Origin of the sequence: Geothermobacter hydrogeniphilus (genome assembly GCF_002898515.1) — a bacterium.
GTDB lineage: Bacteria > Desulfobacterota > Desulfuromonadia > Desulfuromonadales > Geothermobacteraceae > Geothermobacter_A.
In genome coordinates this window covers 57,672-107,514 of the sequence record NZ_PPFX01000008.1, presented here as the reverse complement: position 1 = coordinate 107,514, position 49,843 = coordinate 57,672, and the positions used below count along the sequence as shown (strand labels likewise).

Here is a 49,843-nt window from a genome sequence, read left to right as displayed (position 1 = left end):
AAGCCAAAGGACTCTGACCCCGTCCAGAGGACGGGGGTTTCTACTTCACACTAAAGAATCGGCCGAAGCCTTGTCAAAGTTTTTTTCCTCACCGGGGCGGTCTCCGGATGACGATTGCCGGTCCCGGCCATATAACGGAAAAACCAGTTTGAAACAGGCTCCCGCATCCGCCGCCGCCAGTTCAAGTCGTCCCCCCTGATCCTCGATCAGCTTGCGACAGAGAGAGAGCCCGAGTCCGGTCCCCTCTTCGCACCCCTTGGTAGTGACAAACGGCTGAAAAATGCTCTCTTCCATCCCAGACGGCACCCCGGGACCGCTGTCGTGAACACAAGCGACAAGGTTTTCCTCTTCAACTCCCAGCGAAACCACGACCCTGCCACTGCCCCCCATCGCCTGAGCGGCATTGAGCAACAGGTTGACAAAGACCTGCCGCAACCGGTCCGGATCTCCCGAGATAGCAGGCAGTTGCGGAGCCGCCTGGAGTTCCAGGTCAACCCGGCGGAAGAGTTTCTGTGGCCGCAGCGACTCCAGCACTGAGGATATCAGGGACGCCAGATCAACGGGCAAAACCTCATCCGGCGCCGTCCGGGCCAGCCCGAGCAGACCGCCGGTAATACGACGGCAGCGTCGGCACTCCTCGATGATCGCCAGAACATCTTCGCGGCGAGGATCGTCCGCCGGGAGGTCCTCGCACAGCAGTTCCGCATAACCGAGAATGATGCCGACCGGGTTGTCGATCTCGTGCGAAACACCTGCCGCGAGCTGACCGATGGCCGCCAGACGTTCAGAACGCAGCAACTGTTCCTGCATGTCGCGCAATTCATCGTTGGCCCGACGCAACTGACGATTGGTCTCGGTGAGGGCGCTGCGACTGGCGGCGAGGCTGGCCACCATCTGGTTGAACGCTGCAGCCAGGGCCCCGATCTCATCGTTTCGCTCCATCGGGATCCGGGTCCGCAGGTCTCCTTCGCCGATCGCCTTGACCCCTTCGGTCAGAATCTTGAGCGGCCGGGTGAAACGCCTCGCCGCGGCCGCCGCCAACAGCAGTGAGACTCCCAGCGCGCTGATGGCGATCAGCGCAAACCGCTGACGGGCTTCGATCAGGCGGCGGTCGACCCGATCATAACTGACCAGGTAACGCGCGGTCAGCACCCGCGCCCCGGTCGGACCATGGGCCGGGACCAGCAAATCCAGAACACGCCGGCCGTCGGGCAATCGCCGGGTCCTGCTGCTGAGTTCTCCCTGTTGCAGGCGTTCAGGAGAGAGAGCCTGCCAGTCATCCGGAATATCAAGATCGATAAACGCCGGAAACCGCGGCGACTGAAAAAGAATACGCCCACCGGGCGCATAGAGGCTGAACCGGATCAGATCCTGGTTGAAAGAAAGGAATTCGCCGACATGCTCAATTGTCTGCCGGTCACCATCCTGGAACCGACCACGAAACAGTTTGAGAGCCTCGGGAGTGGCGAACCGGGCAAATGAAAAGCTCTGTTCCTGCAGGTATTCTTCCCATTGACGCGACTGGTTGCGCTCCAGTAGCAGGAAGGTGGCCAGCAGCACCACGACCAGCAACGAGCTGGTGTAGAGAAACAGCTTTCGGCCGATTGTCATTTTCATCTAAATTCCTGATATCAAAAAAGAATACTCCAGAAATTGCAGAATAGGACAGGGACCACCGGCTGTCAAGCGGAGGCGACATTCCTTCCTGAAGCCGGCGAATAAACAGCTTGACAAACTCCTTTTCCCCCGCCTATATTGTGACCGTTTTGGTCATAAATTAGCGTTGCTTGACATTAAATCCCCCTTTATTAGAATTGCAACGTTTAATGCTGATCCATTTTTGACGCGCCGAGGGAGCTGCCATGGAAAAACCGAACTACAATACCGACATTGTCAGGAGCTTTATCAACTGGGGCATTATCTGGGGTCTGGTGTCCATCATGGTCGGTGTCATCGTCTCGCTGCAGATGGTCGAACCGGCTCTGAACTTCCCCCCCTACCTGACTTTCGGTCGCCTGCGGCCGCTGCATACCAATGCCGGAATTTACGGCTGGGCGGTCGGAACCACATTCGCCCTGTTCCTCTACATGGTCCAGCGACTCTGCAAAACACGTCTCTGGAGTGACAAGCTGGCACGTTTTCAGCTGTGGTTTTTCAATGCCACCATCATCACCGCCGCCATCACCCTGCTGCTCGGGTACACAACTTCGAAGGAGTACCACGAACTCGAATGGCCGGTCGATATCATGGTCGTTATCCTCTGGGTGGCGTTCGCCATCAACATCATCATGACCATCATCAAGCGTCGTGAAGAACAGATGTACATTTCGCTCTGGTACATGATGGCCTCGATCGTCGGGGTGGCCATCCTTTATATCGTTGATGGCGCGGAGGTCCCGGTTTCGTTGTTCAAATCCTATTCGGCCTATGCCGGCACCAACGACGCCAACGTCCACTGGTGGTTCGGTCACAACGCGGTCGCCATGGTGCTGACGGCTCCGCCGCTGGCCATGTTCTACTATGTCCTGCCGAAAAGTACCGGAGTTCCCATCTACAGCCATCGGATGTCGATCATCGCCTTCTGGAGCCTGATCTTCATGTACCTCTGGACCGGCGCCCATCACCTGCTCTGGACACCCGTCCCCGACTGGATTCAAACCCTGGCGATGGCCTTTTCGGTGATGCTGATAGCTCCTTCCTGGGGCAGCGTCTTCAACGGTTACCTGTCAATGCGGGGCCAATGGCACCAGATGCGGGAGAACTACCTGGTCAAGTTCCTGATTATCGGCATCACCTTCTACGGGCTGCAGACCCTGCAGGGTCCGATGCAGGCGATCCGCTCCTTCTCCGCGTTTATCCACTACACCGACTGGGTGCCGGCCCACATCCACATGGGAACCATGGGCTGGGTATCGATGATCGCCTTTGCCAGCATCTACTACCTGGTTCCACGCGTTTACGGCCGTGAACTCTACAGCGTCCCGCTGGCCAACCTGCATTTCTGGCTGATCCTGATCGGCCAGTTGATCTGGACCATCAGCCTGTGGATTGCCGGGGTGCTGCAGGCCGGCATGTGGACGGCAACCAACAGCGACGGCAGCCTTGCCTACTCCTTCATGGAAACCATGGTCGAGATGTACCCCTACTGGTGGGCACGGGTATTCGGCGGGATCATTTTCCTGTTCGGCGTGATCGTCTTCATCTACAACCTGGTGATGACAACCCGCAGGGGGGAAGTTTCTCCCGCTTCGGAAAGAACCGCCGTGGAAGGGAGGGCCTGATCATGTGGGAGAGGAAACCTGTTCTGCTGCTGGTCCTGGCAACCGCGGCCATCATGGTCGGCACCATCGTCACCATGATTCTGCCCTTCGCCTGGGTCAACACCGATGCCGACCGGATCGCCACCGTCACCCCCTACAATCCGCTCGAACAGGAAGGGCGGGACATCTACATCCGCGAAGGTTGCAACAACTGCCATACCCAGACCATCCGTCCCCTGGTGACCGAGGTGCTGCGCTACGGTGATTATTCCAAGTCGGGAGAATTCGTCTACGACCGTCCCTTCCTCTGGGGGTCCAAGCGGACCGGTCCCGATCTGGCTAGAATCGGCGGGAAATACCCGGATGCCTGGCATTACAAGCACATGGAATCGCCGCGGGCGATGGTGCCGCGCAGCAACATGCCCGACTACGGATGGCTGAAAAACAATCTTCTTGATCCACAGAACATCCGCCACAAGATGGATGTTCTCGGCTTCCCGTATGAACAGGCGGAAATCGACGCCCTCAAGGGCAAAAACGAGATGGATGCCATCGTCGCCTATCTGCAGAAACTCGGTACCGGCATTCCCTGGCGCAAGACCGCGGAAACTCTGGTGGTTGGAGAACTGCACAACCCCTATCAGGATGACCTGACCGTGCTTGACGCGGGCAAGGCGCTCTACATGCAGCACTGCGCCGCCTGCCACGGCGAAAAACTGCAGGGAGAAATCGGCCCTGAACTGACCGATCTGGACATGCCCGATGCCGACCTTTACCAGATCCTCTTCAACGGTTTCCCCGAGGACGGCATGCCGCCTTTCTCGGCAATCGGGTCTGACCGGTTGTGGAAAATGGTCAATTTCCTGAAAAATGAGGCGAAACACTGATGGATTGGGCCTCGATACTCTACCTCGGCGTCACGTTCGGACTGTTCATCATCTTTGTTCTGATTGTCCGCTACACCTACAGCCGCAAGAACCGGGAACAGAACGAAGAAGCGAAATACCGGATGCTTGACGACGACTGACACCGATTCCTGAATCTGTGACCTGGAACCTTGACAAGGAAGATACCCATGAGTACTTCAGACCATCATCAGGATGAGCAGCACGCTGACGGCATCGTTGAAAACCACGACCAGAGACCGCCGCTCTATTTCTATATTCTTTTTTACGGACTGATTATCTGGGGCGTGATTTTCTCCGCCTACTTCCTGCTCAGCGGCTGGAGCAGCGATGCCGAGTTCCAGGCCAAAATGGCCGCGCACCAGCAACTGGTGACAAGGTCCGCGCCCGACACCTCAGCTTCGACCACCCGGCCGGGACAATTCAGCATTGAAGCCGGACAGAAAATCTTTGCCGGCAACTGCGCCATGTGCCACGGCCCGGAGGGAGAAGGCGGCATCGGACCTGACCTGACCGCCGCGACCTATCGCTACGGGCGCGATGCGACGACTGTTCGCGAAACGATTTCCAAAGGACGGCCCAACGGCATGCCGGCTTTCGGCACGCAACTCTCGGCGGAAGACCTGACCAACGTCGTCGGCTTTGTCCTCTCATTGAAGTGACCAGGAACAACAGGATCGCGGGGGTGACCCCGGTCACCCCCGCGTTCATTCCATGAGTTCTTCCCGCCCCCACAGACTTGGCCGCTGGAGAAACAGCTTTCAGTGGCTGACCACGCTCTCCATTCTGCTGATCCCCTTCGGAAGCTGGAATGGCGACAGCTTGCTGCGCATTGATATCGGCCGGCGCAGCCTCCACCTCTACGGGCAGATCCTGCGCATTCAGGAACTCTACCTGATGCTCTTTTTCACCCTTGCCTTCGGACTCGGGTTTCTCCTGATGACGCTGGTTTTCGGCCGCGTCTGGTGCGGCTGGGCCTGCCCGCAGACAACCCTGAGCGACATCGCCGAATGGATCGCCCACCGCTTCGGGCTGAAAATCAACAAGAACCGCCTGCAGGGCGACGGGTGGCGAAAAATTCTCACCCATTGCTGTTATCTGCTGCTGGCGCTGCTGGTCGCGGCCAATCTGATCTGGTACTTCATCGCCCCGGGAACCTTTTTCAGCCAGGTTCTCAACGGGGAACTCCCAACCGCGGCATGGGGTACGCTGGTCGTGATTTCATCGCTTGTCTACATCGACCTGGCCCTTGTCAGGCGCCTGATGTGCCGCGAATTCTGTCCTTATGGTCGATTCCAGACGGCCCTGGTCGATCCCGGTACGCTGACCCTGCAGCTGCCCGACTCGGAACGAAGCCGCTGCATCAAGTGCGGCTCCTGCGTGCGTGCCTGCCCGATGGAGATCGATATCCGTCGCGGCGACCAGATCGAGTGCATCAACTGCGGGCGCTGCCTTGATACCTGCCGGGTGGTGATGGACAAACGGCAGCAGCCCGGGCTGATCCGGTACAGTTTCGGCCGACAGGGTCAGGGCATACGAGCGCTGCTCAATCCCCGCACCCTGCTGCTCGGTCTGGTTTTCTGCCTGTTGCTGGCGGTCTTGACCACGGCCGTCATCCTGCGTGCCGAAGCAACGCTCAAGGTTGCCGTTTCCCATACCGCCCGCAGCAGGCTGCTTGCAGACGGGTCGCTGGCAACCTTCTTCACCGCCTGGATCAGCAATCGCGGGGCAACCCGTAACAGCTATGACCTGGCGGCCCGAATCACGACCGACGGGACGAAACTGGCATTACGCGGCCAGACACGGGACATCGAACTGGCCCCGGGAGCCAACCGGAAAGTGAGCTTTGTCGTCGTCAGCCGAGTCCCAACGGGCAGACAGGCCATCGAATTTCTTCTGCTTGACGATACCGGCCGCCGCCTGTCACGAGCGGCGGCGGAAATTTCGCCCCCGTAACGGGGCTTCTGTTAGAATAACGGATCCTATGATGAACACTCTCCGAAACCGCATTGCGCCTTTGCTGATCTGCCTGCTGATTGCCGTTTTCGTCCTGTTTCTCATCTGGTCGTGGCAGCGTGCCGCTACCCTGGGGACCAGGGTCAGTGACCGTGACTACTACAGCAAGGGGCTCAAGTACAACCATACGCTGATCGAAAAACGGGCCGCGAAAACTCTCGGCTGGACCGTCTCGGCCGATCTGCAGTCGCGCCTTTTGCGGCTGGAACTGCGGGACGGGAACAACCGATCGGTTGCCGGCGCCAAAGGGTTGCTGCGACTCTCCCGGCATACCGAACAGGCGGAGAACTTCAACCTCGATGAAATCTCCCCCGGCAACTATCAACTTCAACTTCCTGCCGGCCTGGCGGGAGAACTGCGCGCCCAAATCGAGTTCGAACATGACGGCGCGTTGCTGACCAGGCAACTGCTGCTGAACCTCTGATATGGACCGGCCTCTCCCGCAATGCGACCACTGTCGACTGCCGATCCCCCCCGCGGACCTTGTTACGAGCGAACATGACGGCAAAACGTTGAACTTCTGCTGTCACGGCTGTCATGGCGTCTACCAGTTGATTCATGGTGCCGGTCTGGAGGATTTTTACCGCAGGCGTGACTGGCGGGAAGCGGGCATCAATCCCGGAGTTTTCGAACGCGACTTCGACCCCGCCGAGGTGGAACCACATATCCGTCACCTCAACGAACAACAGGCCGAAATCCACCTGCTGCTTGACGGCATCCGTTGCGCCAGCTGTGTCTGGCTGATTGAAAAGGTACTGCTGCGAACGCCGGGCGTTGTTGATGCAAGAATCAATTACGGCACCCATCGCCTGCGCCTGCGCTTCAACCCCCAACAAACCGATGCCGCCGGGCTCTGTCGCCGCATCGCCCGCATCGGCTACCTGCCCCGTCCACACACGGCCGACGCGGTCCGGGATCGTGCTCGACGGCAACAGCGCAGCACCCTGATCCGCTTCGGCACCGCCGCTTTTCTTTCCATGCAGCTGATGGGCTATTCCATTGCCCTTTATGCCGGCTTTTTCCAGGGAATGGGCAGCGGCAGCAAGCAGATCATCCAGCTTCTCGCCGCCCTGGTGACCACCCCGGTGGTCTTCTACTGCGGCTGGCCGTTTCTGAACGGGGCCTGGCGCAGTCTGCGCAACCGAATGCCGAATATGGACCTGCTGATCGCCCTCGGCGTCCTGACGGCCTACGGCTACAGCCTTTTTGCCATGACTCGTGGTGCCGAGGTCTATTTCGACACCGCGGCAATGATCGTCACCCTGATCCTGCTGGGCAGGATGCTGGAAGAATCCGCCCGTCACCGCGCCGCCTCCGGCATTGATCGGCTCCTGAACCTGGCACCGCAGACCGCGACCCGAATCGACGGCAACAGCGAACAAATGGTCCCGAGCAGCAGTCTCCACCCGGGTGACCTGGTCCTGGTGGCTCCCGGCGAACGTTTTCCGGTCGATGGAGCACTGGCCGGCGGCAGTACCGAAATCGATGAATCGGCCCTGACCGGAGAGCCGCTGCCGGTCTGCAAGCGTCCCGGCGACAGAATTTCCGCAGGGACCCTGAACCTGACCACGGCCGTCACCCTGCGCGTGACCTGTATCAGCGAGGACTCTTTCATTGCCCGGATCGCGCGCCTGGTAGAAGAGGCCCAGGCCCGCCGCGCGCCGATCCAGGTCCTGGCCGACCGGGTCGCGGCCCTGTTCGTCCCCCTGGTCGTGTCACTGTCGCTGGCGACCTTCATCGGCTGGTGGCTGATCGGCGGCAATCCGGTCGCCGGCATGCTCAACGCGGTGGCGGTGCTGGTTATCGCCTGCCCCTGCGCCCTCGGCCTGGCGACACCGACAGCGGTCCTGGTCGCCACCGGACAGGCGGCACGCCGGGGAATCCTCTTCCGGGGCGGAGATATCCTCGAACGCACCGGCCGCCTGGATACGGTGGCCTTCGACAAAACCGGCACCCTCACCCTCGGCGTACCGCAGGTTGTGGAACTGCTCCCCTGGCGATGCAGCAGCGAGGAGCTGCTGCTGACCGCAGCCACTGTCGAAGCAGGATCCAGTCACCCCATCGCCCGCGGCATCCTGGCCGCTGCCCGGAACAGAAACCTGCCCATTCCCCTGCGGGGTGGTGCCAGGACAATCCCCGGGCAGGGGGTGGCGGCAGACGGTCCCGACGGAGAGATCCGGGTTGGCAACCGGGCGTTCCAGCCTCATCAAATTCCTGCTGAAATCGTCAACCATGGACAGGCAGCCAGCGAAGTCCATGTTTCCAAAGGCGCCCGCTACCTGGGCTGCATTCTGCTCACCGACTGCCTGCGTCCCGAAGCCGCCGAAGTCGTTGACCAGTTGCATGCCATGGGCCTGCGAACCGTGATGTTAACCGGTGACCGCGAAACAAGTGCCCGGGCGATCGCCAAACAGGTGGGCATCGATGAAATCCATGCCGGCCTGACTCCCCAGTTGAAAGCGGCCTGGCTCCACCAGCTGAAAGCGACCGGACAGCAGTTGATGATGGTCGGCGACGGCATCAATGATGCCCCGGCCCTGGCGGAGGCGGAGATCGGCTGCGCCATGGATGGAAGTACCGATATCGCCCTGGAGAACTCCGACCTGGTGTTGACCCGTCCCGACCTGCGGCGCCTGGTGGAAGCGATCATGCTCTCCCGCCGGGGGCTCGCCATCATCCGCCAGAATCTCGGCTGGGCATTTGCCTACAACCTGGTTGCCCTGCCGCTGGCGGCAGCGGGACAACTGCTGCCGATCGTCGCTGCGGCGGCCATGGCTTTCAGTTCGGTCTGTGTGGTCGGCAATTCCCTGCGTCTTGCCCGGCGGGGCCCCCTGCCGCCGCGAACTCAACATTCCCCCGGCAAGGTCCCATGCTCAGTTCAACCCTGATCCTGATTTTTCTCTCCCTCTGTATCGGTACCGGTGCCTGGCTGATCTTTCTCTGGGCCGTTAAAAAGGGGGAATTCGACGATATGGAAGGACCGAAATACCGGATGCTGGATGACGATCCGGTGTCCCCGGCAGAGGAGGATGATCATGCCGACGATGACTGACCCCGTGGTTTCCATGGCCCTGGTGACCGGTCTGCTCGGTTCCGGACACTGCATCGGCATGTGCGGCGGGCTGGTTGCCGGCCTCGGCATCTCCCGACAGGGAGAGCGGGGGGGACTGCCCTTCCACCTGCTCTATCACACCGGCCGGGTGGCAACCTATATACTGATCGGCATCATCGTCGGCTGGATCGGTTCAACCATGGAGTTGACCCGAACGCTGCACGGCGCGAGCCGTGTCCTGCTGGTCCTCTCCGATCTGTTTGTCATCCTGCTCGGACTCGGCACTGCCGGTCTGTTCAGTTACTGGAACCTCAACCGGCTGGAATTTCCCGGCCCGATGAAAATAATGACCGGTCTGCTGACGCGCTTCCGCAGTCTGCCGCCGACCCTGTCGGCCCTGCCGCTCGGGCTGCTGATGGGCTGGCTCCCCTGCGGCTTCCTCTATGCCATGGTGATGACCGCGGCACAAAGCGGTCATCCCTTGAGTGGAGGGGCCATTATGGCGGCCTTCGGTCTTGGCACCACGCCGGCCCTGCTCGGATTCGGCACCGCGGCCCACTGGCTGAGCAGCAAGGCACGACTCTGGATGGTGCGTGGAGCCGGTCTCATGGTCGCCGCCATCGGTCTGCTGCACCTGATCAAGCACCTGCGGATGTTTTATGGAGCCTGAACCGGGGTGAGAACGGCAGGACTGCCTGTCCCCTCATCCGGCAAAAATTCACGGGTTCACTTGCCCGAGCCCCCAGGGCTCAATACATCGGTTCCGGTTTTTGATTAAGGATTTTCCCGCATCCGCCGATATGCTGTGAAAGAAAGCGGATCATGAACCAGCCCGATGCCGATGAGCCTGAATTTTCGCAACGTCATAGAATCGCTCGGCGATCTCCCACCGACGCCGGTCATCGCCGTCAAGGCCCTGCAGATCATGCAGGACCCGAACGGTTCCGCCAACAAGCTCGCGGAGATTATCGCGCGCGATCCGGCGGTTTCCGCACGGGTGCTGAAGACCGCCAATTCCCCCCTGTTCTATACCGGCAACCATGTCGCAACCCTGAACCACGCCATCGTCATTCTCGGTGAAAGCCACCTGCGACACCTGGTACTTGAAGCCAGTCTGCGTGGCATCAACAAACATTTCGGCGTTTACGAACGCATGCTCTGGGAAAATTCCATCGGCTGCGCCATTGCCGCGAGAATCATCGCCAACGGCATTGCGGTCATCGATCCTGAAGAAGCATTTCTGGCGGGGCTGTTCAGCAATATCGGACGAATCATCATGAACAATCACAGCCGGGAACAGTATCGCCGGATAGCGGACGCCGAAGTTCTCGGCGAATCCGCCAGTCATCAGCTGGAAAAAGAGCTCTACCAGTTCACCCATGCGGAAATCGGTGCCGCGGTGCTGGATCGCTGGAATTTTCCGGCGACTCTCGTACAGTGCATTCTTCATCACCACGATTTTGCCCTGCCCGACGACTGTCCGGAAGAAGTCTGCACGCTGACGGCAACCGTCAACCTCGCGAGCGGCATCTGTCGGCACCTGAACGTGGGCTATCGTCTTCCCCACTCGGAGGGTGAATTGTGGACATTGCCCGGAGCCAGGGCACTACGACTTGAAGAAGCGAGATTGAACACCTTCTGCAAGGAGTTCAGTGAATCGTTCAAAGACGAACGGGCGGTTTACCTGGCCTGAAGGGATTCAGTCAGCCTGGTTGGCAGTAGCGGTTCCGTCGGCGGCAACGGACCCTGAGGGATGTGGTCCGGGCGCTTTGCTCTTGACCGGCACGAAGCGATTCCTTTTCCGGTTCCAGCTGTAACGACCGGCATCCCAGACTTTTTCCAGGAAATTCCAGTCGAGATGCACACCGCTCATCTCATCATAGACGTCTGAAGCGGCAAGCATTTCACCATCATCAATGACATGATCCCCGTTGGCATCAGGCCATAAATAACCGGCGATCGTCATCTCCAGGTGACCACCGACCTGGGCCGGGGCTTCCTGGGTTCCCCCCTTGATAACAACCTCCCCCTGAAACGGCTGGCTTTCACCGAGGGTACTGGAACGATCAACTTTAAGGAGATAGACGATTTTTTCCTTATCCTCACCCGGTTTGACGATCCAGCGGGCGATTCCTTCGACATTCTCCAGACTTGAGGCCGGCGGGTTCGCCTCGATCAATTTCCATCCGCGCGGGAAGTGTTCACGCAGAATGTAACCCTTGCGCCGCAGGGCCGGTTCGATCTTGATCCAGACCGGGATGACATTGCCCGGCGCCGCATAGCGGGGCAACACGCGTTCTGCCAACACCACGACGGATTCGGGTTTGCGCTGGAAATAAAAAACCAGGACTCCAAGCAGCAGTACGCAGAGCAGCAACAACGGCAACAACCTGAAACGTGAGATGAATGCTTCCTCGGCAACCTGGTCGGCCGGATCCTCTTCCGTCCGCAACAGGTCCGCGACCTCAACCTCCAGGGCGTCGGCCAGGCGCAGGACGTTATCCCGCTTGATCGACGGATAACGGTTGTTTTCCCAGCGGCTTATGGTGTCAGTGGTCACCCCGACAACCTTGGCCACATAAAGCTGGGTCAGTTTTTTACTTTCCCGGATACGACGGATCGCTGCGCCGTCGATCAGGACAGTGGGGGGCAGATGCTGTTCCAAAGCAAGGACCTCCTGTAGTGCGCCGAGTCTAACAGACCCTCTCCCGGGAAGTAAATCGAAAATGTCACCCGACACAAGATCCTTGGCAAACCCGACATGAACAATCATATCCTACTGTTATTAATGGAATTTTTATCGACATGAAACAAAAAATGCGGTTTCCGAAACTTAAATTCCGGGCATCTTCCCGCAGAGTTGCCGAAGATCGAAAAGGATCAGCGAAATCCTTCCCCGCCCTCTCGTTCAAACCGGACGCCACTGTATCCGCAGGGAACACGGTCCGACAATTCTGTCGGTTCATGGTTTTCCACGAGACACACTCCCTTGGTCAGTCTACATGAAATTTTCCTTAATTTTCAGCCGTTTACAGAACCACATTTTTTCCACGATAAGCAAATTTTTTGCTTGAATCTTTTTCGGAGAGTCCTTACTATAGTCCTGCCTGTGAGCATTTCGGTGTTCATCGGCATGACCCCGTGTACACCCCCCCTCCGTGCACGGGGTCTTTTTTTGTCCACCCCATCCCATCCCGATGCTCAGCCAACCTCTCTTTTGCGCTCTCGCGAAAGCATCATATTTGATTCAGCGAACCGCATTCAGACAACAAAACAGGTTGCATCCACCCCAAGTTTCAGTTAATGTAGGCGTCAATCGGACCTTCGGCCCCAAGCCGAAGGACATTTGCCCCGTGATACCCCTCCTTCACGGGGCTTTTTTTATCCCCGCCTCCGGACACACCCCCCTGACTGCTGCTACAATGGCAGTCATGACTCCAACTGACCTCAAGCAGTTGTTCGCCCTGGACCGCACAACCCTGCCGGAGAACGGCGGCCCGAATTTCAACCGCCTGATTTTCGAACAAAGTCCTTACCTGCTGCAGCACGCTGACAACCCTGTCGACTGGTACCCCTGGGGTGACGCGGCCTTTGAACAAGCCCGACAACTCGACCGGCCGGTGCTGTTGTCAATCGGTTATTCCACCTGTCACTGGTGCCACGTCATGGCCCACGAATCCTTCGCCTCGGACCGGATAGCCGCGGTTATCAATGCCCATTTCATCGCCGTCAAGGTTGACCGGGAAGAACGTCCCGACATTGACGCCGCCTACATGGCGGTCTGCCAACTGATGACCGGCGGTGGCGGCTGGCCGCTGACTCTGCTGCTGACTCCGGACCGGCAACCTTTTTACGCCGCGACCTACCTGCCACCGACAACCAGGGGCAACCAGCCGGGACTGCTCGATCTGCTCGACAAAGTCAGTGACATGTGGGGCACGGATCGCGACAAACTGTTGCAGAGCGCGACCCAGATGGTCGCGGCCCTGCGGCATGTCGAAACCAGCCAGGTCAGCCCGGGCTCCCCGAAAGAACACCTGCTGCAGAAAGCCCTGGAGCAGTACCGCCGGGATTACGATCAGCGTTTCGCCGGATTCGGCTCCGCCCCCAAGTTCCCCGCCCCTCACAATCTTGAGCTGCTGCTGCGACTGGCCCGGCGCGACCCTTCCGGAGAGGCGCGGCAGATGGCCCTCAACACCCTGACCGCGATCCGCCGCGGCGGTATTTACGATCAGCTCGGTTTCGGTCTGCATCGCTACTCGGTCGACAGCCGGTGGCTCGTCCCGCATTTCGAAAAGATGCTCTACGACCAGGCGCTGCTGATGCTGGCAACGACCCGGGCCGCGCAGGACACCGGCGAACCTCTTTATTCCGCCATGGCCTGTGAAACAGGCTCCTACCTGTTGCGCAACCTGCAGCATCCCGAAGGCGGCTTCTACGCCGGAGAGGATGCCGACTCGGAAGGCGCCGAGGGGACGTTCTACCTGTGGGATGATGAAGAGATTCAGCGGCTGTTCCCCGAAGTGGATGCGGAACTGGCCCGACGCGCCTTCGGCGTGACGCCGGCCGGCAACTTCGAGGGACGGACAATTCTCACCTTCCGTGCCGAGCTGCAGCAGTCGAACACCGACAGGCGAGACGCCGAAACGGTTCTCGACGCGAATCTGGACCGCATTCGGGAAACACTGTTGGCGGCAAGAAACCGGCGGCCCCGCCCCCATCGCGACGAGAAACTGCTGACCGGCTGGAACGGGCTGGCTCTGGGCGCCCTGGCCCGGACCGGGAGCCTTTTCGACCGGCAGGAACTGCTGCAGGCTGCCGTTCGGGCGGCCGATTTCATCCTTGCCCGGCTACGGCGACAGGATGGCCGTCTGCTGCGTCGTTATTGTCATAATGAGGCGGCCATTCCCGGTTTTCTCGAAGACTACGCCGGGCTCGGGTTCGGCCTGCTGGAACTTTTCCTGGCCGATTTTAACCCACGCTGGCTGGAAGAATCCCGCAGGCTGACGGAGCAGATGCTGGATTTGTTCGGTGATGGCCGGGGAGGCCTGTATGATACCGGACGGGATGCCGAGACGGTTCTGATCCGGGGGCGCAACCTGCAGGACGGCGCCCTGCCCTCGGGCATTTCAGTGGCGACGGACCTGCTGCTGCAACTGGGGCGTCTGACCGGTTTGAAACATTTCATCCGGGCCGGAGAAACCCTGCTGACAAACCATCTCGGCCAGGTGGAACGCTACCCGCGCGCCTACGCCTGGCTGCTTGCCGCGCTCGACAGCCACCTCGATCCCGGACCGACCCTGGTCATCGTCCCCGGCAAGGGAAAGAAAACTGCAGACTGGATCCCTGTCGCTCGTCGGCATGGCCCCGCCGACCTGCTTCTGCTCGTGGAAAATCCCCGTCTGCGGCATCTCGACCTGCCGCTGCTGAGGGACCGTCCAGCCCGCAACGGGCAGACCACGGCCTACCTCTGTACCCGAACGGCCTGCCTGCCGCCGATCACCGACAGCCTGGTCTTGCAGGAAAGGCTGCGGGGGATCGGAGACCTGGCTGAATAAACAGGTCACCGCAGTCCCCCAAGACCGACAAAACTGCCGTTATTCTCTTCCGCCAGACGCCGCATCAGGGCGGCAAAACGGGCGGCCCCGCGACCGGCACGGGGCTCAATCAGCTGCACCGGGAAGCCGACAGTATGAATTCTGACCCGGCTGCCGCGACCGGCCACGGCGTTCCGACGTCGCACCTCCTCGATCACCGCCTGCATGTCCCCAGCGGCAAAATCATCGCCGAATACATAGAGACTGATACGCTTGTCCGGCGCGTAAAAACGCTGAATCGCCCGCACCACCCCCTCCACCGGACTGGAGTTGGAGAACGGCGTCCAGCTCGCCAGACGATTGAGTATCGCCCGGCGACGCGCCTTCGAATCAGGTATCCAGCGCCCGGCATACTGGGAAAACATGTAATCTCCCATATCGTTGAGGACCTGGATACCCTTGACATGGGGATAGATGTCGAGAACCTCCTTCATCTTCCTGCGCACCAGCGGCCAGGCGAACTGCTGCATACTGCCCGAGGTATCGATAATGAAAATAATGTACTCACTGTCGACCGGAATCCCGCCGATCACAGCATTCTCGGCAGGCCGTCGGTAGCCGGCGGTGAGCCGCTGCATGTCCTCGTCAAGCTTCTGCCGGGCGCTCTCCAGTTTGCCCGCAACCAGGCTCTGCGCCTCGCTGTCGGTATCGGCACGTCGATAGCGACCTTCGATATCGTTCAATTCACCCTGCAGGCGCGCCAGCTTATTCTTCATGTCCGACAATTGTTCCTGACGAGCAGTCAGTTCACGGTTGAGAATCCGGGTTTCGCCGCGGATTTCTTCCAGGCGGTTTTTCAATGCGATCACCTGGCCGGACAGCTCGGTACTGGTCTGCTCGATCACCTGGGGTTCGAAGATGCGGGCGATGACCAGCAGCAGGATGATTGCCCCGAAGCCGCAGGAGATCACATCCAGGAAAGAGAGATTGAAAATTTCCAGCTGGCGTCGATGTTTTCTCATGGCCAGTCCCTGGTCGGAGTCAGAAAGGAGCCGCCGGTCGTCAATCCCAGCTGCCAGAAGGAGATCGCGGCCAGCGGATCTCCTTCCATGGGAAAAAGAATGGTGTTGACCGGCACCTCCGCGGGCAGTTTTCGAACCGCCTGTTTGAACAGCCGCAGCCGCTCCTCACCGGAGACCCTGCTCCTCCGGGGCCTGCTGTTGCCCTGGGTCGGCAGACCGTCGGTCAACAGCAGGATATTGTCGGGCCGCGGCTGCAATCGGGCCGCCGCGGCAAAGGCCCGGTAGAGACTGGTCCCGTCGGCGGGAACGACCTGCCGCAGAGAGGCCAGCAGCCGATCGACGTTCGACCGGTCGGAGACCGCCACCCAGGTTCCTTTCAGTTCCTCGACAACGGGCTTGACCTCGGTATTGAAGAGCAGGATCTGCAGGCTGCTGTCCACCGGCAGGTTGGCCGTCAACCATTCAACGGTCTTCACCGTTCGTCGCCACTTGGGGGCTCTGCGCCGACCGTCGGCATCGAGATTGCGGCGGACGATAACATTGAGAATGGTCTCGTCGAGCATGCTGGCGGAGACGTCAACCAGCAGCAGCACCCGCTTGCCACCCAGTCGCAGACCGGTAAGATATTGCCGGTCACCCTGGCCGATGAAGCTGCGCGCCTGCCGACCGCGATCCGCTTCCCGCTGCTGCTGCGCGGCAAGCCGACGCTGCTGCTGATCCAGTTTCAACAGGTCCGCCTGCAGGGCCTTGACATGTCGACGCTCGGCACGGCTTTTCCGTTTCAGTTCGGCCAGTTCACTGCGGGTCCGTTCGATCTGTTCGAGCACCCGCCGCGACGCACCTTCCGTGCGGACAATCTCCTGGTCTGACTGCTCCAGGCTGTTGCGCAACTCGACCAGGTACCGCTGCCCGGCCTTGACCTCGCGGTCAAGACGAGTCGCCTCGCTCCGCAGGTCGGCGACAATCTCCTTGCGATGGGTCAGCATCTTGCCGTTGAGCAGCATCACCAGCAGCACCACCGCCCCGAAACCACAGCACATGACATCGAGGAAAGCGAGATTGAACTGGGAGGAATTGCGTTCTTTACGGGCCACGAAAAATCTCCGACCGGCGCCGATTCAGGGTGTCGGCCGGGTGCGCAACCGGTTGACCAGATTCTGCTGACACCAGGATTCGGTATCGAGGGTCAATCGTTCCTGCCGCAGCTGCAGCTGGTGGATGAAGAACATCAGGATAATGCTCAGCACCAGGGCGACGAAGGTTGAATTAAAAGCCACGCCAAGGTTCCGGGTTACCCCGCTGATATCTCCTTCAACCGCGCGATGCGCCTGGCCGAGGGCGGCGCCGATACCGCGGACCGTACCGATGAAACCGACCGAGGGGATGGCCCAGGCGACATAGCGGATGATCGACAGTTCCGAATCGAGTCGGTCGTCATGGGCTTCGCAGCTGTCCCGTACCGCGGTCGCGGTGTCCTGGATATTGCCGGTGGCGGCGAACCGCCGAATCGCCGTCAGCAGGGTCGCCGGCAGCAGCAGGCGGCGGTTCTCTTCCGACAGGGACTGCAGCCGCAGGATCAGTCCCCGGGTATCTTCCGGACCGATCGGCATATCCACCGGCAGCTGCAGCAGATCCTCCTCCAGCTGGATCCGCTGGCGTCTGATCGCCACCCCCTTGTAGGCCAGGATCGCCGCCGCCCAGAAGAACAGCACCAGGCAGGCTTCCTGCTCATAGTCGCGCAGCACCACGTAGAAACTTTGCTCCTGTACCGCATCCGGCTGACGCGCCAGCCGCTGCTGCTGCGCGGTCAGAAAGGCCTCGGCCTGCGGCCGGATAAGGGCGACGTAAAAGCCATGCACCAGGATGAAGACGATCAGCAGGCTGAAAACCTGGTAGACCATCTCGGCGGGGAAATTTTTGCCAGCGCTCATGTTGTCATCCTTGTCAATAAAAGCTGTCTTCAGCAGGGCGTAGAAACGTCAGATTCCCGGGCTGAGAAAAAATGTCCAGATGCAAGGCGTCCGCATCCCCGCGGAATAAGGCGTACCGGAAGGTACGTCGTTGACGCGGGGGAAGGAGAACGCGGCAGATGGGCGTTTTTGCTCGGCCTAGATATCCACAGGGAAAGGCACCACGCTGTCCACTCGTATCTCCTCGCTCGGTTTATAGGGCCGCGGCCAGGAGGGAACCTCCTTCTGTCGCTGCTTCGTTTCCAGTTGCTGCCCGTTTCCCGGCCGCGGCAATGGTTTTTCGCTCCCGGTTCCGGTCCGGGTCCCGGGTTTCGACCCGCTCTCTCCGGCCAGCACGAAGGAAGCGGTCATCAGGCACAGCAGCAACAATAGAGTGATAACGAATTTCATCGGGCATACCTCACGAAACGGAAACCGATATCATCTTCCGGCTTACGACTGTAGCGACGATAACTGAAACGCAGCTCGGTAATGCCGGCATCACGCCAACTCGACCCCCGGACCACGTGGTGGGCTCCCGCCTCAGGACCCAGCGGGTCGACATCCCCCCCGGAGGGCGCGGTCGGTTGGACAGCATAATAGTCGTGGCACCACTCAGCGACATTACCGCCAAGGTCCCGGAGTCCTGCCGGATTGGCCGGAAAACTGCCGACCGGCGCGGTCAGGGGGAAATTGTCACGATAGTGTTCCAAGACCACCGGCAGCAGCGACCGGGCTGACGCATCGGCAAAATTCCCGGCAGGCGTGGTCGGCGGGTAACGTCCGCTCCAGGGGTAGCGGGCCGGTTGCCGCCGACCGGCCATCCTCGCCGCGTAGGCCCATTCCGCCTCACTGGGCAGCCGGTAGCCGCCCCCCCGGGGCTGCGCTGCACCCAGCCTGCCGTTTTCTTCCCGGTAATACGGCGGCAGCCCGTCCTTTTTGCTGAGCCAGTTGAGAAAACGGGCGGCATCCTCCCAGCTGAGATTGACCACCGGATGGTCATCACCATCCAGGGAGCGGCCGCGGAACATCCCCGAGTTATGAGCAGCCATGAACCGGCGGAACTCCTGGTTGGTGACTTCCCGTACGGCGATATAGAAGGGACGTTTGAGCGTCACCTGGTGTTGTCGTTCGTTGGCGCGACGGCCGGCTTCGCGACGGGACGCACCCATCTGAAAGGGAGCGGGGCGAACCAGAATCAGCTCCTGTCCAAGGGCGGTTTTGATCCGGGACGACAGGGACGCGCCCGCGGTTCCGGCGGATGGCCCTTTTCTGCTGAGCGTGAGATCGACCCGCTGGCTGTAGGCGGAGTTTGGGGTCACCTCGCGGGTGAGATTCCGGTAACCGGCGGCCCGCAGTTCCAGTTTGTGCGACCGGGTGGTCAGGCGGAAACGACCGACCGAGCGCTGCTGTTTTCGTCCGTCGATGAAGAGTTCGGCATCCGGCGGATCGGCGTTGATGAAGACGACGCCGTATTCCGGTTCAAGCCGAATATCCAGAACCCGTTTCTCCGCCGCTTCGAACTGCATTCTGACGACGCGGGTCCGATAGCCGGCGGCTGTCAACCGCAGTGCGTGTTTCCGCCCGCTTTCCAGGGACAGGGTCAGCGGTGTCCGACCGGCAAACCGACCGTCAACCGCGACCGTCACGCCGTTCGGCACCGAGTTCAGGGACACACTTGCGGGGGCGGGCTGCAGTCGATAAACGGGGGGAGCGAGATCCCGCCCGGCTTCAACAACGAGCGTGGCTTCAAGGGGGATGAACTGCTCCTCGGCGAACTCCAATTTCCGCTGTCCCTCGATCAATTCCAGTTCCAGCGGCGTCCGACCCCGTGGCCGACCGTCAACACGCACCATCGCCCCGGAGGGCTCGGTCCTGAGGTGGACCCTGGCCCAGGCCGGTTGCAGATCAACGCGCAGGCCCTGCCGCTCGCCGCCACCGGCGACCAGCAGCTTCTCCTCACGCGATCGGTAACGGGGATGCTCGAAACGCAGCAGGTGCTCACCCGGCGGAATCTCTATCCCCGCCAGAGGCGTCGTCCCGACCAGGGTTCCATCAACCCGCACCGTCACTCCGGGGGGATGGCTGACAATCCTCACCACCCCCGGCAGACGTTCCAGGGCGAACCGGTAACGACGGTCACGGCGGATCTCTATCGATTCATCCAGCGGCCGATAACCCTGCTTTTCAGCATGCAACCGATAGCTGCCGGGGATCCCGAGATAGCCGACGCCAAACCGGACCACCGGCGGGAACCCGGAGATATCCAGGGACTCCGGCGCCGGGGTCACCTCGACCTGAAACGGCACCGCGGCCAGAACGAACAGGGCGACGGCCAGCAACACCCCGAACAGGCCGGCCAGAACCGCCCGCAGTCGTCGCGGTGAGCGCCGGACCGGTGACGGCGGCGGGAGTGGAATTTCGACGTTCGTTCCCGCCCCGACTGACAGCGGCGGTGAAACCACGGGAGGATCCGTTGCGGACGCGTCGATTCTCGAAATCACAACCTGCAGTCGTTGCCCTGAGATCCGCCAATGAATCAACGACTCTCCGCAACGGCTGATATCTCCTGATTTCAGCCATACCGAAGCACGCAGCGGCTCATCATTATGAAAGAGCCCCCCCGCGGTTTCGACCGGCTGCAGGTAAAGATGGCCGTCGGACTCTCCCACCTGAGCGAGGACACCGGTGTCGCCCGGCAAGCGGATATCGGCATCCGGGCCGGTACCGACAACCAGCGGCAGTTCGGTCTCCGCCAGTTTCGGTTCCTGGTTCGGGGCATGAATTTCGATCAGACGGCTCAAATCGGTTCCTCGCAGCGCAAGGTAAAATGTATCGGGCCGGAACCGGGTCGCACCTTCAGCACCCGGCGGACATCGCGATAACCGTCACGACTGCCGACCACCGTGTAATCGCCGGTCCGCAGCACCAACCGCTGCCGTTGGAACCGCCCGAGACGACCGACATGATAGATGACGACCTCGGTCTTCCCGTCGGAGGTGAAGAGCACCTCGACCTCGGCTTCGGCCTCGTGGATCAGTTTTTTCAGCCCGGCCAGCTGTGTTTCCAGGCGAGGCCCGGCAGGCGTGATTCGGGATGCCCTGTCCAGCAGTCGCCGGGCCGCCGCCAGGGAGCCTTCTTCAAACAGACGATCCGGGACAGCCAATGTCTGTACCAGCTGCCGGTCCAGTTCGGCCCGCCTTCCGGTCCTCTCTCGGCACGCGGTGGCAAAGGCGGCGGCCGGGTCGAGTTGCAGAGCCTGGTCGCAGGTTTTCAGGGCTGCTTCCCATTCTTCCTTCTTTTCATGGGCGGCCGCCTCCCGCCGCAACTGCTGCAACCGCGCCCCCAACCGCGCCTGCGTCAGCTGCCGACGAAGGTCAGTGACGGTCGCGTCATGCGGTTTCAGCCTCTCAGCCCGCGCCAAGGCCTTGCCGGCGGCGGCAAAACGGTCTTCGGCCAGGGCCTTGAGAGCCCGGCTCATAAGCTGCCGGAACTGCTCTTCAACCAGGGCTGCCTCGACCCGCGACAATCCTTCCCGGGCCGGAACAAAGCGGGCATCAAGGGTCAATGCCGCAGTGTACGCATCCCTGGCCTCCCGCAGGCTGCCGGCGGCCTCCTGTCTCCGGGCGGCAGCGGTCAGCTCCAACACTTCGGGCAACTGTCGTGCCCGCTGCAGCCCGTCCCGGGCCGCGGCATTCTCCGGATCGAGGGTCAGCGCCCGGCGGAAGGCGATGTCGGCTGTTTCAGCATCCCCTCCCTCCAGGGCCCGCGTTCCGCGTTCGAGAGCTGCCGCCAGAAGCTGTGGTTTATCATTCAGCAGGGCATCCAGCCGGGATATCGCCGCGCGGCATTGATTCCGGGCGCCCGCCCACTGCCGGCTGCCGGCCAGACGCTCACATTCGACGGCCGCTGCGACCGCCGCGCGATAGGTTTCCCCGCCCCAGGAGGAGACATTTTCCGCTTCGGCGGCCGCCTGTTTTGTCAGCCACGACTGCAGCAGCCGCTCCGTCTCAGGATCCTTTTCTACGGCATCTTCCTGAACCGCCGATGTTGCGGGCATTACAACCGGCGGCCCGGAAACAGGACCAGACACTGGCGGTTCTGGTGGTTCTGGCGGTTCTTGCAGCCGCGGCCAGAACAGAACCAGCAGAACGCCGAGCAGCAGCACCACACCCAGCCCCAGGACCAGTCGCCCCCCCGGCCCGGCGGAACGCCCCCCACCCTGCTCCGCGCCCGCGGGCGGAGCAGGTTCGACGGGCGGTGTCGGGCGCGTCCGCTCTCTGTCAGGGTTCGAATTCTCCATCACCATTCCGGACAGCTTTCTCCGTTGCTTGACAAGCGCCTGAATCAGTGAGTCCCTTGCCGGCGGATAGCACAAGTCATTGACCTGCCTGAGCTTCCCCAAAATCACCAGCGAACCTATGGGTGCGCTTCAGATTTTTGGAAATCTCATTCAGGCCAAGCGCTTGCACTCTCCAACCAACAGGAACTCACTGATTCAGGGAGCGTTTTTTTTCCTGTCAGCTTCATTGGTCACCGGCAGGCCGGTTTCCGATCCATAGATCGTCCGCAACAGCGAGCGCCATTGGGCGTACTGCTCTTCCGCGGAACCGGTCAACCGAACGGTTTCACCTTCCACCTCCACCACCAGCGGTTCCGCCTCGGCGGAAAAAGAAGTACTTAATTCCGCGATGGCGTCGCGGTGAATAATCGTATCCTTACTCCGTTGAAAACCGCTGTAAACAGCGGCCGCGCCCCCCATGATCATGACATCCGGCAGCGATGAATTCCCCAGGCTGTTGTCCCTGGTGCTGAGCAGCACCCCACCGGCGATGGCGGCAATGCCGAGCAGTTTTCGGGTCAGGGCCTCCTTTTCCACCTCGCGCATGGCCGCAACCTCCTTGCCGTGTTCCACGCGCCAATCGGCATAGGGCTGCCAGAGGTCCCGGTAATAGGCATCATAATAGTCGTTGATGGTATCGACCAGCATGGCATCACGCCCCCGAACAGCCCGAATCCGACGCAACATGGGGTCGTCCGCGGCCGGCAGGCGACGTACACGGTAACGCCCGGCCGCGTCCTGCGCGAGATCGCCGGAAAAAGCATCGGGCGCCATTTCGGCGGCAAAACGAAGTTCGGCAATCCGGCGGATATTCTGCAATTCTTCAGCTGTCAGATGATTGCGGTAAACCACCAGATCATTGGCGATGGTCGTGTAGGTATCCTGGAAAGCATCCTTCTTTTCCGGAACAATACCGGCATAATCCGCCGGTCTGACATTTTCCGAATAGGTCTTTTCAAACCACGGCACACCGCGGGCATCCGTGGCCCGAATCCTGAGAGCCAGATGCTCACCGTCGGAGTAACGGATCGTTCCCTCCACTCGGACATCGGCGTTTCCCTCACCGGGGACAACCCTGACCGCACCCCAATAACCGCTGCGCTGCATGGTGTACTTGAGATGGACCGGCATGAACCGCTCTTCCGCCCGACGGATCTCCTCGGACAGGCCGAGCCTGGTTTTCTCCTTTTCACTCAGCTCGGCGGAATCGAACACCGAGATCGTCACGTCAAGCAGTTCGCTGTCGGCCAGTTCGGCGGCCGCCATCATCGGCCGGGCCCGATCCGGCACATTCCCCATTCCGGACGCACACCCCCCCAGCAACAAGGCAATCCCCAGGATCAGCCCGATGGAAAGCCGGGGGCTAGTCACTTTTCACCCCGCCTTTGTATTTCCAGTACTCTTCCCAGAGTTTCCGCTGCAATTCCGGGTCAGGCTCCTTCTGCGCCGCTTCGCGCAGCTGGCGGGCGACGATGTCGTCATCCTCCGGTGGGGGCAGTTTTCTCCCCCCCCCGAAACCGGGTTTACCGGGACTCACAACGGGGCCCTGAGACTCGGCGGATGCGTCTTCGGTGGCCGTTGCCGTCCGCCCCCCGCCGGCGGAAGTGGAATCGGTCCCACCGGCACCCTCCTGCCGTTCACTCACGGAAGCTGTCGCCTGTCTCTCTCCGGCGGCTTGCTGACCGGTCGAATCGGCAGCGGGCCGACGGCCTCCGGCCCCACCGCTCTCCCTCCGTTTCGGCGTTCGGGAGGCGATTTTCGCCTCTTCCTTCGTCAGCATTTCATCGAACTCTCCCAACGCATCAAGCAGTTTTTCATCCAGTCGCGCGGTGCGCTCGGCACGGGTCAACGCCGGAGCTGAAGCGGAGGGCGGGTCCGCTCCGGCAGGTCGTCCTCCGTAACGAGCCGCGGCCGGGCACGGCAGACGTTCAAGTTCCACCAGAGCTCCAGCCTGGTAAAGCTGTTTACAGTAGCTGCCGATTCGGGTGTTCAGGTAGGCGATAAAATCAAGAGAATCGATCCGTTCAGGACTGGCGGCGGGCAATGAGGCAAGCTCCTCAACAACCGTTTTCCGGGCACTGTCAAGGGCCAGGATACTGCTCATGATCGACGCGACCCGGTCCTCCGCGGCAGCCTGGCCGACAGCCAGGAACCAGGGGACAGGCAACAGCAACAGGGCGAAACCGCAGAATAGCAACCGGGCCCTGCTCAGGATGACAGCATTCCGTTTCATCTCCGCTCCACTCTCCCATTCAGGTCACAGTATACCCGAAGCGACGATGAAATGAGGAAAAAATGAGTGCAAGTTACCGGACTGAAAAGGTTTCGGTGGAAATCGCTGATCCGCGAAAAAACTGGCAGGGCATTAAAAAAGTCACGTTCCCCAGGCTGAGCAAAAATGTCCAGATGCAAGGCGTCCGCACACCCGCGGAATAAGGCGTACCGGAAGGTACGTCGTTGACGCGGAGGAAGGACAACGCCGCAGATGGGCGTTTTTCATCAGCCTGTCAGATGCTCAATGATGACATTCAGGCACTGATTCACCTTTTCGCCCTCGGCGCTGAGGCAATAATATTTCTGTCCGTCCTGATCGATCAGGCCATTTTCCTTGAGAACCTTCAGGTGGAAATTGACCTTGGTATGATCGTCGATGCCCAACTCCCTGGTCAGATCCATGAACCGGCGGTGGCCGCCTTTTTCTCCCAGCAGCATCAGGATCTTCCGGCGCAGGGGATTGGCCAGGGCGTTGAAGGTGCTGTCGGTGTCGAGAATCGTCTTGCAGGCCTTGAACCTGGCTTCTTCCAGAACTCTCTTGATCGTCGACACCAGCACCGTGGTCCGAAACGGTTTGGTCAGGTAGTCGGCGGCGCCGCGACGCATCGCGTGAACGGCGTTTTCCACCGTGGAAAACGCCGTAATCATCACCACCTGGATATGCGGCTTCTGTTGTTGGATCAAAAGCAGCGTTTCCAGACCGCTGAGGCCGGGCATGACCATATCCAGCAGGACCAGGTCAAAATCCCTGGTCTTTACAAGCTCAACTGCCGCGCCGCCGTCCGTCGCGGCGGTTACGGCGAATCCCTCATCGTTAAGAACCTCGCTGAGATTTTCGCGCAATTCCCGGTCATCATCGACGATAAGGATACTGTGCATGGCGTCAATTATCCTGCTTTCGCAAGAAAGCAAAAGAGTGGTTGGTTAAGCAAAAAGTATCAGCAGCAACGTAGCTGCAGGTGAGTTTGGACGACGCCATCATTCTTCTTCGCAGGGGAACTGCAGACGAACCGTCGTCCCCTCGCCTTCCCTGCTGCTGATGAGAACTTCACCGCCATGCAGTTCCATGATGCCGAAACAGATGGCGAGACCGAGTCCGGTTCCCTTGCCGATCTCCTTGGTGGTGAAAAAGGGATCCATAACGAAATTGAGATCTTTTTCACTGATACCTGAACCCTGATCTTCAACCGTGCAGACGACCATGCCCTGCTCAACCCAGGTTCTTACCTTTATCCCGCCACCGGGTTCAGAAGCCTCCATGGCATTCATCAGCAGGTTCAGCAGAACCTCTTCTATTTTCCAGGGGACTCCCTGAATTTTCGGGATCTCACCCGGTTCAAATTCAAAATCGTACAGATCCTGACGGCTGCCGATCAGTTGAAAGGTCTTATGGACCACTTCATTCAAGGAAAAGGCGACAAATTCCGTTTCCCGGTTGTGGGAAAAGAACAGCAGTTCACCGGCAATTTTCGCCGCCCTTTCAAGGTTACGCTTGATCGCGTCGATCCTGGTTTGACGGGTCGTATCGAACCGGCCCTCCCGGTTCAGGTCTTTCTCCAGCATCTCGACATTCAACAGAACCTTGGCCAGCGGATTGTTGATCTCGTGGGCGATGCCGGCGGAGAGCTTCCCCAATGCCACCAGTTTTTCGCTCTGGGTGAAGCGCTTCAACTGGGCCTGAATCTTGGCTCTTCGTTCAACATCGAAAATCTGCAGAGCACGGGTGATACCGAAGAAAATCAGCAATGCCGAGCAGGCACGAAAAAATTCTATCGGAACCCCGCCAAGATTCCACCCGGTGGGGAAGATTCCGGTAAAGAAGCCATAGAGCAGAATCGCGTAACCGGCGTAGGTCAGGTTCTTTGCCCCCCGACGGCTCAGGGATTCAACCGAAGAACTGTATTTAATCAGACCGACCCCGGAAAGAACGGCACCGGGAAAACCGATGAAGTTGCGCAGGTAGAGGTCAAAATGAGCGTAGCCGCGCTGGAAATACCCGATCACGATGGGTCCGATACCGACCAGGGCCACCAGAAAAACGATGAGCATCCAAAGCTTCCTGCTGCGGGAGTTCCACAGCAGCAGTTCCAGACCGAACCAGAACAGCAGTCCGAAAGAGCCGCCCAGCAGCAGAATGCGTCCGGACAGCAGGTAGGCGGACATGGGGCCCTGAATGAAATCAGGATTTTCCCTTATGAACAGCACGAACCATTCATTCAGGCCGTGCAGGTAGGCAAACAGGGCGAAGACCCAGAAGAATTCGGCCACCTTGAGGTCACTGGCGCGCAGATTTCTCGACGTGATGCTGGCACCGATCATGAAAAAGACCAGTCCATAAAACAGGTAGAGAATAAAATAACCAGCCTCGGCATTCATGAGCCGGACGCTCCTGTCTGGACAGCATTAAAACGTATTCTTAACTTGTAACTGTTCTGTTGCAAATTCTTATAACAACGACTGCTGCTGATGTCACGCCTGTTCAGGCATGTCCGCAATTCTTTCACGGGAGACACGGACGTTTCATCCTGTAAAATTGAAAAATAGCGTCCCCGGAATCCCGGGGACGCTACACGGATTTTCATCGACGGTTTCGAACTCCGTCATGAATGCGCATTACAGCGGGGCACTCAAGCTGTGGCAACTGCCACAGGTGTTGGTATAGGGAACCGGCATCGGATTGCTCGGGGAGGTATCCGCCTTGGTCGGCACATCCAGCAGATGCGAACTGATATCGTTGTGGCGATAGGTGGTTCCGGAAGCCCCGACCTTACCGACGGGATCACCGGCGCCGGACTTGGCGTTCTTGGTGAAATGGCACTGGGTACACATGGTATTCGATGGCATCACCGAAGTCCCTGTCTTGGCCGTCATGTGGGCAACGATGTCCGCGCCCTGGGTCGGATGGCAGCTGGCACACAGGGTGTTGTCGGAGGTGCCGCTCAACTGATGCCGGTCAGTCCCCGGAGCATGGATGTCATGGCAGTCGACGCAGGTTTTGAGGGCGCTGCCATTGCGGTATTTCACCGTCTTGATGAAGTCGGTGTACTGCTGGTGATGCGACTTGGAATGCAGACCGTCGCCCCACATCGAGCCGGAGTTGGCATCATCCCGGAAGGTGTTGTTGGCCAGGTAGTCGGCCCTGCTGCCACCGGGATGCAGCATCTCGTCATTGGTGTCGAGGGGCTGGTCGGTATTGACACCAGCGAAACTGCTATTGCCTTCCGGACGACTGTGGCAACGACCGCAGATCATCGTCACCCGCGAAACGGAGAGATCGTTCGGGTTGACAATGGCGACCCCGTTGCCGCCGGCGGCCTGATGCTCGGAACCCGGGCCATGACAGGTTTCGCAACCGACGTTCATCTCCTGCTGGGTCCCGGTCAGCGGATTGACGGTACCGTTCGGGTCCGCAACCGCCGTCGCGGTGAATTCACCGCCGGCATTCTGGGTCACCTGGTAATCATTGTAATGGCAGGCGGCACAGTTGATGTCGAAGCTCTTGGCGGCCGCCGGGGTGGTGAGGGTGTCGGTATTAACGTCATACCAACGGTCCATGTGGTAGTCGCGATACTGCTTGCGGGTCCGGTCGCCCGAGGTGTCATCACCGGTAGCCTGGTACTGCAGAGGCATCATGTGCAGGCTGGCGCCACTGGCGCTCTTGGTCAGGTAGCGCTGTTTGTAGACACCGCCGCCATAGGTCAGAACAGCCTCGATATCCATCGGGCTGTTCGGATCGGTGGCATTCTTGATATTGGTGATCTGCATCATGTACTTGCCGCTGGTGGTATCCTTGTACAGGCGCACGGTCGCGTAGACAGTGTGACCAGTTCCCGGATCAGTCATCTGGGTCTGGAACTTGTCGAACCCGCGAGTGGCATCATAATCATAGAACCAGACAGTCGTGCCGCCGCTGGTGGCATCACCGGCGGTGAACATGCCAACGCCGGCCATGTAATTGTAGATGCCGTTATCGGCGTCGAATTCGGTAAGATCCTGCAGACCACTCGGGGAGCCGATATTCATGATGCCGTGCTTGTGCGCGGTCTGCTTGACGCCACTCTTGGTGCCATGACACACCAGACAGGCACTGGAACCGATATTGGTGGCCGTGGCCGAGGGTGTCGTCGAAAGCTCAACGGCGGTCACCTTGTTGTTCAGAGACGCACCGGTGACAGCGTTGCGGCAGAGGCTGCCGCCGGGCAGATGGCCGCTGTCGGTCGCAGCGGGAGCCACGTAGATGAAAAACTCATCCGATGCTGCAACCGGCAGGCCGGTCAAAACCGCCTTGCCGTTGGCATCGGTCACGGCGGTCACATAGTTGGCAACACCACCGCCGGTGGGGGTGAAGTTGCCGTTGACCAGGTCCTCAAGCGGTTCATCGACATTCATCGAAGCGGCATCGTAGTTGCCGTCCGCTTGAAGCGTAATCGGCTGGGCTGCAATTTCAGTCACGTCAGCCGCGGGGATCGCAAACACCGTCGCCCCCTCCACAGGATTACCGGCCGTGTCGGTCACCTTCACTGTTGGCTGAATGGCCGGTGCATTGTCACTGCTACTGCACCCGAAAAGCAGAAATACACTCGTCGCCGCCAGAGCGACATAAGCCCAGGACCTCCACATCCTTCTTTGTCTTGTCATAACGCCTCCTGTCATACGGTTAGGTGTTTGCGTAATCTTGCCGACGGACCTGCGGTCTTCAGGCAGGATGACACAATTGTGAGCCTAATCTTAACAGGGGCAAACTATTGATCTAGATAAATTAAAAATATTTTTGTTCTGTTTTTGTGGACTTTTTTTCACATCAGGACGAATCCGGTAAGAATTAGGAGGCGCGGCCCGGCTGGTCCTGGAGAACCTTCAACAGATGCGGGACCAGCTGTTTCTTGCGGGAGAGGACGTTTTTCAGTTCGTAGAGATTCTCTTCAAGGCGGGGATAGCCGATGACGTAGGGTAATTGCGGATCCCCGAGAGCCAGCAACAGGCTGGTGCCGCGGACAATATCACTGACCAGCAGGCCGATGGTTCCGAGGTTGCGTTGCCGGCGAATTTCAGCAAGGGCTTGCTCGATCTCATCCTTGAGGTCGTAAAACTCGGCGAAATTGACCACTTCGACCTGGCCGATACCGAAGCGCCGCTCGCCCGCAGAAAATTCCTTGAAATCGGACAACACCAGTTCCCGGCGGCTGGAGAAACCGGCCAGGGAACTGCCGGCCTGAAAAATCCGTTGCCCGAACTCGGCCGGATCGAACCCCGCCAGCGAACCGAGCCAGTCGGCCAGTTCCCGGTCGAGGTCGGTGGTGGTCGGCGACTTGAAGATCACCGTATCGGTCAGCAACCCGGCCAGCATCAACCCGGCAAAAGCCGGTTCCGGATCGATCCCGGCCTGGCGGTAGAGAGTGGCGACAACGGTACAGGTACTGCCGAGAGGCTGGTTGACAAAACGGATCGGCTGATCGGTATGGAAGTTGCCCAGCCGATGATGATCGATCACCTCAAGAATCTCAACCTTATCGGCCCCGGGAACCGCCTGGGACAGCTCGTTGTGGTCGACCAGGATCAGTTTCAGCGGAGAAGGGGCCAGCAGGTTGCTCTTGGTGGCGATACCACGGACCCGGCCGTCACCATCGAGAACCAGGGCGCCGGGCTGATCACTGTGCACCAGTTTGAGACGCAGATCCTCGACCTTGTCCCCCAGTTCGACACTGAGAAATTGGCCGTCAACAAGTTCTCCGACCGGCGTCGCCAGTCGGCTCAGCCAGGTGCCGGTCGCGGTGTCGAATCCGGTCGACAGCACCGTCACCTGCCGCTGCCGGGCCCGCTCGACAATCTCCTCGGGAACCGGACAGCCGCCGGTGACCACCAGGACCCGCACCCCGACCTCGACCGCCTCCCGCTGCACACTCTCCCGGTCACCGGTGACCAGAATCATCTTGCGCGGATCGCGGCCATGGATTTTCTGATGCAGGGTGTCGGTCGCCATGGCACCGACGTAGAGATTCAGTTCTTCCACCCGGGATGGGTCAAAAGAGGTCAGATCCCGGGCCTGCAGGCAGGCTTTCAGTACCGCGGGAGAGGTCAACACCCTTCGGATATCAGCCTCGCGGCGCGGCACCAGGAAACAGTCGGTGACCCGTTTCAGCACCAGCATCCCGAGCGGCGCCCCGCCCCCGTCGACGACCGGCAATTGACGGATGCCATGCAGGTGGAACAGCTCCATCGCCCGTGACAGAGGAGCGTCGGCGCCGATGGTGACAACATGATCGCCGATCACGTCCGCCACCCGCGGATAGACATCGTTCAACAGTCGCGGCAACGGCAGTGACAGCTGTTCGAGGATAAACTCGGTCTGCCGGTTCAGATGACCGGCCCGGGCCGGTTCAACACCGGCCATCCCCTGACGCTGCCGCAGCCGCGCATAAGCCATGGCACTGCAGATCGAATCGGTATCCGGATTACGATGACCGATAACGTAAATACGTTCATTGGGCATTGTTTGATCCTTTGACCCGGGTTCCCCTGACATCTCCCATGCCGAGTACCTTTTCCACCACGCCGCCATCGGGGATCCGGTCAGCATTGAACCAGACGTAGACCTTGCCGCCGCCGGTCTTGAAAACCTCGGGATCAAGAGTCACCCGGCAGAGAACATCCCCCTCGGGAATCTTCAACTTTTTCGGCCATTCACTTCGGGTCAACACATCGATGAGAATTTCGGAGGGGCCCTTGCGGGTGAACGTCGGGATTCTCACATTGCGCCCCGGCCGTAGAGGTCCGTAATAACCGGCGCGGAAGTTGTAAAACGCGGCCAGGATATCCTGAGGCTGCTCACCTTCAGCCATCGGCAGCGACTCCCCGCTGCTGATCTCGCCATTGCGCTCAACGCTGACCTCCACCAGGCGATCAACGTAGTTGAAAGTATAGGTTTTGGTACGGCCGCGACGCTTCTTGCCCTTCCCTTTGAAGATCGTCGACGAATGACTGATGGTCAACAGCCGACCGTCCTCACCACGACGCAGCTGGGACTCATAACGCTGCAGTCGATCCCTGGTCAGCCAGGCCGCCAGACCGAGTGTCTTCGCTTCGAGTACGGCGCGGTAACGTCCCGGTTCTTCGGTGGTGACGAGACTGAGTTCTCCACTGGCCAGGCGATCGAACCAGAGAAAGGCGATATCGAATGACTGGCGTTCTCCCAGCATCCGGTCGAGAGGATCCGGGTCAGCGGCAACGACCGGCGACGGTGATGCGGCCCCGGTTTGCGTCGTCATGACATCGGCCGACCGAACCGGCACGGCCATGACCAGGAAGACACCCAGCAACAACAGGATTCGCGACATGCCCTACCTCCAGAAAACCATCCCGATGAAGAGAGCATAACAGACCAGCAGCAGCAGACCGTGCAGTCGGTTGAGCCGGCGCCTCAGGCAGATCAGCAGCAATCCACAGCTGAAAGCGATCATCACCGGCAATTCAACCCACAGCAGCGCGGGCTGAACCGCCAGCGGACTGAACAGCGGACAGAGGCCGAGAACAAAGAGGATATTGAAAATATTGCTGCCGATGACATTGCCGATCGACAGTTCCATCTCGCCCTTCCAGGCACTCATCAGCGAGGCGGCCAGCTCCGGCAGGCTGGTTCCCAGGGCGACCACACTGATACCGATGACCAGTTCCGAAATACCTAAATGGCGGGCAATGGTCATTGCCGAACGAACCATCATCTCGGCACCGATACCGAGCCCGATGATACCGGCGACAATCAGCAGCAAGTCGCGTCCCCGATGCGCCCGTTCCTCGCGCACCCGATCCGTATCCACCCGGTCCACCTGGCCGCTGCGGGCACTACGCAGGCAATAGCCGAGAAAACAGAACAGCAGAACCAACAGCACCAGACCGTTGCCGGCGGAGATCAGGCCGTCAAAACAGAAGGCATACAACAGCAGCGAAGAGCCGATCATAAACGGCAGTTCCCGCTTGAGGACGCTGGGAGCGACGGTCATCGGACAGAGCAGTGCGGCCGCACCGAGAATCAGGCCGATATTGGCGACATTGGAGCCGACGATGTTGCCGACCGCCAGATCGGCCGAACCTCGCATGGCGGCGACCAGCGAGACCAGCATCTCCGGCATGCTGGTGGCAAAGGCAACCACCGTCATGCCGATGATGAGCGGACGTATCCCGTAGGAGAGAGCCAGCCTGGAACTGCCGTTAACCAGAAAATCGGCACCGAAGTAAAGCAGCAGCAGTCCGGCCAGAAACAGCAGTGAAGCGAGCAGCATGAAAAACCTGTCCTTGGTCAATAGCGACGGTCATGAGACCGTGTACTCCGGGCAGCCAATCCCGGAAATGGCGCAAGTTTACTGTCTGCAGGCACCCAAGTCGAGAGCTTATTTTCCATCCGCAACATCGGTTCTTTCCTCCGGCCGGAATCATCGCGACTCCACTGAGAATTCGGGTTGACGCGGCACCGCCCCAAGTAATAATATTCATATATGTCGTTTTTCATTCGACCTGAATCTGGCCGGATCGCGCCCGGCACCCCCCCCCTGATCCCACGGGTCGGGGAAAGAGATGAAGGTCCATTTATCAAGGTGGGTGCGCAGATGATGAACAAGATGCCGTTTGACAAGGGACTCAGTTACGATCGCCAGGCAGAGATACTCAAGGTTCTCGGCCATCCGGTCAGGTTGAAAATCGTTGCCGGACTGGCAACCGAAACCTGCAACGTGAAGAAGATATGGGAATGTCTTGAACTGCCGCAGGCCACAGTCTCACAGCATCTTGCGCTGCTCAAGAACAAGGGAATCATCCAGGGGCGCCGCGAGGGGGTCGAAGTTTACTATCATGTCGTTTCCGACGAAGCCCGACAGATTGTCGATGCACTGTTCGAGCCGATGGCCTGTGCATGAAAACCCTGATCCTGCACCGGGGTCATGATCGTCGCGCCCGCAGCGGCCACCCCTGGATTTTCAGCAACGAAATTGCCCGGTTTGAGGGGGCTCCGGAACCCGGAGAGGCCGTCGAGGTCCTGTCAGCGCGTGGTGAATTCATCGGTGTCGCCTACTACAACCCGCGACCGCTGATCGCCGCCCGCCTGGTCACCCGCCAACGCGAATCGATCGATGAAACCGATTTTTTCCGTCGCAAGCTTCTGGCCGCAACCGATTACCGGCAGAAGATCTACGGCGATCTTCCGGCCCTGCGCCTGGTGCATGGAGAGGGAGACGGTCTGCCCGGCCTGGTTGTTGACCGTTACGGGGATGTGCTGGCAATCCAGCTGCTGACCCTGGGCATGGAGCGGCGCAAAAGCCTGATCCTGGAGGCCCTGCTTGATATTTTCTCTCCCCGAGCCATCGTCGCCCGCAACGATGTCACGGTACGAGAGCTGGAGGGACTGGATCGCATGGTCGAACTGCTGCACGGGGAGTTGCCGCAGGAGTTGATCATCAATGAGCACGGCCTGCGCTTCAAGATCGACCTGATGGAAGGTCAGAAAACCGGTCATTTCTTCGACCAGAAAGAAAATCATCAGGCTCTGAGAAGCCGGGTTGAAGGCCGCCGGGTACTCGACCTGTTCTGTTACTCGGGCGGCTGGTCGGTTCATGCCGCCCGCTTCGGTGCCCGTGAAGTCCTCGGCATCGACATTTCAGCGGGGGCCATCGCTCTGTCGGAAGCCAACGCGCGGCTCAACTATCAGGATAATGTCTGCCGTTTTGAACGGGCCGATGTCTTTGAGCTGCTGCGTGAGATGGGACGCGAAGGCCGCCGCTTCGGCACCATCGTCCTCGACCCGCCGGCCTTCGTCAAAAGCAAAAAACGCCTGCCGGAAGCGATTCGCGGCTATCTGACCATCAACCGCCGTTCGCTGGAACTGATCGAGCCGGGCGGCTACCTCTTCACCTGCAGCTGTTCGTACCACCTGAAACGGGATATCTTTCTCGACACCCTGCGCAAAGCGGCCACCCAGGCGGGACGGACGGTACGCCTGCTGGAAATGCGCGGCCAGGCCTACGACCACCCGGTACTGCTCTCCTGCCCGGAAACCGAGTACCTCAAGTGCGCGGTCCTGCAGGTCCTTTAGAATGGGCGTTTTTCATCAGCCCCGGGGAGGGGTTTTTATTATGGACTTTCCTGGCCCGGCTTGCGGGCGAGGCCGTAGATGACTTCATAGCTTGCCGGAATACCCTCGGCAGCTCCGTAATCACGACGATAAACTTCCATCATCCGCTCCATCACCCGCCGCGAAGCCAGGCCCGGTGGACGTTGCCGGGAGGCATTGCCGGCGCCGATCTTTTTCAATGCCCGCAGCAATTGCGGGACATCCCCATAGCAGTCGACTTCCTCTTCAACGAACAATTCATGGACTTCGAAGGCGGCCGCCTCAAGGGCGGCAAGGGTCTGCTCACGACCCGGGAACTCCTGAAGGTGCGAACGGCGCTCCAACCCGCAGTCGCGCAAGGCCCGGCGATGGGAATCCTTCAGCTCATGCAGGGAGTTCTCACCGAACAGGGCGAAGGCGAACCAGCCGCCGGGGAGCAGCACCCTGGCCACCTCGGTGAATGCCCGATCCAGATCTTCGACCCATTGGTAGACAGAACTGGAAGCGACCAACCCGAAACTGGCGGCGGCAAAGGGCAGCGCGACCGCGTCGGCATCGACCGCTGCGGAGGCACTGAGACCGATGTGGGCGTAACGGGTCATGCTGTGCGCCAGATCCGAAACCACCAGTGGTCGCCGGGGCGCCAGACGATGCAGCCGTCGGGCCAGCAGACCGGTCCCGGTTCCGACATCGAGGATGGCGCCGCCCTCCCGCAACGGAACAGCGCAGGTCGCCGCCAGCCGTTCCACCACCCGGCGCTGAACCAGGGCGTAACGGTCGTAATCTTCGGCGTGAGCATCGAAATGACGGCGAACCAGCCGGGTATCAATGGCCACCGGAGTCATCGGCAGAAATCTCCGACCAGGCGCAGGAAAATTTCAGGGGAACTGAAAAACGGAGCGTGCCCGACCCGCGGAAACCGTTCGAGACGGGCAGCGGGCAGATTGGCGGCCAGCCACTCGCCCGCCGCAACCGGGATAACCTCATCGCAGTCACCGTGCATCACCAGGGTCGGCACCGGGATGGCTTCAACCAGGGGGCGCAAGTCTTCCCGCTGCAGGATGCGCAGGCCATCGGCGGCACTCCGCTCATCGGGCAGCAAGTCCGGACCAACGGCAAAACGGGCAATCTGCCGGTAACGTTCGCGACCGATCTCATCGGCGGCGAACAACAGTTGGAAAAACCCCTCCAGGGTCGGACGAAAGGCCCTCTTCAGATCACGCTGCATGGCCCGCAGCTGCGGCAGCGGCAGGCCGGCGGGCCAGTCCTCGTCGGCAGTGAAACGCGGCGTGGTCGCAACCAGCAGCAGCCGTTCCGGGCAGACATTGCCCCGCCCGACCAGTTGCAGCGCCAGCATCCCGCCGAGCGACCAGCCGAGCAGCGACCAGGACGGCAGTTCGAGTTCCCGGATCGTTGTTTCAAGGCGTTCGGCCCACACGGGAAGACTGTTCTCTTCCGGCACCGCGCTGCCGCCATGCCCCGGTAAATCTATGGCGATCAGTTCCAGCCCCGCCGGCGGGTTCGACAGCAGTTCACCGAAAACGGCACCGCTCATGGCCCAGCCATGCAGCAACAGCAGCGGATGCCCCTGGCCGCCGCGCCGGACCCGCAGCCCGGCAACCGTCGATGTCAGGACCCCGGCCATCATGCTGAAGGGCGGACAATCCGCACGATCTCGGCGGCCGCCGCTTCCAGGTCGGCGTCATCATGGTCGGCCATGACCGTGGCCCGCAAGCGGCACCGGCCATCGGGAACCGTCGGCGGACGAATCCCCTGGATGAAGAAACCGGCCGCCAGCAATTGCCGGCTGGCCGTCATGGTCGGCTCCGGTTCTCCGGTCAGGATCGGAACGATCTGCGTCCGGCTGCCAAGCAGATCACAACCGGCGGCGCGCAGACGGTCGGCGAAGAGAGCGGTTTTGCGCCGCAGTTCATTTCTCAGCCGCAACCCCTCGGGACTGTCCACCAGGTCGATGGCGGCGCGCGCCGCGGCGGCGACTCCCGGAGGCAGACTGGTGGAAAAGATGAATGGCCGACAACGGTTGATCAGGGTGTCGATCACCACTCTGTCCGCCGCCAGGTAGGCACCGCAGCAGCCGAGAGCCTTGCCGAGGGTTCCCATCTGCAGGTCGACCTGTCCATGACAACCACACATCTCGGCCGTCCCCCGCCCGCCGTCACCAAGGACCCCGGTACCGTGAGCGTCATCTATCATCAACAGGGCGGCATATTTTTGCTTGAGGCGAACCAGTTCCGGCAGTGGCGCGATATCACCGTCCATACTGAAAACGCCGTCGCTGACGATCAGCCAGCGTCCGCGACGATTCTTCCGCTCCCGCTCCAGCAGGGCTTCGAGGGCGTTACTGTCGGCATGCGGATAGACCACCACCCGCGCCCCGGAAAGACGACAGCCGTCGATGATCGAAGCGTGGTTCAGAGCGTCGGAAAAGATGGTGTCCGCGGGACCGAGCAGGGACGAAATGATCCCGGTATTGGCGGCGAAACCGCTGTTGAACAGCAACGCCGCTTCGGTCTGTTTGAATGCAGCCAGCCGCTCCTCCAGCAGCTGATGTTCGCGCATACTGCCGGAAACCAGTCGTGAGGCTCCCGATCCGGCCCCGAAGTCACGGGTGGCGCGCACCATCGCCTCGACAACCCGGGGGTGGTCGGCCAGGCCGAGATAATTGTTGGAACAGAGCAGCAGCACCTGGCGGCCATCCAGTTCAACCTTGGGACGCTGAGGACCGTCGACGGTGCGCAGGCCGCGCAACATCCCCTCCTCGGCCAGCGCCCCCAGTTCCTTTTTCCACTCTTCAGGCATTTTTCCTCCAGGGTACGGGCGCGGCGCATTCGGCAATCCGGGTCACCAGCACCGGCTGCCTTTCAAGATAGGAAACCAGCTCAGCGTGAGGGGTGTCGCCGCGAACGAAAAAGACCCGTCCGCCCCGCTCATCACCGACGTTCTTCAGATGCGGAAAACGCCGGTAACCGAAGGGCGGCGCCGCCACATAGCCGGCGGTGTAATCCGGGTCGTCCGACCAGCAGAGTTCGGCGACCAGGCCCGGCGCCGACAGGACTTTCGCCGCCAGCACCAGCGCCTCGCGGACGTGGTCATTGTCGAGTCCGAGCGGGCCCAGCCGGCGACGCAACCGGGCCAGGGCTCCGGGACTGATATCCATGCGACTGACACGCACCCCCCGCGCGGAATCGTTATCAAGCCGCCGGCCATCGGTAACATCGATCAGCATCGCGCCGCGCAGGCTGCTTCCCGCCGGGCCGGGACCGGCTGCGAGCCGGGAAAGTGCGGCGGCGGCTATCGTCTCCGGCACCCCGGCGGTCACCAGTGACTCAACGGCCGCCTGACGACCCTGGCGCCAATCCGCAACCCTGAAGGTTGCAAGCGGCGGCAGGCAGATTTCGCGAATCTGCCCCGCGGGAACCAGGTCGATACTGAGATGCACCTGTTCGGACGCGCCACGACTGTGGTTCATGGCCCGCCGCAGCAGTTCCCGCCCGGTCTCGGCCACCTGTTCGCGCGGCACCAGCCGCTCGGCACCGGAGATGTGCCGCTGCTGACGGCTGGAACGCATTCTGACGCTGTAATAGTGATCCGTCATGGCAAGCGGAAACTAGCATCTGACAAGCCCTCTGTCAACCCGATGGCAGGCGTGGGTTGACAGAGCTTTTCCAACCGACCTTTTTGTGTTAGGCTCCCCCGAATCGGAGTTGCAGTGCTTCCGAATGATCCGGAAGTCAATCGTCACTGGGAACGGACCCGGACCCCCTATGCTTCAATACCAGATCCCCCTGCTCTACCTTGCCGGCTGCTGTTACCTGGCCGCGGTTCTCGGCTATCTCGGCAACCTGCGTCTCGCGTCCCGGCGGCTGGCCGGAATTGCGCTGACCCTGGTCGCCTGCGGCTGGCTGGCCCAAAGCGGCAGCCTGCTGCTGCGCTGGCAGGCGGCCGGGTTTCTCCCGGTTACCAACCTCTTCTCGACCCAGTTCTTCTTCAGCTGGTCACTGGCCCTGACCTATCTCTACTTCGATCTGCGTTACCGCATCGGTGCCGCCGGGCTGTTCGTGATGTTTGTCAACCTGCTGCTGATCGCCAGCATCCTGCCGCGCGATCCGGCCATCCCGGCGTTGATTCCAAGTCTCGATACGCCCCTGTTCACCCTGCATATCATCTTCTCCTTTACCGGTTATGCCATGTTTACCATGGCCTTTTCCATCGGCGTTCTCTACCTCTGGCAGCAGGCGCGACCAACCCGTCAGTTGCCGGACCTGGTCCTGTTGCGGAAGCTCAATGAAGAGGCCGTGTTTCTCGGGTTCTGCCTCTTCTCCGCCTGCATGCTGTTCGGCGCCATCTGGGCCTACATCGCCTGGGGCTATTATTTCTCCTGGAATATCAAGAGTGTCTGGTCCTTCATCGTCTGGCTTTTCTACGCCGGCATGTGCCACGCCAAATTTGTCCGCCGCTGGCAGGGCAGAGGCTACGCGATCCTGTCGATCCTCGGCTTTGCCGTGGTACTCTTCACCTATCTCGGGATCGGACTGTTGCTGGAAAGCAACCATCCGCTGGATTGATCGCCATGACGCCGCGACCTTCTTTCAGCAAACGTCTCTGGAGCCTCTGCTGCTCACTGAAACTGGCCATCGTGCTGGCTTCCGGGGCGACATTCCTGGCCATGGCGGGTTCACTGGTGATGCACTTCAACCCGAATGTCTTCGGCGCCATCGACCAGCTGACCCTGATCGACTGGTGGCAAACCCGAGGCGCGGCTCATCTCAGACTGAGCTGGTGGTTGACCCTCTTCGCCACCCTGGTGCTGCTGCTGGGCATCAACACCCTCTGCTGCTTCATTGACTGGCTGGGAAAAATCCGCGCCCGCTGGCGTAAACTTGGCGAATACCTGATTCACCTCGGCTGCGTACTGGTTCTCGGCGCCTACATCTGGGGCAGTTTTTCCGGATTCCGTCACGACAGCGTCCCTCTCTATCTCAACCAGCCTTACCCGATCGGCGGTCTACCTGGGCATTATCTGCGGCTGGACCATTTCGAACCCCGACTCAGCGAAACCGGACGTCCCCTCGATATGCGCAGCCGGGTCACCCTCCTCAGGGGCGATCAGCAGCTGGCCGCAACTGAAATCAGCATCAATCATCCGCTGCTCTGGCGCGGTCTGGTAGTGGTGCCGGTCTCCTTTGGCCGGGATGTCCGGGGTTTCAGATTTTTCCAGCCGCAGCGGGGAACTCTTGATCTGGCGACAGGCAGTCGCGTTGATTTCGATTCCGGCAGCCGCCTGACGGTTGAAACCTTCTATCCCGACGCCATGCTCCGCGGCGACCGGGTGATAAAACGCGGCAACCGCCTGGGGGAACCCGCCATGCTGCTGCGCCTGGAACAACCGGGACAAGCGGAGTGGCGCGGCTGGTACTTCCTGCGCGGACCATTACCCTACCCGCTGGTGTCGGCGGGAATACGCATCCGACCGACCCAGCCTTTGTTCAGGGTCTACAGCGTCCTGACCATAAATTATGATCCCGGATCCCGCCTGGCCCTGGCGGGAGGCATCCTTATCATCTCCGGAATCATCATCGCGCTGGCGTCTTTCTATCGTAAAAGACGTTGCGGCGACCATCCCGACATCAGATAAAAAGTCATTCACAAAGGAAGCTGAAAGCGCTGGTCAAACGCGGACCGGTTCTGTTATATTGCCGTTGGATAAGTGATTGTCGACACTGACGCGACTGCCACCGCCAGGTTTCGATCGAAGAACAATCGCTTTTCAATCGCCTTCAGGCGAACCTGCGGGGCCGCGGCCTTGACATGGAGGGGTTCAATTCTGTTTGACTTTTTCACCACCTCGGCAGAGGTGCGCATCTATCCCTTCCTTTCAAAGTTCCCCGGCATGGTTCCAAAACCCGACTGCAGCACGCCAGGTTCGCGCTCGGTGATTCAGGATGTCTACAACCTTGCCTCCGGCTCATGACGGTACCTAATCCAATGACACGAATCTCCCTACTCCTGGCCGTATTCTTTTGCCTCTCCGGTCCGGCATGGGGCGACCTGACTTTCGGCGTCGTTCCCGGCAAAACCTCCCTGATACAGAATAAAGCCCAGGCCGCCAGACTGTCGAATTACCTGCGCACCAACCTGCACGAAACCGTCAAACTGCGTATTTTCAACAGTGAACAACGGCTCAGGCAATGGATGAACCGCTACCGCGAGGTCGATATCGCCATCCTGTCACAGGATTTCCTCGCCGCAATGCGCCAGGGTGAGTTTTTTCGCCTGGTCGACTATCTCCCCGAAACCGGTTCGGGGATCCGCCCCGGCTCCATGGTCGCCAGACGAGGGCTGAGTCACAACCGGCGGCAACAGTTGCAGGACCTGCTGCTGGTCATGGACACCGACCGGACGGCCCTGCCGATCCTGCGGGCCATGCACGTTGCCGACTTCGGCACCCCCGGCGCCATGGTCAAGCTGGAACAGCCTACCCGGCCGGCAAAAAGAAAATCCGCCGCCGTCCATCCCGCGTCAACCCGACCGGCCCCGGACATCCATCACGGCAAAGCTGTCACCACAACCTCTCCTGTCCGGAAGACGGGAAGCCCTCTCCCAGTCGTCCCTGCCCCGGACAAATCCGCGGCAGGCGCCCTCTCAATCAAAGAGAAGACCGGGAAAATATCTGAACCGGCCCCCCCCGTCACCATGACAGCCCGGCAGCAACCAATCACCAGGCCGGCCCAAAGACCGCAACCGGACAGGCACCTCTCCACGACGCCTCCCACCGTCGAGGTTCCCGCGGAGACCAGCCGAACTCCGGGGCCGCTGCCGGGCAAGATCCCGACGCCCTACACACGCCAGGCCCGGCATGTCTCCGCCGACAACCTTCGAGGCACCGGCAACAACAACCGCCATTACCTGCTGCTGATCGTCGCTGTCGTTCTCAGCGGCCTGCTGGCCAAGTTTCTCCTCATCTACCAGCGCCGTCCACGACGGCGTCCGCCCGCGCACGCACCGCAACTGCTGATCCAGCACGACTGGTCGGAGCTGCACAACCGGCAGACCGCCGAGGTTGCCTCTGAGCCATCCACGTCGGCACAACCTCCATTTTTCCAACCGCCGAAAGACCTGCCCGGCGACGGGGAAACAGAAAAACGGGAGTCTGCGGCCGAAGCGGTCAAGCTGCCTTCCGGGCAACTGCAGCTCGACGGGAAACTCGGACCACGGCAGATTCCGGCACTGTTGCAGCTGATTTCCGCCTCCAGACAATCCGGCATGCTGCAGGTCTCGTCGAAACATAACCGGAAAGAGATTCTTTTCCGTAAAGGAAAGATCACCAGTGTCAGTTCCCTCAATCTCGGCAATCACAACCAGACCGGGTTTCTGATGAACAAGCTCGGCTATCTGCTGGTCCGCGAGGGAAAGATCAGTGAAGATCAGCGTGATCAGGCGCTGGTCATGTGTGAAGGGGACAACAGCCTGCGCCTGGGGGAAGCCCTGATCAGAATGGGGGCGTTGAAAAGCAGGGATCTGCTTGAATCTCTCCGCTACCAGGCCAAGATGGTTCTCCACTCACTGATTGTTTTCCCCGAGGGTGTTTTCGAGTTCATCCCCGGCAATGACGCCCCCAAGTCGAGTGACAACCTTCATTTAAGCGTTGACGATTTTCTCAAGGAAGCCGCCGCCCACCAGAATGAATGGCGTAATATCCGTGAAATGATTCCCACCCTTGACACCGTTCTCGAATTTGCCCCCGGGGGGCGGGACAAGGTCAACAGTGGCCGCATGACGGTTCACCAGAAATTTGTTCTTTCGCTGATCGACGGGAAGCGACCGATCCGGGATGTCTGCGTGGCGACAACCATGCTTGACTACGAACTTTACCGGTTCCTCTACCTGATGACCAAGGCCGATATCCTCCGTATCACCAGACCCGATTAACCCACGTTGGCGAAGCCGATTTTCATCTTTCTCCATCCTGTGATATAAGTGGGCGTAATTATTTAATCAGTCTGTTCCAAACCCGATATGACGCATAACTCCATGGGGTAGCCATGCAACAGACCATTCTGGTTGTGGAAGATGAACCGGCGGTGCGGGAACTTGAAGCCAATGCCCTGACACGCCTCGGATATCAGGTTCTGCAGGCCGCCAGTGCCGAAGAGGGCTACGGCCTGGCCAGACAGCAGCAACCCGACCTGATTATTCTTGACGTCATGTTTCAGGGCAAAGACGGGTTCGCTCTTGCGCGCAAACTGCACAGCCTGGACGAGACCCGACACATTCCGATCATCTTCGTGACCGCCAAGGACCAGCCGGACGATATGGCGCGGGGTTTCGCCGTCGGCGGGAAAATCTACCTGACCAAGCCCTTCACCGAAAAGAATCTCGAAACCGCCGTCCGCAGCCTGTTGCCGAGCGGAGAATAGACCCCATGGCCCGTACGCTCCTCATTGTCGATCATGTCGCCACCCGCCGTACCAGCCTCAAGATGCTCCTTGTCCAGGAACAGTACCAGGTCCTTGAAGCCGCCTCCTGCGAAGCCGCCTTGGCACTGATCGAACGGCGCCGCATTGACGTGGTGCTGACCGAAACCGAGCTGCCGAGCCGCAGCGGGCTTTTTCTGCTCAAGGAACTGAAACGCAAGCGTCCCGACATCGAGGTTATCCTGTTGACCCATAACGCCTCCTCCTACAACCTGCTGCAGGCGTTGCGCAACGGTGCCCACGATTTCATCGTTCGACCAATCGATTCGGGGGAATTTCTTTTTCAGGCCCTGGAAAGAGCCTACCGGGCGATCCAGTTGCGGCAGGAAGAACGGCAACTGGTTATTGAACTTGAAGTGCGAAACCGGCAGATGAGCAGCACCCTGAACCGCATGTCGGAACTGCAGCACGCCCTTGAACGTCTGACAATGTTCGAAGATCCGGGGGAACTGCTGCAGGGACTGCTTGATGCAGCTGTCGGGCTGGCTCATGCCGAACGCGGGCTGCTGGCCCTTACCGGCAGGAATGGAGAACTTGCCGTCAAACTCAGCCGGGGCCTGGCCCAGGGATTTTGCCGGTCCTGCGCCGAAAAGATCCCGGACGGTCTGCTCAGTGCGATCTTCGACCATGGGCGACCCATCCTGATTGCCGGCAAGCTGCCGCCTAAACTGGAACAGAAAACGGCCGTGGAGGAGCGTGAAGCACTCTTCACCACCCCGGGCGTACTGGCCATCCCGGTACGAAGTGGGACACGTCCGATCGGCCTGCTGGTCATGGCCGGGCATCCCCGCCAGTTGCCTTTCAACGAAGCCGACCTGCAGCGCCTCACCCAACTGGCCGCTCACGCCGCCCTGATGCTGGAAAAAGCAGGCCGCATCCGCCAGTTGAACAAACAGGCTCAGCAACGTCAATATGCCTGAACAGTGGCTGCTGCAACATGGCCTGCCGGCCCTGTTCCTGCTCAGCTTTGCCGCCTCGACCCTGCTTCCGCTCGGATCCGAATGGCTGCTGGTCGCCCTGTTGGCCGTCGGCAAGGACCCCCTTGCCTGCGTTCTGGCAGCCACCGTCGGCAATACCCTCGGCGCCCTGACCAGCTATCTCATCGGTTTCTACGGTGCGGATTGGCTCAGCAAACGCGTGCTGCGGATCACACCTGCCCATCAACGCCGGGCGGCCCGCTGGTACCAGCGATTCGGCAGCTGGTCCCTGCTCTTCAGCTGGCTGCCGATCATCGGTGACACACTCTGCCTGCTGGCCGGCTACTGCCGGGTCCCAGTTCCCTGGTTTCTGTTGCTGACCGGCACCGGCAAGGGAGCCCGGTATCTGTCGGTGGCCGGGCTCGCGGGCCTGTTCATTTCGGCCTGAAAACCTCCGAGAGGGAGAGAATCCCCGCGTCAGGAACCCGCCGCAGCCGCTCCCGTAGCGTCCCCGGCCTTCAACTCATCCCGAATCCGTCCAACCAGGCCGTCCGCGTCAAGGCCATATCGCGCGCGCAGCTGATCCTGGCTGCCCTGTTCGATAAAACGATCCGGAAGACCGATCAAAACCAGTCGCGGCGCGACACCGGCCGCGGCGTAAAGCTCGCTGACGGCACTTCCGAAGCCGCCCAGGAGCGTATTCTCCTCGACCGTGACAACAAGTCCGGTCGCGGCCGCCTGCAGCAGCAGACGCTCATCGAGCGGCTTGATAAAACGTGGATCAATCACCCGGAGTCGCACACCTTCGGCCGCCAGAGTCTCGGCAGCCTCAAGCGCCGCCTGTACTGCCGAACCGACCGCCAGGATGGCCCCGTCGTCACCCTCCCGCAACACTTCCCCGCTGCCGATTTCAACCGCCTGCGGCTGGTCCGCGAGACCGAGCCCCAGGGCCTTGCCTCGCGGATAACGATAGGCGAAGGGACCGTCATGCAGTCGGGCGGTTTCCATGGCGCGCTGCAACTGCTGTTCGTCCCGCGGCACCATAAAGGTCAGGTTGGGAATATGACGCATGAAAGACAGATCGAAGGCTCCATGGTGTGTCGGGCCGTCAGCCCCGACCAGCCCGCCACGATCCATGGCAAAGGTCACCGGCAGGTTCTGCAGGCAGACATCATGAACCACCTGGTCATAGGCACGCTGCATGAAGGTCGAATAGATGGCGACCACCGGCCGCAGGCCACGACAGGCGAGTCCGGCGGCAAAGGTCACGGCATGCTGTTCGGCGATTCCGACATCATAAAACCGCTCCGGAAAGGTGGTGGAAAAGTCCTTCAGCCCGGTCCCTTCCAGCATGGCGGCAGTGATGGCGACGATGCGCTCGTCCCGTGCGGCCATCTGCACCAGCGTCGAACCGAAAACCCCGGTAAAACTTCCGCCGCCCCCCTTGACACCGACAACCTCTCCGGTCTCGACATCAAACGGTCCGACGCCGTGAAATTTTGACGGCTCCCGTTCGGCCGGTGCAAAACCATGGCCTTTGCGGGTAACGACATGCACCAGCACCGGCCCCTCAAGGCGAGTGACATTCGTCAGGGTTTCAATCAATTCATCGAGATTATGACCATCGATGGGACCGAAGTAATCGAAGCCGAAAGCCTCGAACAGCATGCCCGGGGTCAGGAACCCCTTGAGAGAATGTTCGGCGCGACTCGCCAGAGAGAGCAGATCCTTGCCGATTTTCGGCATCGAACCGATAATCTGGGTCGCCTCTTTCTTCATGCGGACGAAGAAATCGGACGTCATCTTCCGGCTCAGGAATGAGGAAATCGCCCCGACGTTGGGGGAAATCGACATTTCGTTGTCGTTGAGAATGACGACCAGGTTCTTCTTCAGATGACCGGCCTGATTGAAGGCCTCGTAGGCAAGCCCGGCGGTCAGGGAACCGTCACCGATGACGGCAACGATCTTTTCTTCTCCGCCGCAGGCGTCACGAGCCGCCGCCATGCCGAGAGCGGCGGAAACCGAGGTGCTGGAGTGCCCGACATCGAAACAATCATGCGGACTCTCGGAACGTTTCGGGAAACCGCTCAAACCGTCGAGCTGACGCAGGGTGGAAAAAGCCTCCCGCCGTCCAGTGAGCATTTTATGGGCGTAGGCCTGGTGGCCGACATCCCAGACAATCTTGTCATGGGGGCTGTCAAGAACCCGGTGCAGGGCCAGGGTCAGCTCAACAACGCCCAGGGAACTGGCCAGATGCCCGCCGGTTCTGGACACGGACTGGATAATCTCACTGCGCAACTCATCGGCCAGTTGCCTGAGCTGTTCGCGGCTCAGATCTTTAATCCGGGCCGGTGATTCTATGGTTTCCAACAACATCGTCTTTATCCTCTCCCCTGAGGACTGCCGCCGGGCTGTCAACCGGATACCGGCACTTTCGGATCGGATAACCGGTCTGCCCCGAGTCGAAAGATCCCGCAGTCCACTTTAAACTAAACACTTCGATCGACAATATAACGGGCGATCTGCCGCAACGGCTCGGCCTCCTCACCGAACGGCTGCAGGGCCGCAAGGGCCAGGTCCCGCAATTCAACTGCTTTCTGGCGTGCCTCTTCAAGCCCGAGCAGGGCCGGGTAAGTCGCCTTGCCGCGCTGCTGGTCACTGCCGACATCCTTGCCGAGCTGCGCCTGGTCGCCAACAATATCGAGGATATCATCCGCGACCTGGAAAGCGAGTCCGGCGGCTTCTCCGTAACGGCTCAAAGAGGCGAGGGTCTCATCATCCGCTCCGGCAACCAGGGCGCCGGTCTGAATGGCTGCCAGGATCAAGGCACCGGTCTTGCGGGTATGGATGAATTCCAGGGTCGGAAAATCGATGACCCTGCCCTCTGATTCCATGTCCACCACCTGCCCGGCGACCATGCCGAACGAGCCGGCACTGCGGGCCATCAACTCAAGGATCCGCAACCGCGTCGCCGGGGCGAGTTGACCACCTGCAACGGGGTCGGCCAACAACCGGAAAGCCTCGGTCAGCAGCCCGTCTCCGGCCAGAATCGCCAGGGCTTCTCCGAACACCCGGTGATTGGTCGGTTTGCCGCGCCGGAAATCATCGTCATCCATCGCCGGCAGATCATCATGAATGAGCGAGTAGGTATGAATCATCTCCATCGCGCAGGCCGCCGGGAGGACCGCCTCGCGCTCACCGCCGGCAGCTTCGCAGGCGGCGATCATCAACACCGGCCTGATGCGCTTGCCGCCGGCGAAGACCGAATAGCGCATCGCCTTGTGAAGGTTGACCGGTAAGACATCCTCACCCGGAAGGTAATGATCAAGAGCCCGGTCAACCGCTTCAAGGCACTCACGCTGATACTGTTTCAAATCCACTTCAGGCGTCCTCTTCAGCTGTAAAGGGTTTCATCTCCAGGTTGCCGCCGGCACCACGGGTCAATTGCTGCACCCGCGTTTCGGCCGCCGCAAGCAACTCCTGGCAACGGCTGACCCGTTTGACGCCCGATTCAAAACAGCGCAACGACTCTTCCAGGGTCAGATCGCCATTTTCCAGCCGGGAAACCAGCTCTTCGAGCTTTTTCAATGATGTCTCAAATGTTTCTTTAGCCACGGTTCCTCACACCTGAAAGGTGACGGCGTCGCAAAAACTCACCAGCAGCTGCGTTGCCGCGCTTGCCTCGCTGCTTCGACGTACGCAAGTACGCCTCATTGCTCGACAAACACGCGCCATGCTGCCGGTGTTTTTTGCTTGGCCAACACATTTGTGCTTTCTTGCGAAAGCATTAAAGTTGGATTATCCCGGTTGGACGAAACCGAGTCAAGGTCTTTGCGTGCTCGCCGGGAACCGGGAGAACCAACTTGTCATCAGTCCTTTCCGGCGGGATGGACCATGGTTCCCCGCGTCCTCAACAGTGTCGTCAGGGTCAGAGGGTCGGTGGGAATCCCCCCCAGGCGCACGGTCCAATGCAGATGGGGCCCGGTGGAACGCCCGGTGCTGCCGACCTCACCGACAATTGCGCCGGGACGCACTTCCCGGCCGGACTTCACCCCAAGTGACTGCAAGTGCGCCAGAACCGAAACCAGTCCGCCGCCATGGTCGATAACCACCGTTTTCCCGGTATAGAAAAGCGTATCCGCCAGGCGGACAGTCCCGGCCCCGGGAGCTCGAACCGGGGTTCCACGAGGACTGCGAAAATCAACCCCGGAATGGGGCGATTTCGGATGTCCGTTGAGAATCCGCCGCAGACCGAAAAGGCTGCCGACCGGATCATCAACCGGGCGCTGAAAACCACTCCAGAACCGGGATGGGGTATCGGCAGCATAGATTTCCTGCAACTGTCGTCGTTCCCGACCGATGCGCTCCAATACCGCCGGTTTTCGGGGGGTGACCTGCGCCGGAGGCAGAGTCAGACGCTCGACCGGGCGACGGGCGGCCACAACGTCCAGTTCATTCCGATAGCGCCTGGTCCTGCCTGACCGGTCGACGGCGTAAACCTGCAGCGGATAACGTCCGGGAGCCTGACCTGGCTTGACCGCCAGCAACAGTCTGCCCCGGTCGTGCCGCAGATCGAAAATGGCGGGGACATCATTCCACCGAACAGCGGCAAAAATGACATCCGGCGCTTCAAGTCGCAGCAGAAAAGCTTCTCCGTCCTGCACCTGCCGGGGGTAAACCTCCAGACCGGCGGCGAAAACCGGAGAAGCGATCAGCAACAGCAGCAGCAACCAACCTTTCAAGGCTCGGATTCTTCCACCGCCACCGTCAGCGTCCCTTCAGCCAGCCTGACCCGCAGCTTGTCACCGGGGCCGACATCGGCAGCATGACGAACCACCGTCTGTCCCGGTTGTTTAAAAACAATGCTGTACCCCCTGGCAAGAGTGTGCAGCGGCGACAGGGCATCGAGCCGCGCCGATGACAGCTTCAGGCGCTGCCGCGCCATCTGCAGTCCGCTGGCAACAGAACGGTACAGGCGCTGCTGCAGATGATCAAACCGACTGCGCTGCAGCTGCAGCTGCTGTTGCGGCGGAATCAGCCGGCGGCGGAGACCGGTCACCCGCTCCCGCAGCAGCTGAATGCGGCCACGCATCTGCCCTGCCAGGCGCAGCGCCAGTTGATCGAGATGAGACTCCAGCTCCCGGCGGTTGCGAACCACCAGTTCCGCCCCGGCACTCGGCGTCGGCGCCCGCAGGTCAGCGACAAAATCACAGATTGTCCAGTCGGTCTCATGACCGACCGCGGAAATCACCGGGCAGGCCGAAGCATGCACCGCGCGGGCGACCACCTCGTCGTTGAAGGCCCAGAGGTCTTCGAGAGAACCGCCGCCACGACCGACAATCATGACGTCGACGCCGCAACGATTGAGGTCGGCGATTCCCGCGGCGATTTCCTCTTCCGCCCCCTCCCCCTGGACCCGAACCGGCCGCACCAGAACCTCGACTCCGACCGAGCGCCGCCCGAGAATATTGAGAATATCGCGAATGGCGGCCCCGGTCGCGGAGGTCACCACCCCGATGCGACGGGGAAACGCCGGCAGGGAACGTTTGCGCGCCTCGGCAAACAGCCCCTCCCGCGCCAATCGCCGCTTGAGTTGCTCGAAGGCCAGCTGCAGCCCGCCGACCCCGCTCGGCTCGATACTTTCAATTATCAGCTGCAGTTCACCACGCGAACGATAAACCGAAATCCGCCCCCGGCAGATCACCTGCATGCCGTTGTCCGGCTGAAATTTCAACCTCTTGGCCTGGCTGCGGAACATCACGCCGCGCAGTTGGGCTTCGGCATCCTTGAGGGTCAGGTAGAGATGCCCCGAGGCCGGGCGGGAAAAATTGGAAAGTTCGCCTTCGACCAGCACCTCGACGAAATTATCCTCGACCAGCTCCTGCAGCAGGCTGACCAGTCGAGAAACACTGAGCGGTCCCTGCGCCGCCAATCCGTGCATTGGAACGTTCATCCTGCGTTGACTTCCACGGTTAAAT

Annotated in this window: 45 protein-coding genes; 19 read left to right on the top strand and 26 right to left on the bottom strand. The window is 60.4% G+C overall.

Annotation, left to right across the window (positions count from 1 at the left end; genetic code table 11):
* Nucleotides 1-45: 45 nt before the first annotated feature.
* Nucleotides 46-1,617, bottom strand: coding sequence for a sensor histidine kinase (locus C2E25_RS05590; RefSeq protein WP_103114796.1), 1,572 nt, complete (start codon nt 1,615-1,617; stop codon nt 46-48).
* 245 nt (nt 1,618-1,862) lie between these two features.
* Between C2E25_RS05590 and C2E25_RS05585 the strand changes: the two genes are divergently transcribed.
* From C2E25_RS05585 to C2E25_RS05540, 10 genes are all read left to right on the top strand, one after another.
* Nucleotides 1,863-3,281 (top strand): cbb3-type cytochrome c oxidase subunit I, encoded by a 1,419-nt coding sequence (locus C2E25_RS05585; RefSeq protein WP_103114795.1) that lies wholly within the window; start codon nt 1,863-1,865, stop codon nt 3,279-3,281.
* 2 nt (nt 3,282-3,283) lie between these two features.
* Nucleotides 3,284-4,147 carry a cytochrome-c oxidase, cbb3-type subunit II gene (gene ccoO, locus C2E25_RS05580; protein WP_103114794.1) on the top strand — a complete coding sequence of 288 codons (864 nt, stop codon included), beginning with the start codon at nt 3,284-3,286 and terminating at the stop codon, nt 4,145-4,147.
* A complete protein-coding gene (locus C2E25_RS05575) occupies nt 4,147-4,287 on the top strand; it encodes a cbb3-type cytochrome oxidase subunit 3 (protein WP_103114793.1) in 141 nt (46 codons plus the stop codon). The genes ccoO and C2E25_RS05575 overlap by 1 nt, the downstream gene beginning before the upstream one ends.
* A 48-nt stretch (nt 4,288-4,335) precedes the next feature.
* Complete coding sequence (locus C2E25_RS05570) at nt 4,336-4,827, top strand: c-type cytochrome (protein ID WP_103114792.1); 492 nt, start codon at nt 4,336-4,338, stop codon at nt 4,825-4,827.
* A 52-nt stretch (nt 4,828-4,879) separates the two neighbouring features.
* Complete coding sequence (locus C2E25_RS05565) at nt 4,880-6,121, top strand: 4Fe-4S dicluster domain-containing protein (protein ID WP_103114791.1); 1,242 nt, start codon at nt 4,880-4,882, stop codon at nt 6,119-6,121.
* A gap of 31 nt (nt 6,122-6,152) precedes the next feature.
* A complete protein-coding gene (locus C2E25_RS05560; RefSeq protein ID WP_158247142.1) occupies nt 6,153-6,605 on the top strand; it encodes a FixH family protein in 453 nt (150 codons plus the stop codon).
* A gap of 1 nt (nt 6,606) precedes the next feature.
* The gene (locus C2E25_RS05555) at nt 6,607-9,069 is read left to right on the top strand and encodes a heavy metal translocating P-type ATPase (RefSeq protein ID WP_103114789.1); all 2,463 of its coding nucleotides are present in this window, start codon (nt 6,607-6,609) and stop codon (nt 9,067-9,069) included.
* Nucleotides 9,051-9,233 carry a cbb3-type cytochrome oxidase assembly protein CcoS gene (ccoS, locus tag C2E25_RS05550; RefSeq protein WP_103114788.1) on the top strand — a complete coding sequence of 61 codons (183 nt, stop codon included), beginning with the start codon at nt 9,051-9,053 and terminating at the stop codon, nt 9,231-9,233. The genes C2E25_RS05555 and ccoS overlap by 19 nt, the downstream gene beginning before the upstream one ends.
* Nucleotides 9,217-9,903: a sulfite exporter TauE/SafE family protein gene (locus C2E25_RS05545; protein WP_199177367.1), complete on the top strand. Its 687-nt coding sequence runs from the start codon at nt 9,217-9,219 to the stop codon at nt 9,901-9,903. The genes ccoS and C2E25_RS05545 overlap by 17 nt, the downstream gene beginning before the upstream one ends.
* A gap of 171 nt (nt 9,904-10,074) precedes the next feature.
* Nucleotides 10,075-10,926, top strand: coding sequence for an HDOD domain-containing protein (locus tag C2E25_RS05540; protein WP_233189347.1), 852 nt, complete (start codon nt 10,075-10,077; stop codon nt 10,924-10,926).
* Between the two features lie 6 nt (nt 10,927-10,932).
* On the opposite strand, the gene C2E25_RS05535 is transcribed toward C2E25_RS05540, so the two are convergent.
* Nucleotides 10,933-11,898 (bottom strand): helix-turn-helix domain-containing protein, encoded by a 966-nt coding sequence (locus C2E25_RS05535; protein ID WP_158247141.1) that lies wholly within the window; start codon nt 11,896-11,898, stop codon nt 10,933-10,935.
* 766 nt (nt 11,899-12,664) lie between these two features.
* On the opposite strand from C2E25_RS05535, the gene C2E25_RS05530 reads away from it, so the two are divergent.
* Entirely contained in the window at nt 12,665-14,791 is a 2,127-nt protein-coding gene (locus C2E25_RS05530) for a thioredoxin domain-containing protein (RefSeq protein ID WP_158247140.1), read from the top strand.
* A 5-nt stretch (nt 14,792-14,796) separates the two neighbouring features.
* Here C2E25_RS05530 and C2E25_RS05525 read toward each other — a convergent pair whose 3' ends face one another.
* The 14 genes from C2E25_RS05525 to C2E25_RS05460 all read right to left on the bottom strand — a co-directional run bounded on the left by C2E25_RS05525 (nt 14,797) and on the right by C2E25_RS05460 (nt 32,633).
* Nucleotides 14,797-15,792, bottom strand: coding sequence for a hypothetical protein (locus C2E25_RS05525; RefSeq protein WP_103114784.1), 996 nt, complete (start codon nt 15,790-15,792; stop codon nt 14,797-14,799).
* Nucleotides 15,789-16,886: a VWA domain-containing protein gene (locus tag C2E25_RS05520; protein WP_103114783.1), complete on the bottom strand. Its 1,098-nt coding sequence runs from the start codon at nt 16,884-16,886 to the stop codon at nt 15,789-15,791. Before C2E25_RS05520 ends, C2E25_RS05525 begins: the two co-directional genes overlap by 4 nt.
* A gap of 24 nt (nt 16,887-16,910) precedes the next feature.
* The gene (locus C2E25_RS05515; protein ID WP_103114782.1) at nt 16,911-17,723 is read right to left on the bottom strand and encodes a MotA/TolQ/ExbB proton channel family protein; all 813 of its coding nucleotides are present in this window, start codon (nt 17,721-17,723) and stop codon (nt 16,911-16,913) included.
* A gap of 177 nt (nt 17,724-17,900) precedes the next feature.
* Nucleotides 17,901-18,152 (bottom strand): hypothetical protein, encoded by a 252-nt coding sequence (locus C2E25_RS05510; protein ID WP_103114781.1) that lies wholly within the window; start codon nt 18,150-18,152, stop codon nt 17,901-17,903.
* Nucleotides 18,149-20,545, bottom strand: a complete 2,397-nt coding sequence (locus C2E25_RS05505) for an SUMF1/EgtB/PvdO family nonheme iron enzyme (protein WP_103114780.1) — start codon at nt 20,543-20,545, stop codon at nt 18,149-18,151. The genes C2E25_RS05510 and C2E25_RS05505 overlap by 4 nt, the downstream gene beginning before the upstream one ends.
* Nucleotides 20,542-22,044, bottom strand: a complete 1,503-nt coding sequence (locus tag C2E25_RS05500) for a hypothetical protein (RefSeq protein ID WP_146032902.1) — start codon at nt 22,042-22,044, stop codon at nt 20,542-20,544. The genes C2E25_RS05505 and C2E25_RS05500 overlap by 4 nt, the downstream gene beginning before the upstream one ends.
* A 195-nt stretch (nt 22,045-22,239) precedes the next feature.
* A complete protein-coding gene (locus C2E25_RS05495; RefSeq protein ID WP_146032901.1) occupies nt 22,240-23,454 on the bottom strand; it encodes a hypothetical protein in 1,215 nt (404 codons plus the stop codon).
* A complete protein-coding gene (locus C2E25_RS05490) occupies nt 23,447-24,316 on the bottom strand; it encodes a hypothetical protein (RefSeq protein WP_103114777.1) in 870 nt (289 codons plus the stop codon). The genes C2E25_RS05495 and C2E25_RS05490 overlap by 8 nt, the downstream gene beginning before the upstream one ends.
* A 266-nt stretch (nt 24,317-24,582) precedes the next feature.
* Nucleotides 24,583-25,236 (bottom strand): response regulator, encoded by a 654-nt coding sequence (locus C2E25_RS05485; RefSeq protein ID WP_103114776.1) that lies wholly within the window; start codon nt 25,234-25,236, stop codon nt 24,583-24,585.
* A 99-nt stretch (nt 25,237-25,335) separates the two neighbouring features.
* The gene (locus C2E25_RS05480) at nt 25,336-26,733 is read right to left on the bottom strand and encodes a sensor histidine kinase (protein ID WP_103114775.1); all 1,398 of its coding nucleotides are present in this window, start codon (nt 26,731-26,733) and stop codon (nt 25,336-25,338) included.
* A gap of 237 nt (nt 26,734-26,970) precedes the next feature.
* Nucleotides 26,971-28,833, bottom strand: coding sequence for a cytochrome c3 family protein (locus C2E25_RS05475; RefSeq protein ID WP_103114774.1), 1,863 nt, complete (start codon nt 28,831-28,833; stop codon nt 26,971-26,973).
* 346 nt (nt 28,834-29,179) lie between these two features.
* Nucleotides 29,180-30,847 carry a putative manganese-dependent inorganic diphosphatase gene (locus tag C2E25_RS05470; protein ID WP_103114773.1) on the bottom strand — a complete coding sequence of 556 codons (1,668 nt, stop codon included), beginning with the start codon at nt 30,845-30,847 and terminating at the stop codon, nt 29,180-29,182.
* Nucleotides 30,837-31,691, bottom strand: a complete 855-nt coding sequence (locus C2E25_RS05465; RefSeq protein WP_103114772.1) for a DUF3108 domain-containing protein — start codon at nt 31,689-31,691, stop codon at nt 30,837-30,839. The genes C2E25_RS05470 and C2E25_RS05465 overlap by 11 nt, the downstream gene beginning before the upstream one ends.
* A gap of 3 nt (nt 31,692-31,694) precedes the next feature.
* Nucleotides 31,695-32,633: a calcium/sodium antiporter gene (locus C2E25_RS05460; protein WP_146032899.1), complete on the bottom strand. Its 939-nt coding sequence runs from the start codon at nt 32,631-32,633 to the stop codon at nt 31,695-31,697.
* A gap of 336 nt (nt 32,634-32,969) precedes the next feature.
* Here C2E25_RS05460 and C2E25_RS05455 point away from each other — a divergent pair, with 336 nt between their 5' ends.
* Together C2E25_RS05455 and C2E25_RS05450 are read left to right on the top strand one after the other, a co-directional pair.
* The gene (locus C2E25_RS05455; protein ID WP_085009362.1) at nt 32,970-33,263 is read left to right on the top strand and encodes an ArsR/SmtB family transcription factor; all 294 of its coding nucleotides are present in this window, start codon (nt 32,970-32,972) and stop codon (nt 33,261-33,263) included.
* Complete coding sequence (locus C2E25_RS05450; protein WP_103114770.1) at nt 33,260-34,435, top strand: class I SAM-dependent rRNA methyltransferase; 1,176 nt, start codon at nt 33,260-33,262, stop codon at nt 34,433-34,435. Before C2E25_RS05455 ends, C2E25_RS05450 begins: the two co-directional genes overlap by 4 nt.
* A 38-nt stretch (nt 34,436-34,473) precedes the next feature.
* Here the strand turns inward: C2E25_RS05450 and C2E25_RS05445 are convergent, their stop codons facing one another.
* Genes C2E25_RS05445 through C2E25_RS05430 form a run of 4 tightly spaced genes read right to left on the bottom strand, consistent with a single transcriptional unit; the run spans nt 34,474 to nt 38,069 of the window.
* Complete coding sequence (locus C2E25_RS05445) at nt 34,474-35,298, bottom strand: methyltransferase domain-containing protein (protein ID WP_103114769.1); 825 nt, start codon at nt 35,296-35,298, stop codon at nt 34,474-34,476.
* Nucleotides 35,295-36,101 (bottom strand): alpha/beta fold hydrolase, encoded by an 807-nt coding sequence (locus C2E25_RS05440; RefSeq protein WP_103114768.1) that lies wholly within the window; start codon nt 36,099-36,101, stop codon nt 35,295-35,297. The genes C2E25_RS05445 and C2E25_RS05440 overlap by 4 nt, the downstream gene beginning before the upstream one ends.
* Nucleotides 36,098-37,273: an 8-amino-7-oxononanoate synthase gene (gene bioF, locus C2E25_RS05435; protein WP_103114767.1), complete on the bottom strand. Its 1,176-nt coding sequence runs from the start codon at nt 37,271-37,273 to the stop codon at nt 36,098-36,100. The genes C2E25_RS05440 and bioF overlap by 4 nt, the downstream gene beginning before the upstream one ends.
* Nucleotides 37,266-38,069, bottom strand: coding sequence for a 6-carboxyhexanoate--CoA ligase (locus C2E25_RS05430; RefSeq protein ID WP_103114766.1), 804 nt, complete (start codon nt 38,067-38,069; stop codon nt 37,266-37,268). The genes bioF and C2E25_RS05430 overlap by 8 nt, the downstream gene beginning before the upstream one ends.
* 169 nt (nt 38,070-38,238) lie before the next feature.
* On the opposite strand from C2E25_RS05430, the gene ccsA reads away from it, so the two are divergent.
* Both ccsA and C2E25_RS05420 read left to right on the top strand, forming a co-directional pair.
* Nucleotides 38,239-39,039: a cytochrome c biogenesis protein CcsA gene (gene ccsA, locus C2E25_RS05425; protein WP_158247139.1), complete on the top strand. Its 801-nt coding sequence runs from the start codon at nt 38,239-38,241 to the stop codon at nt 39,037-39,039.
* A gap of 5 nt (nt 39,040-39,044) precedes the next feature.
* Nucleotides 39,045-40,109, top strand: a complete 1,065-nt coding sequence (locus C2E25_RS05420) for a cytochrome c biogenesis protein ResB (protein WP_103114764.1) — start codon at nt 39,045-39,047, stop codon at nt 40,107-40,109.
* A gap of 53 nt (nt 40,110-40,162) precedes the next feature.
* Here the strand turns inward: C2E25_RS05420 and C2E25_RS17460 are convergent, their stop codons facing one another.
* Nucleotides 40,163-40,336 carry a hypothetical protein gene (locus tag C2E25_RS17460; RefSeq protein ID WP_158247138.1) on the bottom strand — a complete coding sequence of 58 codons (174 nt, stop codon included), beginning with the start codon at nt 40,334-40,336 and terminating at the stop codon, nt 40,163-40,165.
* A gap of 123 nt (nt 40,337-40,459) precedes the next feature.
* Here C2E25_RS17460 and C2E25_RS05415 point away from each other — a divergent pair, with 123 nt between their 5' ends.
* From C2E25_RS05415 to C2E25_RS05400, 4 genes are all read left to right on the top strand, one after another.
* Complete coding sequence (locus C2E25_RS05415; protein ID WP_158247137.1) at nt 40,460-42,403, top strand: DUF4388 domain-containing protein; 1,944 nt, start codon at nt 40,460-40,462, stop codon at nt 42,401-42,403.
* 113 nt (nt 42,404-42,516) lie between these two features.
* On the top strand, nt 42,517-42,891 hold the full coding sequence (locus C2E25_RS05410) for a response regulator transcription factor (protein ID WP_103114762.1): 375 nt from the start codon (nt 42,517-42,519) through the stop codon (nt 42,889-42,891).
* A gap of 5 nt (nt 42,892-42,896) precedes the next feature.
* On the top strand, nt 42,897-43,868 hold the full coding sequence (locus C2E25_RS05405; protein ID WP_103114761.1) for a response regulator: 972 nt from the start codon (nt 42,897-42,899) through the stop codon (nt 43,866-43,868).
* A complete protein-coding gene (locus tag C2E25_RS05400) occupies nt 43,861-44,313 on the top strand; it encodes a YqaA family protein (protein ID WP_103114760.1) in 453 nt (150 codons plus the stop codon). Before C2E25_RS05405 ends, C2E25_RS05400 begins: the two co-directional genes overlap by 8 nt.
* Before the next feature lie 29 nt (nt 44,314-44,342).
* Here C2E25_RS05400 and dxs read toward each other — a convergent pair whose 3' ends face one another.
* The 5 genes from dxs to xseA all read right to left on the bottom strand — a co-directional run bounded on the left by dxs (nt 44,343) and on the right by xseA (nt 49,806).
* A complete protein-coding gene (gene dxs / locus C2E25_RS05395) occupies nt 44,343-46,241 on the bottom strand; it encodes a 1-deoxy-D-xylulose-5-phosphate synthase (protein WP_103114759.1) in 1,899 nt (632 codons plus the stop codon).
* A gap of 113 nt (nt 46,242-46,354) precedes the next feature.
* On the bottom strand, nt 46,355-47,245 hold the full coding sequence (locus C2E25_RS05390) for a polyprenyl synthetase family protein (protein WP_103114758.1): 891 nt from the start codon (nt 47,243-47,245) through the stop codon (nt 46,355-46,357).
* A 1-nt stretch (nt 47,246) separates the two neighbouring features.
* On the bottom strand, nt 47,247-47,480 hold the full coding sequence (locus C2E25_RS05385; RefSeq protein WP_103114757.1) for an exodeoxyribonuclease VII small subunit: 234 nt from the start codon (nt 47,478-47,480) through the stop codon (nt 47,247-47,249).
* A 254-nt stretch (nt 47,481-47,734) separates the two neighbouring features.
* Nucleotides 47,735-48,607 carry a M23 family metallopeptidase gene (locus C2E25_RS05380; RefSeq protein ID WP_158247136.1) on the bottom strand — a complete coding sequence of 291 codons (873 nt, stop codon included), beginning with the start codon at nt 48,605-48,607 and terminating at the stop codon, nt 47,735-47,737.
* The gene (gene xseA / locus C2E25_RS05375; protein ID WP_103114755.1) at nt 48,604-49,806 is read right to left on the bottom strand and encodes an exodeoxyribonuclease VII large subunit; all 1,203 of its coding nucleotides are present in this window, start codon (nt 49,804-49,806) and stop codon (nt 48,604-48,606) included. Before xseA ends, C2E25_RS05380 begins: the two co-directional genes overlap by 4 nt.
* Nucleotides 49,807-49,843: the final 37 nt, after the last annotated feature.

Coding starts and splice junctions, on each gene's coding strand:
- C2E25_RS05590 (WP_103114796.1), bottom strand. CDS start 1,617: ATGAAAATGACAATCGGCCGAAAGCTGTTTCTCTACACCAGCTCGTTG.
- C2E25_RS05585 (WP_103114795.1), top strand. CDS start 1,863: ATGGAAAAACCGAACTACAATACCGACATTGTCAGGAGCTTTATCAAC.
- ccoO (WP_103114794.1), top strand. CDS start 3,284: ATGTGGGAGAGGAAACCTGTTCTGCTGCTGGTCCTGGCAACCGCGGCC.
- C2E25_RS05575 (WP_103114793.1), top strand. CDS start 4,147: ATGGATTGGGCCTCGATACTCTACCTCGGCGTCACGTTCGGACTGTTC.
- C2E25_RS05570 (WP_103114792.1), top strand. CDS start 4,336: ATGAGTACTTCAGACCATCATCAGGATGAGCAGCACGCTGACGGCATC.
- C2E25_RS05565 (WP_103114791.1), top strand. CDS start 4,880: ATGAGTTCTTCCCGCCCCCACAGACTTGGCCGCTGGAGAAACAGCTTT.
- C2E25_RS05560 (WP_158247142.1), top strand. CDS start 6,153: ATGAACACTCTCCGAAACCGCATTGCGCCTTTGCTGATCTGCCTGCTG.
- C2E25_RS05555 (WP_103114789.1), top strand. CDS start 6,607: ATGGACCGGCCTCTCCCGCAATGCGACCACTGTCGACTGCCGATCCCC.
- ccoS (WP_103114788.1), top strand. CDS start 9,051: ATGCTCAGTTCAACCCTGATCCTGATTTTTCTCTCCCTCTGTATCGGT.
- C2E25_RS05545 (WP_199177367.1), top strand. CDS start 9,217: ATGCCGACGATGACTGACCCCGTGGTTTCCATGGCCCTGGTGACCGGT.
- C2E25_RS05540 (WP_233189347.1), top strand. CDS start 10,075: ATGAGCCTGAATTTTCGCAACGTCATAGAATCGCTCGGCGATCTCCCA.
- C2E25_RS05530 (WP_158247140.1), top strand. CDS start 12,665: ATGACTCCAACTGACCTCAAGCAGTTGTTCGCCCTGGACCGCACAACC.
- C2E25_RS05525 (WP_103114784.1), bottom strand. CDS start 15,792: ATGAGAAAACATCGACGCCAGCTGGAAATTTTCAATCTCTCTTTCCTG.
- C2E25_RS05515 (WP_103114782.1), bottom strand. CDS start 17,723: ATGAGCGCTGGCAAAAATTTCCCCGCCGAGATGGTCTACCAGGTTTTC.
- C2E25_RS05510 (WP_103114781.1), bottom strand. CDS start 18,152: ATGAAATTCGTTATCACTCTATTGTTGCTGCTGTGCCTGATGACCGCT.
- C2E25_RS05500 (WP_146032902.1), bottom strand. CDS start 22,044: ATGGAGAATTCGAACCCTGACAGAGAGCGGACGCGCCCGACACCGCCC.
- C2E25_RS05490 (WP_103114777.1), bottom strand. CDS start 24,316: ATGAAACGGAATGCTGTCATCCTGAGCAGGGCCCGGTTGCTATTCTGC.
- C2E25_RS05485 (WP_103114776.1), bottom strand. CDS start 25,236: ATGCACAGTATCCTTATCGTCGATGATGACCGGGAATTGCGCGAAAAT.
- C2E25_RS05480 (WP_103114775.1), bottom strand. CDS start 26,733: ATGAATGCCGAGGCTGGTTATTTTATTCTCTACCTGTTTTATGGACTG.
- C2E25_RS05470 (WP_103114773.1), bottom strand. CDS start 30,847: ATGCCCAATGAACGTATTTACGTTATCGGTCATCGTAATCCGGATACC.
- C2E25_RS05465 (WP_103114772.1), bottom strand. CDS start 31,691: ATGTCGCGAATCCTGTTGTTGCTGGGTGTCTTCCTGGTCATGGCCGTG.
- C2E25_RS05460 (WP_146032899.1), bottom strand. CDS start 32,633: ATGCTGCTCGCTTCACTGCTGTTTCTGGCCGGACTGCTGCTGCTTTAC.
- C2E25_RS05455 (WP_085009362.1), top strand. CDS start 32,970: ATGCCGTTTGACAAGGGACTCAGTTACGATCGCCAGGCAGAGATACTC.
- C2E25_RS05450 (WP_103114770.1), top strand. CDS start 33,260: ATGAAAACCCTGATCCTGCACCGGGGTCATGATCGTCGCGCCCGCAGC.
- C2E25_RS05445 (WP_103114769.1), bottom strand. CDS start 35,298: ATGACTCCGGTGGCCATTGATACCCGGCTGGTTCGCCGTCATTTCGAT.
- C2E25_RS05440 (WP_103114768.1), bottom strand. CDS start 36,101: ATGATGGCCGGGGTCCTGACATCGACGGTTGCCGGGCTGCGGGTCCGG.
- bioF (WP_103114767.1), bottom strand. CDS start 37,273: ATGCCTGAAGAGTGGAAAAAGGAACTGGGGGCGCTGGCCGAGGAGGGG.
- C2E25_RS05430 (WP_103114766.1), bottom strand. CDS start 38,069: ATGACGGATCACTATTACAGCGTCAGAATGCGTTCCAGCCGTCAGCAG.
- ccsA (WP_158247139.1), top strand. CDS start 38,239: ATGCTTCAATACCAGATCCCCCTGCTCTACCTTGCCGGCTGCTGTTAC.
- C2E25_RS05420 (WP_103114764.1), top strand. CDS start 39,045: ATGACGCCGCGACCTTCTTTCAGCAAACGTCTCTGGAGCCTCTGCTGC.
- C2E25_RS17460 (WP_158247138.1), bottom strand. CDS start 40,336: ATGCGCACCTCTGCCGAGGTGGTGAAAAAGTCAAACAGAATTGAACCC.
- C2E25_RS05415 (WP_158247137.1), top strand. CDS start 40,460: ATGACACGAATCTCCCTACTCCTGGCCGTATTCTTTTGCCTCTCCGGT.
- C2E25_RS05410 (WP_103114762.1), top strand. CDS start 42,517: ATGCAACAGACCATTCTGGTTGTGGAAGATGAACCGGCGGTGCGGGAA.
- C2E25_RS05405 (WP_103114761.1), top strand. CDS start 42,897: ATGGCCCGTACGCTCCTCATTGTCGATCATGTCGCCACCCGCCGTACC.
- C2E25_RS05400 (WP_103114760.1), top strand. CDS start 43,861: ATGCCTGAACAGTGGCTGCTGCAACATGGCCTGCCGGCCCTGTTCCTG.
- dxs (WP_103114759.1), bottom strand. CDS start 46,241: ATGTTGTTGGAAACCATAGAATCACCGGCCCGGATTAAAGATCTGAGC.
- xseA (WP_103114755.1), bottom strand. CDS start 49,806: ATGCACGGATTGGCGGCGCAGGGACCGCTCAGTGTTTCTCGACTGGTC.